At 65.1% G+C, this 42,634-nt stretch carries 45 protein-coding genes and 1 pseudogene; 15 read left to right on the top strand and 31 right to left on the bottom strand.

What is annotated here, in order from left to right:
- The 10 genes and pseudogenes from UNPA324_RS35555 to sdhC form a co-directional block, all read right to left on the bottom strand.
- A pseudogene (locus UNPA324_RS35555) lies at window positions 1-259 on the bottom strand (OmpA family protein); the annotation flags it as partial.
- A 184-nt stretch (window positions 260-443) separates the two neighbouring features.
- Window positions 444-686 carry a hypothetical protein gene (locus UNPA324_RS35690; protein ID WP_164936182.1) on the bottom strand — a complete coding sequence of 81 codons (243 nt, stop codon included), beginning with the start codon at window positions 684-686 and terminating at the stop codon, window positions 444-446.
- 82 nt (window positions 687-768) lie between these two features.
- Window positions 769-1,155, bottom strand: a complete 387-nt coding sequence (locus tag UNPA324_RS10735; protein ID WP_141934654.1) for a VOC family protein — start codon at window positions 1,153-1,155, stop codon at window positions 769-771.
- 25 nt (window positions 1,156-1,180) lie between these two features.
- Entirely contained in the window at window positions 1,181-2,005 is an 825-nt protein-coding gene (locus UNPA324_RS10730; RefSeq protein WP_181769355.1) for an FkbM family methyltransferase, read from the bottom strand.
- Between the two features lie 154 nt (window positions 2,006-2,159).
- Complete coding sequence (locus UNPA324_RS10725; RefSeq protein ID WP_141934652.1) at window positions 2,160-4,112, bottom strand: ABC transporter ATP-binding protein/permease; 1,953 nt, start codon at window positions 4,110-4,112, stop codon at window positions 2,160-2,162.
- 53 nt (window positions 4,113-4,165) lie between these two features.
- Window positions 4,166-6,316, bottom strand: a complete 2,151-nt coding sequence (locus tag UNPA324_RS10720) for a hybrid sensor histidine kinase/response regulator family protein (RefSeq protein WP_141934651.1) — start codon at window positions 6,314-6,316, stop codon at window positions 4,166-4,168.
- Window positions 6,317-6,505: 189 nt separating this feature from the next.
- A complete protein-coding gene (locus UNPA324_RS10715; RefSeq protein ID WP_128918909.1) occupies window positions 6,506-7,288 on the bottom strand; it encodes a succinate dehydrogenase iron-sulfur subunit in 783 nt (260 codons plus the stop codon).
- 24 nt (window positions 7,289-7,312) lie between these two features.
- Entirely contained in the window at window positions 7,313-9,148 is a 1,836-nt protein-coding gene (sdhA, locus tag UNPA324_RS10710; protein ID WP_128918908.1) for a succinate dehydrogenase flavoprotein subunit, read from the bottom strand.
- A gap of 3 nt (window positions 9,149-9,151) precedes the next feature.
- Window positions 9,152-9,556 carry a succinate dehydrogenase, hydrophobic membrane anchor protein gene (sdhD, locus tag UNPA324_RS10705; RefSeq protein WP_128918907.1) on the bottom strand — a complete coding sequence of 135 codons (405 nt, stop codon included), beginning with the start codon at window positions 9,554-9,556 and terminating at the stop codon, window positions 9,152-9,154.
- Window positions 9,553-9,951, bottom strand: coding sequence for a succinate dehydrogenase, cytochrome b556 subunit (gene sdhC, locus UNPA324_RS10700; protein ID WP_141934650.1), 399 nt, complete (start codon window positions 9,949-9,951; stop codon window positions 9,553-9,555). Before sdhC ends, sdhD begins: the two co-directional genes overlap by 4 nt.
- A 499-nt stretch (window positions 9,952-10,450) precedes the next feature.
- Between sdhC and UNPA324_RS10695 the strand changes: the two genes are divergently transcribed.
- A complete protein-coding gene (locus tag UNPA324_RS10695; protein WP_141934649.1) occupies window positions 10,451-11,311 on the top strand; it encodes a sulfite exporter TauE/SafE family protein in 861 nt (286 codons plus the stop codon).
- A gap of 168 nt (window positions 11,312-11,479) precedes the next feature.
- Here UNPA324_RS10695 and UNPA324_RS10690 read toward each other — a convergent pair whose 3' ends face one another.
- A complete protein-coding gene (locus UNPA324_RS10690; protein ID WP_141934648.1) occupies window positions 11,480-13,009 on the bottom strand; it encodes a malonate--CoA ligase in 1,530 nt (509 codons plus the stop codon).
- Between the two features lie 115 nt (window positions 13,010-13,124).
- On the opposite strand from UNPA324_RS10690, the gene UNPA324_RS10685 reads away from it, so the two are divergent.
- The 4 genes from UNPA324_RS10685 to UNPA324_RS10670 all read left to right on the top strand — a co-directional run bounded on the left by UNPA324_RS10685 (window position 13,125) and on the right by UNPA324_RS10670 (window position 16,435).
- Window positions 13,125-13,886 carry an SDR family oxidoreductase gene (locus UNPA324_RS10685; RefSeq protein ID WP_141934647.1) on the top strand — a complete coding sequence of 254 codons (762 nt, stop codon included), beginning with the start codon at window positions 13,125-13,127 and terminating at the stop codon, window positions 13,884-13,886.
- 376 nt (window positions 13,887-14,262) lie between these two features.
- The gene (locus UNPA324_RS10680; protein ID WP_128918902.1) at window positions 14,263-14,817 is read left to right on the top strand and encodes a fasciclin domain-containing protein; all 555 of its coding nucleotides are present in this window, start codon (window positions 14,263-14,265) and stop codon (window positions 14,815-14,817) included.
- Window positions 14,818-15,012: 195 nt separating this feature from the next.
- A complete protein-coding gene (locus tag UNPA324_RS10675; RefSeq protein WP_128918901.1) occupies window positions 15,013-15,642 on the top strand; it encodes a cytochrome b/b6 domain-containing protein in 630 nt (209 codons plus the stop codon).
- Window positions 15,643-15,652: 10 nt separating this feature from the next.
- Window positions 15,653-16,435 carry a molybdopterin-binding protein gene (locus UNPA324_RS10670; RefSeq protein WP_128918900.1) on the top strand — a complete coding sequence of 261 codons (783 nt, stop codon included), beginning with the start codon at window positions 15,653-15,655 and terminating at the stop codon, window positions 16,433-16,435.
- 160 nt (window positions 16,436-16,595) lie between these two features.
- On the opposite strand, the gene UNPA324_RS10665 is transcribed toward UNPA324_RS10670, so the two are convergent.
- Entirely contained in the window at window positions 16,596-17,798 is a 1,203-nt protein-coding gene (locus UNPA324_RS10665) for a YbfB/YjiJ family MFS transporter (RefSeq protein ID WP_128918899.1), read from the bottom strand.
- Between the two features lie 264 nt (window positions 17,799-18,062).
- On the opposite strand from UNPA324_RS10665, the gene leuB reads away from it, so the two are divergent.
- Window positions 18,063-19,175 carry a 3-isopropylmalate dehydrogenase gene (gene leuB / locus UNPA324_RS10660; protein WP_128918898.1) on the top strand — a complete coding sequence of 371 codons (1,113 nt, stop codon included), beginning with the start codon at window positions 18,063-18,065 and terminating at the stop codon, window positions 19,173-19,175.
- Between the two features lie 201 nt (window positions 19,176-19,376).
- Here the strand turns inward: leuB and UNPA324_RS10650 are convergent, their stop codons facing one another.
- Entirely contained in the window at window positions 19,377-19,766 is a 390-nt protein-coding gene (locus tag UNPA324_RS10650) for a hypothetical protein (RefSeq protein WP_128918897.1), read from the bottom strand.
- A 170-nt stretch (window positions 19,767-19,936) separates the two neighbouring features.
- A complete protein-coding gene (locus tag UNPA324_RS10645) occupies window positions 19,937-20,731 on the bottom strand; it encodes a hypothetical protein (RefSeq protein ID WP_141934646.1) in 795 nt (264 codons plus the stop codon).
- 116 nt (window positions 20,732-20,847) lie between these two features.
- Between UNPA324_RS10645 and UNPA324_RS10640 the strand changes: the two genes are divergently transcribed.
- The gene (locus UNPA324_RS10640) at window positions 20,848-21,882 is read left to right on the top strand and encodes an aspartate-semialdehyde dehydrogenase (RefSeq protein WP_128918895.1); all 1,035 of its coding nucleotides are present in this window, start codon (window positions 20,848-20,850) and stop codon (window positions 21,880-21,882) included.
- 152 nt (window positions 21,883-22,034) lie between these two features.
- Here UNPA324_RS10640 and UNPA324_RS10635 read toward each other — a convergent pair whose 3' ends face one another.
- Window positions 22,035-22,679: a carbonic anhydrase gene (locus tag UNPA324_RS10635; protein WP_141934645.1), complete on the bottom strand. Its 645-nt coding sequence runs from the start codon at window positions 22,677-22,679 to the stop codon at window positions 22,035-22,037.
- Between the two features lie 111 nt (window positions 22,680-22,790).
- Between UNPA324_RS10635 and UNPA324_RS10630 the strand changes: the two genes are divergently transcribed.
- Window positions 22,791-23,672, top strand: coding sequence for an HpcH/HpaI aldolase/citrate lyase family protein (locus UNPA324_RS10630; protein WP_128918893.1), 882 nt, complete (start codon window positions 22,791-22,793; stop codon window positions 23,670-23,672).
- 3 nt (window positions 23,673-23,675) lie between these two features.
- Entirely contained in the window at window positions 23,676-24,335 is a 660-nt protein-coding gene (locus tag UNPA324_RS10625; protein ID WP_128918892.1) for an HAD hydrolase-like protein, read from the top strand.
- Window positions 24,336-24,349: 14 nt separating this feature from the next.
- Here UNPA324_RS10625 and UNPA324_RS10620 read toward each other — a convergent pair whose 3' ends face one another.
- From UNPA324_RS10620 to UNPA324_RS10605, 4 genes are all read right to left on the bottom strand, one after another.
- Window positions 24,350-24,769 (bottom strand): hypothetical protein, encoded by a 420-nt coding sequence (locus tag UNPA324_RS10620; RefSeq protein ID WP_141934644.1) that lies wholly within the window; start codon window positions 24,767-24,769, stop codon window positions 24,350-24,352.
- Between the two features lie 226 nt (window positions 24,770-24,995).
- Window positions 24,996-25,781: a glycosyltransferase family 32 protein gene (locus UNPA324_RS10615; protein ID WP_128918890.1), complete on the bottom strand. Its 786-nt coding sequence runs from the start codon at window positions 25,779-25,781 to the stop codon at window positions 24,996-24,998.
- A gap of 79 nt (window positions 25,782-25,860) precedes the next feature.
- On the bottom strand, window positions 25,861-26,466 hold the full coding sequence (leuD, locus tag UNPA324_RS10610) for a 3-isopropylmalate dehydratase small subunit (protein WP_027573022.1): 606 nt from the start codon (window positions 26,464-26,466) through the stop codon (window positions 25,861-25,863).
- Between the two features lie 123 nt (window positions 26,467-26,589).
- Complete coding sequence (locus tag UNPA324_RS10605) at window positions 26,590-26,988, bottom strand: metallopeptidase family protein (RefSeq protein WP_141934643.1); 399 nt, start codon at window positions 26,986-26,988, stop codon at window positions 26,590-26,592.
- Window positions 26,989-27,144: 156 nt separating this feature from the next.
- Between UNPA324_RS10605 and UNPA324_RS10600 the strand changes: the two genes are divergently transcribed.
- A complete protein-coding gene (locus UNPA324_RS10600; RefSeq protein WP_181769656.1) occupies window positions 27,145-27,426 on the top strand; it encodes a hypothetical protein in 282 nt (93 codons plus the stop codon).
- Between the two features lie 39 nt (window positions 27,427-27,465).
- Window positions 27,466-27,726: a hypothetical protein gene (locus UNPA324_RS10595; protein ID WP_141934641.1), complete on the top strand. Its 261-nt coding sequence runs from the start codon at window positions 27,466-27,468 to the stop codon at window positions 27,724-27,726.
- A 4-nt stretch (window positions 27,727-27,730) separates the two neighbouring features.
- Here UNPA324_RS10595 and UNPA324_RS10590 read toward each other — a convergent pair whose 3' ends face one another.
- The gene (locus tag UNPA324_RS10590) at window positions 27,731-28,030 is read right to left on the bottom strand and encodes a DUF1330 domain-containing protein (protein WP_141934640.1); all 300 of its coding nucleotides are present in this window, start codon (window positions 28,028-28,030) and stop codon (window positions 27,731-27,733) included.
- A 173-nt stretch (window positions 28,031-28,203) separates the two neighbouring features.
- Here UNPA324_RS10590 and UNPA324_RS10585 point away from each other — a divergent pair, with 173 nt between their 5' ends.
- Window positions 28,204-28,749, top strand: a complete 546-nt coding sequence (locus UNPA324_RS10585; RefSeq protein WP_141934639.1) for a hypothetical protein — start codon at window positions 28,204-28,206, stop codon at window positions 28,747-28,749.
- A 95-nt stretch (window positions 28,750-28,844) separates the two neighbouring features.
- On the opposite strand, the gene UNPA324_RS10580 is transcribed toward UNPA324_RS10585, so the two are convergent.
- The 7 genes from UNPA324_RS10580 to ffh all read right to left on the bottom strand — a co-directional run bounded on the left by UNPA324_RS10580 (window position 28,845) and on the right by ffh (window position 34,874).
- Window positions 28,845-29,054 carry a hypothetical protein gene (locus tag UNPA324_RS10580; protein ID WP_128918884.1) on the bottom strand — a complete coding sequence of 70 codons (210 nt, stop codon included), beginning with the start codon at window positions 29,052-29,054 and terminating at the stop codon, window positions 28,845-28,847.
- A 92-nt stretch (window positions 29,055-29,146) separates the two neighbouring features.
- Complete coding sequence (gene leuC, locus UNPA324_RS10575) at window positions 29,147-30,553, bottom strand: 3-isopropylmalate dehydratase large subunit (RefSeq protein ID WP_128918883.1); 1,407 nt, start codon at window positions 30,551-30,553, stop codon at window positions 29,147-29,149.
- A 408-nt stretch (window positions 30,554-30,961) separates the two neighbouring features.
- Window positions 30,962-31,342, bottom strand: coding sequence for a 50S ribosomal protein L19 (gene rplS, locus UNPA324_RS10570; RefSeq protein WP_128918881.1), 381 nt, complete (start codon window positions 31,340-31,342; stop codon window positions 30,962-30,964).
- A 110-nt stretch (window positions 31,343-31,452) separates the two neighbouring features.
- Window positions 31,453-32,208 carry a tRNA (guanosine(37)-N1)-methyltransferase TrmD gene (trmD, locus tag UNPA324_RS10565; RefSeq protein WP_141934638.1) on the bottom strand — a complete coding sequence of 252 codons (756 nt, stop codon included), beginning with the start codon at window positions 32,206-32,208 and terminating at the stop codon, window positions 31,453-31,455.
- A 120-nt stretch (window positions 32,209-32,328) separates the two neighbouring features.
- Window positions 32,329-32,886: a ribosome maturation factor RimM gene (rimM, locus tag UNPA324_RS10560; RefSeq protein WP_128918880.1), complete on the bottom strand. Its 558-nt coding sequence runs from the start codon at window positions 32,884-32,886 to the stop codon at window positions 32,329-32,331.
- A gap of 9 nt (window positions 32,887-32,895) precedes the next feature.
- Window positions 32,896-33,228, bottom strand: coding sequence for a 30S ribosomal protein S16 (rpsP, locus tag UNPA324_RS10555; RefSeq protein WP_014438992.1), 333 nt, complete (start codon window positions 33,226-33,228; stop codon window positions 32,896-32,898).
- 98 nt (window positions 33,229-33,326) lie between these two features.
- A complete protein-coding gene (ffh, locus tag UNPA324_RS10550) occupies window positions 33,327-34,874 on the bottom strand; it encodes a signal recognition particle protein (RefSeq protein WP_141934637.1) in 1,548 nt (515 codons plus the stop codon).
- A gap of 538 nt (window positions 34,875-35,412) precedes the next feature.
- Here ffh and UNPA324_RS10545 point away from each other — a divergent pair.
- The gene (locus UNPA324_RS10545) at window positions 35,413-36,393 is read left to right on the top strand and encodes an MBL fold metallo-hydrolase (protein ID WP_181769354.1); all 981 of its coding nucleotides are present in this window, start codon (window positions 35,413-35,415) and stop codon (window positions 36,391-36,393) included.
- A gap of 150 nt (window positions 36,394-36,543) precedes the next feature.
- On the opposite strand, the gene UNPA324_RS10540 is transcribed toward UNPA324_RS10545, so the two are convergent.
- Both UNPA324_RS10540 and UNPA324_RS10535 read right to left on the bottom strand, forming a co-directional pair.
- Window positions 36,544-37,260: an SIMPL domain-containing protein gene (locus tag UNPA324_RS10540; protein WP_181769353.1), complete on the bottom strand. Its 717-nt coding sequence runs from the start codon at window positions 37,258-37,260 to the stop codon at window positions 36,544-36,546.
- A 5-nt stretch (window positions 37,261-37,265) separates the two neighbouring features.
- Window positions 37,266-38,045, bottom strand: a complete 780-nt coding sequence (locus tag UNPA324_RS10535) for a GyrI-like domain-containing protein (RefSeq protein WP_128918876.1) — start codon at window positions 38,043-38,045, stop codon at window positions 37,266-37,268.
- Window positions 38,046-38,300: 255 nt separating this feature from the next.
- Between UNPA324_RS10535 and dapF the strand changes: the two genes are divergently transcribed.
- On the top strand, window positions 38,301-39,176 hold the full coding sequence (gene dapF / locus UNPA324_RS10530) for a diaminopimelate epimerase (protein WP_141934634.1): 876 nt from the start codon (window positions 38,301-38,303) through the stop codon (window positions 39,174-39,176).
- Window positions 39,176-40,429: a tRNA (N(6)-L-threonylcarbamoyladenosine(37)-C(2))-methylthiotransferase MtaB gene (gene mtaB, locus UNPA324_RS10525; RefSeq protein WP_141934633.1), complete on the top strand. Its 1,254-nt coding sequence runs from the start codon at window positions 39,176-39,178 to the stop codon at window positions 40,427-40,429. Before dapF ends, mtaB begins: the two co-directional genes overlap by 1 nt.
- 133 nt (window positions 40,430-40,562) lie before the next feature.
- Here mtaB and UNPA324_RS10520 read toward each other — a convergent pair whose 3' ends face one another.
- The gene (locus UNPA324_RS10520; RefSeq protein ID WP_141934632.1) at window positions 40,563-41,672 is read right to left on the bottom strand and encodes a DUF2336 domain-containing protein; all 1,110 of its coding nucleotides are present in this window, start codon (window positions 41,670-41,672) and stop codon (window positions 40,563-40,565) included.
- A gap of 278 nt (window positions 41,673-41,950) precedes the next feature.
- On the bottom strand, window positions 41,951-42,634 hold a 684-nt coding region (locus UNPA324_RS10515; RefSeq protein WP_246667159.1), incomplete at its 5' end, for an RluA family pseudouridine synthase.

Here is a 42,634-nt window from a genome sequence, read left to right as displayed (position 1 = left end):
CGGCCGGCGGAGGCGCGGCGGGCGGATGGGGAGGTGCAGCCGCGGGCGGCGGTGCGGCCGGGCGCGCGGGTGGCGCAGGCGGCGCGGCCGCTGGCGGGCCCTTCGGCGGCTGCTTCGGTTTTCCGTCAGGGCCGGTGTCTTGCGGCTGGGCCTGCGCGACCACGAGCGGCGCGGTGCTTTGCGCATGCGCCGAGGTGTTGGCCAATTGCATCGCGGTCAGAGCCGTCGTCGCAAGCAGCACGAATCGAAGATTGGTCATGGTGGTGAACTTCCCCGGAAGGTTCTTTGACGAAGTGTTGGGATGAACGGCTACGCGTTAGGCCGGATTGTGGCGGGCGAAGCGGTCGTGGCCCGATTTATTTCTGCACGGAAATCGACTCAGTATGATGACGTTCATTGCGCATTCAGACGCAGGTTGCAATCGCCACACATATGATCTCGCCTCACGCGCGATCCTGCGGTGAACTTGCATCCGTCGCAGGGTTGGGTGTGAGCGGCCCGTTTGGCCCGCGTGGTGGAATCTCCTCAGGCATACGGCCCGGCAATTCATCGGGCCGCGGTGGCGAGCCGGGCTCGCGCACCGGCGGCGTGATTTCAGGCTGCGGATTGCCTGGTGGAATTCCGGGCGGTGGCTCGACGGGAGTGCCGGGCGTCGACGGCGGAATCTCGGGCGGTTCGATCGGCATCGGCATCATCGAGATAGTTGTCCGGAGAACGACAACGATGATGCCGCGCAGATGTTCCGCATCGCATCGCGCTGGGTCTGCCTTATTCCGGCGTGTGGCAGACCGCCTCGATGTTGTGGCCATCGGGATCGAGCACGAAGGCGCCATAATAGTTCGGATGGTAATGCGGGCGGATGCCGGGCGGGCCGTTGTCGCGTCCGCCTGCCGCGATAGCCGCCTTGTAGAACGCGTCGACCGTGGCGCGGTTGTCAGCACCAATGGCGATATGCACCGGCTTGTTCATGGCGCCTTCGCCGCCGAACCAGAAATCCGGCTTGCCGTCGGCGCCGAAGCCTGCGGCCGCAGCGTGCCCGGTCTGCTCCGCCGTGACTTCCATGATCAGGCCGTAACCGAGCGGCGCCAGCGCCTTGGCGTAGAATGCCTTGGCGCGCTCGTAGTCGGAGACGGAAAAGCCCAAATGGTCGATCATCGTTAGCCTCCGTTGTTCGTTCCCGTCAGCGCGACAGGAACGTATTGCTACGCGTCTTGCGCACGATCGCATAACCACGCGCGACCATGTCGGCGATACAATCCTGCTGCCATTCGTTCTGCGACAGGTGCTCGATCACGACCGCGCGTGGCCACAGTGATGGCGGCGCGTCGCGGAAGAAGCCGATCAGCACGCGGTCTTCAAAACCCTCGACGTCGATCTTGAGCGAATCAATCTGCGTGACGCCGGCCTCATCGAGAATGCGCGTCAGCCGCAGCGACGGCACCTTGATCGCGTCGGTGCTGGCCGTACCGGTGACGACGTGGGTGGCGCCGAGATTGCCGCCGCCGCTCTCGATCATCAGCTCGCCGTCGCTGTCGCCGGCTGCGGCCTGCACCAGGCGCACTTGCGCCGTCTTCGATGCGGCGTGATTGAAGGAGAGCCGCGCAAACGTCAGTGGATGCGGTTCGATCGCGACCACCTTGCCCGTGCTGCCGACCTGTTGCGCCATCACCAATGCAAACGTGCCGACATTGGCGCCGACGTCGACGAAGGCGCCGCCTGCAGGAGTGTGCTGGCGCAGGAAATCGAGCTCGTCGAGATTGTAATCGGGATTGAACAATGCGCCGCGCTCGGTCGCGCTGCCCTGGTGATAGAGCCGGAACGAGGCGCCCTGATATTGCACGTCGACAGGGCCGCTCCGCAGCAGATTGACCAGCCGCGACATCCACGGACGGAACGCGCCGCGCTTCAGCCCCGATTGCGTCGCGAGGCGAATGATCGCGGCCTGCGCCGCATTCGGCGCAAACGCGCCGAACGGCGCGGACGAAGGGGCATTGTCGGTCGTCAAGCAGGCTATCCTCGTTGCAGGCGGCGCATGCATAGCCGGTTTTGAGGAGGGCCACAATTTCGGTGTCGGGGCGCCAAGCGAGCCACAATCTCAGTGTCGTCCCGGATCGGCGCGCGCTTCGGGCGCGCTTGTCCGGGACGACGGAGAGAGGGTGTTACGCCGCCTTCTTCGGCGCTTTCCGCTGCCGCAGGAATCGCCCGAGCAGCCGGCGCTTGCCCTTGCGCGGGATCAGGTCGATGTCGCTGACGAGCTTGGCGCCACCCTTGCGGCGCTCCAGCACGATCTTGCGGCTGTGGAAGGCCTCGAGCTCGGCCCGATGTGCGACGCTGACGATGGTCGCCTTCGGCAGCTCGTCGGTGACCATCTTCATCATCCTGTCCTGGCTCTTCTCGTCGAGCGCCGAAGTCGCCTCGTCGAGCACGACGATGTCGGGGTTGTGCAGCAAGAGCCGCGCGAAGGCGAGGCGCTGCTTCTCGCCGCCCGACAGGGTCTGGTCCCAGGGACCTTCCTCCTCGATCTTCTCCTTGAGATGATCGAGCCCGACCTTGTGCAGGGCTCCGCCAATTTCGTCCACGGTCCAGTGATCGGCGGCACCGGGATAGGCGACCGCGCGGCGCAGAGATCCTGACGGCACGTAAGGCCGCTGCGGCAGCATGAACAGCCGCCGGTCGGGATGGAAATTCACGCTGCCGCCGCCCCAGGGCCACAGGCCGGCGATCGCACGCACCAGCGTGCTCTTGCCGGTGCCGGATTCGCCGGCGACCAGGAGCCGCTCGCCTGACTCGATCACCACTTCGGTCTCGCCGACCACGGCGGTGCCGTCGTCGAGCGTGACCGAGAGGTCGTGCAGCTCCAGCATGGCGTCGTTGCGCGTTTCGCCGCGCTGGATGCGGCCGAGACCGTCGCCCTGCTCGGCGCGTTCGAGGCCGTCGAGCGACATCATCAGCGAGGCGATGCGGCGCGCGCAGGCGTTCCAGTCGGCGAGCCGCGGATAATTGTCGACCAGCCAGCCGAATGCGCTCTGCACGATGGTGAAGGCGGAGGCCGCCTGCATCACCTGACCCAGCGTCATGCTGCCGTCGAGGAATTTCGGCGCACAGAGCAGCAGCGGCACCACGGGCGCAACGAGGCTCGACCCCTGCGACACCAGCGTGGTGCGCATGTGCTGACCCGCGAGCCGCGCCCATTGCCGAATCACGCTGGTGAAGTTGCGGTCGATGCCGTCGCGCTCCTCCTCCTCGCCGCCGAGCAGCGCGATGCTCTCGCCGTTCTCGCGCACGCGCGTCAGCGTGTAACGGAAATCGGCTTCGGCCTGGTTCTTGTCCTCGGACACCTGCACGAAGCGGCGGCCGATCACCAGGATGGAGCCCGAGGCGATCGCGGCATAGAGCATCGCGGCGATCACGAGGAAGCCGGGTATGGTGATGCTCGTGCCACTGAGCGTGACGGTGAGCGCGCCGCCGATGGTCCAGAGCACGACGATGAAGGTCACGGCAGACAATAGCGCCGAGGTGACGCCGGCGAGGAAATCGACCGGCGAATCGGTCGCGACGCGCAAATCCTCCGCGATCCGGTATTCGGGATTCTCGTGATCGCCGCCGACGAGGTTGAGCTGGTAGTAACGTCCGTTGGCGAGCCAGCGCGTCAGCACGCTCGCCGTCAGCCAGGCCCGCCAGCGCCGCTGAATGCCCATCCGCGCGAACACCTGGGCAACACCGAGCACGAGGCTGCCGATCGCGAGCGGGAAGAACAACGCGGTGAGATGGAAGACGCTCGCCGCATCGCGCTGTTCGATCGCATCGAAGATCGCGCGGTTCCAGACATTGATGCCGTATTGGAAACCGACGGTGAGGATGATCAGCAGGCCGAGGCCGATCGAGAACGGCCAGGCGAGGCGATCGCCGCTGCGTCCCCAGAAGCCGCGCGCGCTGATCCAGAACCGCGTCAGCAGATAATCCTTGCGAACCTGCTCGGCCTCCTCGGGCGAGAGCTCAGGGTCGGGCTCGAGCAGCTCCGGCGGCGGCGCCGCGACGTCGTCCCCATTCTCGCCCTCGATCCCAACGATGGGCGGTTTGTCCTGTTCGCGCTTCGCGGCCGGCTTGTGCATGCGCGGACAACGCGAAGGGGAATCAACCGGTTCCCTTGGGTTCCACGAAGGCCCTATTCGGCGGCGCCGTCCCGGACGCGCCGGATCCGTGCTGCCCGATGCAGGACGCGCGACAATTCCTCGATCGAATAGGGCTTCTGCACGAGCTCGAAGCCGGCCACGCCATCTTGCGACAGGGCCTGGCTGTAGCCCGTGGTCAGCACGATCGGCACGTCGATGCCGCGGTCGCAGATGGCCTGCGCCAGATCGAGCCCGGTCATCCCAGGCATCACCACGTCGGAGAACACGACATCGAAGCGGTCCGCGTCCAGGACGAGCTCGGCGAGTGCGTCGGTGGCATTGTCGACCAGCGTGATGCTGTAGCCGAGCTCGGTGAGACCATCGGCGGCGAAATTGGCGAGCTCGATATTGTCCTCGACCACCAGCACCGACATGCCGCTGCCGGCCACCGCCGGCGCCGTGTTGGGCGCCTGCCGCTGCGGCAGCAGCTCCGGCGGCATGCGCGGCAGATAGAGCGAGAAGGTGCTGCCGTGTCCCACTTCGCTCGTGACCGTTACCTCGCCGCCGGATTGCCGGGCGAACCCGAACACCTGGGACAGCCCGAGGCCGGTGCCATGGCCGACCTGCTTGGTGGTGAAGAACGGCTCGAAAATGCGCCCCAGTCGGGCGGCGGGAATACCGATGCCGGTGTCGCTGACGGTCACGCTGACGAAGCCATGGTTTGCCGAGGTCTGGCTGGAGGCGTCAGCCAACGTGTCCGGAACGGTGGTCGCGGGCTCGACCTTGAAGGTGATCCTGCCCTTGCCCTGCATCGCGTCGCGCGCGTTGGTCGCCATGTTGATCAGCGCCGTCTCGAACTGGCCGGCATCGGCACGGACGAGGCAGGGCTCGGTGGGCAGGCGCATGGCGATCTCGATGGCCGGCCCGAGCAGGGGCGCAAGCATGTCGCGCAGCGACTGCATCCGTTCGCTGACGTCGAACACCTCCGGCTTCAGGGTCTGGCGCCGCGCGAAGGCGAGCAGCTGCGAGGTCAGCTTGGCCGCGCGGGCCACGGCGTCCGCAATGGCCGTGATGTAGCGTTGGCGCCGCTCCTCCGTCAGTTGCGGCCGGTTCAAGAGATCGACGGAGGCGCGGATCACCGTCAGCAGATTGTTGAAATCGTGCGCGACGCCGCCGGTGAGCTGTCCGAGCGCCTCCAGGCGCTGGCTATGCTTGAGCGCCTCCTCGGCCTCGCGGCGCTTGGCGGCTTCGGCCTGAATTTGCTGGGTGCGGCGCAACGCCAGCGCCAGCAGCAGAAACAGCAGCGCGGTGGCGGGAAGGCCGAACACCAGATGCTGGCCTATCGTGGCCAGCCAGCGCGCGCGGATTGCCGAGGTCTCGAGCCCGGCGCTGACATAGATCGGGTATCCGGCGACGCGTCGGTAGCCGATGCGACGCTCGATCCCGTCCGACGGCCAGGCGACGGTGATGAGGCCATGCTCGGGGCGCGCCGCGATTTCCCGACCGACCGGTCCGGTCGGATCGAGCCGGAGGTCGTGGTCGAGCCGCGGGAAATGCGTGAGCATCGCGCCGTCGGTGCGGCCCATCGCGAAGAAGCTGCCCGGATCCGATCCGATTCTGGCGTAGAAGCTCTCGAAATATTCGGGCAGGACCGAGGCCTGGATCACGCCGATGAAACGGCCGTCGTCGGAGTCGCGGCGCCGGCTCACTCCGAAGAAGCGGGCGCCCTGATAGGGCAGACGCGGCGTCAGGGCCGTGCCGATGAAGGTGCCTATGCTCTGGTCGATATGGGCGTAGAAATAGTTGCGGTCGGCAAAGCTCTGCTCAGGCGGCGGCGAGACGAGGCTGTTGACCAGCGCCCGTCCGTCCGCGTCGAAGATCCACGCCGATTTCAGCTGTGGCAGCGAATCGCTCAGCCGCTTCAGGCGGCGGTGCAGCGCCGGCTCGCGCGCGCGGATGGTGTCGTCGGAAAGGGCGCGGACCACCTCGTTGAGCTCGGCAAGGCTGCGATCGATGGTCTCGAACACCTTGAGCGCGTGCTCATGGACGACGTCGAGCGTGCGCTCGATCTCCCGATCGGCGACGTCCCTGGTCGAGGTGTAGGAAATGCTGGCGGCGATCACGAACAGCGCAATCGGCAGCGCCAGGGATGCCGCCATCATCCACTGCAATAACCTCAGCGAGTTGCGTTGCGCCCTCTGCACAGTCGCTCCGTCCCTGACCGGAGCTTAACTGAATCTCGCGTGAGGAAGGAAGCAGCTTGTGCGGGGAACCGCAGGTTGTGATCCGGAAACTTGCGCGCGCGGCGGGTCGGAGAAAATTCTCCTCGAATTGACCGCGATCTCGGAACGTCCCGGCCGGTCCGGCCGGGACTGAAAGCACGAACTTCGTCTTCAGATCTGGCGCTCGACCATCTTGAGCTTGAGCTCGGCGATGGCTTCGGCCGGGTTGAGGCCCTTCGGACAGGCCTTGGCGCAGTTCATGATGGTGTGGCAGCGATAGAGCCGGAACGGATCCTCGAGGTTGTCGAGCCGCTCGCCGGTCGCCTCGTCGCGCGAATCGGACACCCAGCGGTTGGCCTGGAGCAGCGCGGCGGGGCCGAGATAGCGCTCGCTGTTCCACCAATAGCTGGGGCACGAGGTCGAGCAGCAGGCGCAGAGGATGCATTCGTAGAGGCCGTCGAGCTTCTCGCGGTCCTCGTGGGTCTGGCGCCATTCCTTCTGCGGGGTCGGCGAGGTCGTCTTCAGCCACGGCTCGACCGAGGCGTATTGGGCGTAGAAATTGGTGAGGTCGGGCACCAGGTCCTTCACCACCGGCTGGTGCGGCAGCGGATTGACCTTCACCGCGCCGTCCTTCACGTCGTGCATCGAGCGGGTGCAGGCCAGCGTGTTCTGGCCGTCGATGTTCATGGCGCAGGAGCCGCAGACGCCTTCGCGGCAGGAGCGGCGGAAGGTCAGCGACGGGTCGATGTGGTTCTTGATCCAGATCAGGCCGTCCAGCACCATCGGCCCGCAATCATTGGTGTCGACGTAATAGGTGTCGACGCTCGGATTCTTGCCGTCGTCCGGATTCCAGCGATAGACCCGGAACTCGCGAACCTCTGTCGCGCCCGCGGGCTTCGGCCAGGTCTTGCCGCCGGTGATCTTGGAGTTCTTCGGAAGTGCGAATTCAACCATTTCGATAAGGCCTTCGCTGTTCGCTCAGTACACGCGCGCTTTCGGCGGGATGTACTGCACGTCGTTGGTCATGGTGTAGTCGTGAACCGGGCGGTACTCGATCTTGACCTTGCCGGCATCGTCCAGCCAGGCCAGCGTGTGCTTCATCCAGTTCTTGTCGTCGCGCTCGGAGAAGTCCTCGCGGGCATGGGCGCCGCGGCTCTCGGTGCGGTTGGCGGCCGAGTTCATCGTCACCACCGCCTGCCCGATCAGGTTGTCGAACTCGAGCGTCTCGACGAGATCCGAATTCCACACCAGCGAACGATCGGACACGGCGATGTCGGTGATGCCGCTGTGGACCTTCGCGATCAGGTTCTGGCCTTCGCTCAGCACTTCGCCGGTGCGGAACACCGCGCAATTGTTCTGCATCACGTGCTGCATGCCTTCGCGCAGCTTTGCGGTCGGCGTGCCGCCGGAGGCGTAGCGGTAATGGTCGAGTCGGCCGAGCGCCTTTTCAGCCGAGTTCGCCGGCAGCTCCGGCTGCTCGGCGTTGGGCGTCAGCTTCTCGGCGCAGCGCAGCGCCGCGGCGCGGCCGAACACGACAAGGTCGATCAGCGAGTTGGAGCCGAGGCGGTTGGCGCCGTGCACGGAGACACAGGCGGCTTCGCCCAGCGCCATCAGGCCGGGAACCACGGCATTGTCGTCGCCGTCCTTCTTGGTCAGCACTTCGCCGTGATAGTTCGTGGGGATGCCGCCCATGTTGTAGTGCGTGGTCGGCACGATCGGGATCGGCTCGCGCGTCACGTCGACGTTGGCGAAGATCTTTGCCGATTCGGAGATGCCGGGCAGCCGCTCGGCCAGCACGGCCGGATCGAGATGGTCGAGATGCAGGAAGATGTGGTCCTTCTTCTTGCCGACGCCGCGTCCCTCGCGAATCTCGATGGTCATCGCGCGCGAGACGACGTCGCGCGAGGCGAGGTCCTTGGCCGACGGCGCGTAGCGCTCCATGAAGCGCTCGCCCTCGGAATTGACGAGGTAGCCGCCTTCGCCGCGCGCGCCCTCGGTGACGAGGCAGCCCGCGCCGTAGATGCCGGTCGGGTGGAACTGGACGAACTCCATGTCCTGGAGCGGCAGGCCGGCACGCAGCACCATGCCGCCACCGTCGCCGGTGCAGGTATGCGCCGAGGTGCAGGAGGCGTAGGCGCGGCCATAGCCGCCGGTCGCCAGAATCGTGGTCTGGGCGCGGAAGCGATGCAGCGTGCCGTCGTCGAGCTTGAGCGCGATCACGCCGCGGCAGGCGCCCTGGTCGTCCATGATCAGGTCGATGGCGAAGAACTCGATGAAGAACTCGGCCGCGTGGCGCAGCGACTGGCCGTACATCGTGTGCAGCATGGCGTGGCCGGTACGGTCGGCGGCGGCGCAGGTGCGCTGCGCCTGGCCTTTGCCGAAGTCCATGGTCATGCCGCCGAACGGACGCTGGTAGATCTTGCCGTCCTCGGTGCGCGAGAACGGCACGCCCCAATGTTCGAGCTCGTACACCGCCGCGGGCGCGTTGCGCACCATGTACTCGATCGCGTCCTGGTCGCCCAGCCAGTCCGACCCCTTCACGGTGTCGTACATGTGCCAGCGCCAGTCGTCCTTGTGCATGTTGCCGAGCGAAGCGGAGATGCCGCCCTGCGCCGCGACCGTGTGCGAGCGGGTCGGGAACACCTTGGTGATGCAGGCCGTGCGCAGGCCCGCCTCGCTGCAGCCGACGACGGCGCGCAGGCCCGCGCCGCCGGCGCCGACCACGACGACGTCATAGGTGTGGTCTTCGATCGGATAGGCTTTGCCGTTGGTGGCGGGAGCGCCGTTGCCCGAGCCATTCGTTGTGGTGGCCATGGGTTACACTCCGGAGGACAGTTTCAGGATCGCGTAGGTCGAGGCGAGTGCCACGGCGATCGAGAAGAAGTTGTTGAGCATGATCGAGACGAGCTTCAGCTTCTCGTTATGGACGTAGTCCTCGATCACCACCTGCATGCCGATCTTCATGTGCCAGGCGCTGGCGAAGATGAAGAGCAGGAGGATCACAGCGATCGGCAGCGAGCCGAGGATTTGCGCGGCGCCGGCCTGATTGCGGCCGAGCAGCATCATGACGATCACGATCACCGGAATCATCAGCAGCGTCATGGCGACGCCGGTGATGCGCTGGCGCCAGAAATCGGACGTGCCGGAATGCGCCGCGCCGAGATTGCGGACGCGGCCGAGCGGGGTGCGCATGCTGCGCTTGGGCGTATCGGTCGCGCTCATCGTCCGCCTCCGATCGCATAGGCGATGATCCAGACCAGCACGGTCAGCGCGATGCCGCCGATCAGCGCGCCCCAGGTCAGCGCTTCCCGCTCATTGGCCTTGAAGCCGTAGCCGAGGTCCCACACGAAATGCCGGATGCCGCTCAGCATATGGTGCATCAGCGCCCAGGTGTAACCGAACACGATCAGACGGCCGATGATGCTGCCGGTGAAGGCCTGGACATGGGCATAGGCGGCGGGGCCGGAGGCCGCTGCGATCAGCCACCAGGCCAGCAGCAGGGTGCCGACGTAAAGGGCGACGCCGGTGGCGCGATGGACGATGGACAGCGCCATCGTCAGCGTCCAGCGGTAGTTTTGGATGTGTGGCGATAGCGGTCGTTCGATCCGTACGGTCATGGGCTTTGATGTTGTATTGCGGCCCAGCAGGGGGCGCGCGGGGATCGGAAAGGTCGGCTCTATTTACGGAGTCGATTTGGCCCGCGCAATCACCAAATCGCCATAAATCGAACGACCGTTCAGCTCTAGAGCCTTGATGATGCAAGGCCAATCAGGGCCTTGGTATACCAGCGTCCCCGTTCACCAACGAAGTAACGAATATATAATCATTACTTAGAAGAGGAGCAAGGTCCGTTGAAATTACTATTGGAACGCATCTAAACGGACCATGCCGTCCAAAACGGCCGATGGTGCCGAGCCGGGGCGCCAACCCCCACGAGCGCACGCCATTCTGCGTCCTCCCAGCGGTCCGCTCGATCCGGTTTTGGATATGCGCACTCTGCATTCCACCCCAGCCGGGGAGCCCGGCGAGTCGACCGCGCGAATCAGATCGCCTAATGCTCCGGATGCAGCCCTCTGAAGCGAGCCGCTGCGACCAGGTCGCGGGGGCAGGTCAGGGGTGATTGCGGGTCTTGCTATCAAGGAGATCGTCGAGCTCGCGGTGTTGCTGATTGCAACCGGCGCGCTCTCGGGATTCCTGGCCGGCGTGTTCGGCATCGGTGGCGGCGCAATTCTCGTACCGGTGTTCTACGAATGTTTCCGCATCGCCGGCGTGCCGCTCGAGGTGCGCATGCCGCTCTGCGTCGGTACCTCGCTCGCGGTGATCATCCCGACCTCGATCCGCTCGTTCCAAGCGCATTACAAGCGCGGCGCGGTCGACATGACCATCCTGCGCGTCTGGTGGCTGCCGATCGTGATCGGCGTCGTCGCCGGCAGCGTGATCGCGCGCTACGCGCCCGAGCGGCTGTTCAAGATCGTGTTCGTCGCCGTCGCCTATTCGGCGGCAGCGCGTCTCATCTTGGCGCGCGAGGGCTGGAGGTTCGGCGAGGATCTCCCGAAGGGCCTCTCGATGCGGGCCTACGGCTTCTGCGTCGGCATTCTCTCGACGCTGATGGGAATCGGCGGCGGCCTGTTCTCGAACCTCTTGATGACCTTCTACGGCCGCCCGATCCATCAGGCGGTCGCGACCTCGTCGGCGCTCGCCGTGCTGATCTCGATCCCCGGCGCGCTCGGCTACATCTATGCCGGCTGGCCGGCGGCGGCGGCTTATCCGGCCGTCGCCGCGCTGCAAGTGCCGTTCGCGCTCGGCTACGTCTCGTTGATCGGTGCCGTGCTGGTGATGCCGATGAGCCTCGTCACCGCACCGCTCGGCGTGAGAGCCGCACATGCGATGTCGAAGCGCAGGCTGGAAGTGGCGTTCGGATGCTATCTGTTTATTGTCGGCAGCCGGTTTGTGCTGAGCCTGGTGGGTGGGCAGTAGGGCTCGAGGCAAACTGCACACCACATATTCGGTGTCATTGCCCGCGAAGGCGGGCAATCCAGTATTCCAGAGGCAGCAATGATTGACCGAGAAGCCGCGGCGTACTGGATGCCCCGCCTTCGCGTGGCATGACAGCTACGGTGTGGCGCGGTCCTCGCTAAACCGCCCCTATTTCTTCGCGTAAATATCCTTGTACGTCTCGCGCAAGACGTTCTTCTGCACCTTGCCCATGGTGTTGCGCGGCAGCTCGTCGACGACGAAGACGCGCTTGGGCATCTTGAACTTCGCGAGGCGTCCGTCCAGGCCCTTCAGCACGGCCGCTTCGTCGATGCTCGCGCCGGGCTGGCGCACCAGCACCGCCGTGACGCCCTCGCCGAAATCGGCGTGCGGCACGCCGATCACCGCGGATTCGATCACGCCCGGCATGGCGTCGATCTCGCTCTCGATTTCCTTGGGATAGACGTTGAAACCGCCGGAGATGACGAGATCCTTGCCGCGGCCGAGGATGTGCACATAACCCTTGGCGTCGATCTTGCCGAGGTCACCGGTGATGAAGAAGCCGTCGGGCCGGAATTCCGACTTGGTCTTCTCCGGCATGCGCCAATAGCCCCTAAAGACGTTCGGGCCCTTCACCTCGATCATGCCGATTTCGTCGCGCGGCAGTTCCTTGCCCGTCTCGGGCTCGGTCACGCGCACGGAGACGCCGGGGAGGGGAAAGCCGACCGCGCCGGGCACCCGTTCGCCGTCATAGGGGTTCGACGTGTTCATGTTGGTCTCGGTCATGCCGTAGCGCTCGAGCACCGCGTGCCCGGTGCGCGCCGACCATTCGCGATGGGTCTCGGCCAGCAACGGCGCCGAGCCCGAGACGAACAGCCGCATGTGCTTGGCCGTCTCGCGCGAGAGTGCGGGATTCTGCAGCAGCCGCGTGTAGAAGGTCGGCACGCCCATCAGCACGGTGGCGCGCGCCATCAGCTTGATGATGAGGTCCGGATCGAGCTTCGGCAGGAAGATCATCGATGCCCGTGCGAACAGCGTCACGTTGGTCGCCACGAACAGGCCGTGCGTATGATAGATCGGCAGCGCGTGGATCAAGACGTCCTTGTCGGTGAAGCGCCAGTAGTCGACGAGCGAGAGCGAGTTCGACGCGAGATTATCGTGGCTGAGCATCGCGCCCTTGGAACGGCCGGTCGTGCCCGAGGTGTAGAGGATCGCGGCGAGATCGTCGTTTGCCCGCGGCACGGTCGTGAACTCGCCGCTCGCCTTGTCGGCCGCGTCGGTCAGCGAGCCCTTGCCGTCAGGCCCGAGCGTTTCGACCTTGGCGCTCACCTTGGCGGCGATCGGGGCGAGGCCTTCGGCCTTGGCGGGATCGCAGACCACCAGCGAAGGCTCGGCGTCGCCGATGAAGTAGTCGAGCTCGTTCAGCGTGTAGGCGGTGTTGAGCGGCAGATAGACCGCGCCGGCCCGCACCGTGGCGAGATACAGCACGATGTTGGCCACGGACTTCTCGACCTGCACCGCGACGCGGTCGCCCGGCTTCACGCCGCGCGCGACCAGCACGTTTGCCATCTGCCCGGCCCGCGCGATCAGATCGCCATAGCTGATGTGCCCGCCGTCATGCGTCTCGATCGCGAGACGTTTGGGATCGTCGAGGCCGTCGAACAGGCGGGAAAACAAATTGGCGTTAGCTGCTGGGTTCATGCAAGAATTCCTCGACCGCAGGGGCTTGTACGACAAGGCTTGTTGGACAAGGCTGGTCAAAACCGAGGGCTGGATTAGCAAAAACCGCCCCGATGAAGCAACGGAGACAGTTTGCATGACCAGAGTTGGGAAACGCGTGGCCTGGGTGACGGGCGGTGGCAGCGGGATCGGGGAGGCCGGCGCGGAGGCGCTGGCGGCCGACGGCTGGACTTTGGTGGTGTCGGGGCGGCGCCAGTCAGCCCTGGATACCGTGGTTGCCAAGATCATCAAGGCGGGCGGGGCCGCCGAGGCGCTCGCGCTTGACGTCTCCAATGCTGCCGAGGCCCAGAAGGCCGCCGATCAGATCGTCGCCAGGCACGGCCGCATCGACCTGCTCGTCAACAATGCCGGCATCAATGTTCCCAAGCGCAGCTGGAAGGACATGGATCTGGAGGGCTGGGACCAGCTGGTCCAGGTCAATCTCAACGGCGTGCTCTACTGCATGCGCGCGGTGCTGCCGACGATGCGCAAGCAGCAGGACGGCGCGATCATCAACGTCTCGTCCTGGGCCGGCCGCCACGTCTCGAAGATGCCGGGCCCGGCCTACACCACCACCAAGCATGCGGTGCTGGCGCTGACCCATTCCTTCAACATGGACGAATGCGTCAACGGCCTGCGCGCCTGCTGCCTGATGCCGGGCGAGGTGGCGACGCCGATCCTGAAGCTGCGCCCGGTGGTGCCGAGCGAGGAGGAGCAGGCCAAGATGCTGCAACCCGAAGATCTCGGCCGCACCATCGCATTCATCGCCAGCATGCCGGCCAGAGTCTGCATCAACGAAGTGCTGATCAGCCCGACGCATAATCGCGGCTTCATCCAGACGCCGAACAACAGGGATTGAGAGGCGGCGCGCGTACAACACATTCGGTGTCGTCCCCGCGAGCGCGGGGATCCATAACCACAGGGAGAATTTGTCGCACGCGACGGGTCACTCCGAGTCTTCGTCAAACATCTCCCCGTGGTATGGGTCCCGGATCTACGCTGCGCTTGTCCGGGACGACAGCGGAGTGTGTCGCGCGCACCGCGACCCACACGAACATCCCCCCGCATAGTTTCACGCATCACAAAGAATTTTTCTCCGAAACCGCAACCCAAACCCCCCCGTAGTTCGGTCCAACGACGGCGCTGCTGCATCACCCCTTAACTGTCGCAGCTGCCGTTGTTGCCCCAACTCAACGCCGGCCATCGCCGGTACCAATTCAATCGGGAGATTCTCCATGTCGAAGCGCATTGCCTATCTCGCTGCCGCCGCCTTCAGCGCCCTGGCCATCACCGCGACAATCGTCGCGCCTGCGAGCGCCGAGGAAAAGACCGTCATGGTCGGCGGCGCCGCGATGTTCCCCTCGAAGAACATCGTCCAGAACGCGGTCAACTCGAAGGACCACACCACGCTGGTGGCGGCGGTGAAGGCGGCGGGCCTAGTGCCGACGCTGGAAAGCAAGGGCCCGTTCACGGTGTTCGCGCCGACCAACGCCGCCTTCGGCAAGCTGCCGGCCGGCACTGTCGACAATCTGGTCAAGCCCGAGAACAAGGCGACGCTGACCAAGATCCTCACCTACCATGTCGTGCCCGGCAAGCTCGAGGCCTCCGACCTCACCGACGGCAAGAAGCTGAAGACCGCCGAGGGCGAGGAGCTGACGGTCAAGAAGATGGACGGCAAGGTCTGGATCGTCGATGCCAAGGGCGGCAGCTCGATGGTGACGATCTCCAACGTCAATCAGTCGAACGGCGTCATCCATGTGGTCGACACCGTGCTGATGCCGGCGACGTAACACCGCGCGATCCTGTTTCATCCCCGAACAGGATGCTTCGAGACCGCGAGCCGGGGATGCCCGGCTCGCTTTTTTGTGACCACAATAGCCTGACGGCATCGATTCGATGGCTGGCAGGGCGTAACGAAAACCGGCGACCCGGCGTATAATTCCCAACACGCGATCCCAGGACGGACCGATCAGGATGGAACCACCATGGCGAGCCTCACAGTCACCGACGAGCAGGTCAGGGGTAATCCGGCCAAAGTGATCCAGCCCGCCTGGGTGCGGGTCATGCATTGGATCAACGCGCTTGCCATGATCCTGATGATCCTGTCGGGCTGGCAGATCTACAACGCCTCGCCGTTGTTCGCCTTCACCTTCCCGCGCGAATACACGCTCGGCGGCTGGCTCGGCGGCGGCCTGCTCTGGCATTTTGCCGCGATGTGGCTGTTGATGATCAACGGCCTCGCCTATCTCGTCACCGGCTTTGCCACCGGCCGCTTCGCCAAAAAGCTGTTTCCGATCACCCCGTCTGGGGTGCTTCATGACGTCAGGGCCGCCCTGACCTTCAAGCTCGGCCATGACGATCTCACCGTCTACAATTACGTGCAGCGCCTGCTCTATGCCGGCATCATATTGGTCGGCGTGCTGATCGTGCTCACGGGCTTAGGGATGTGGAAGCCGGTGCAGCTCTATTATCTGGTCGCGCTGTTCGGCGACTACCCGACCGCGCGCTACATCCATTTCTTCTGCATGGCCGCGATCTGCGCGTTCCTCGTCGTTCACGTCGTGCTCGCGCTGCTGGTGCCGAAGAGCCTGCGCGCCATGATCATCGGTCGTTGAGGAGGATAACATGGCCAAGCGTTCATTCCTGATCCCCGGCGTCGACAAGCGGCTGTTGATCAAGGATTCCATCAAGACCATGCCCGACGTCACCCGCCGCCGCTTCATCGCGGGCGGCGCCAGCCTCGGCGCGCTGACATTGCTCACCGGCTGCGACGTCGTCGATTCCTCCTCGGCCGAGGAGATGCTGAAGCAGGTCTCGAAGTTCAACGACGCCGTGCAGGCCTTCATCTTCAATCCCGACGCGCTGGCGCCGACCTTCCCTGAGAGCGCGATCACGAAACCGTTTCCGTTCAACGCCTATTACGATCTCGACGACGCGCCGGATGTCTTGGCCGCAGACTGGAAGCTCGAGGTCCGCGGTCTCGTCGACAACAAGAAGTCCTGGACGCTGGACGAGCTCTATAAGCTGCCGCAGGTCACGCAGATCACCCGCCACATTTGCGTCGAGGGCTGGAGCGCGATCGGCAGCTGGACCGGTACGCCCTTGCGTGATTTCCTCAAGCTGATCGGCGCCGACACGCGTGCGAAATACGTCTGGTTCCAGTGCGCCGACAAGGAGGGCTACAATTCGCCCCTGGATATGCGCAGCGCCCTGCATCCGCAGACCCAGATGACGTTCAAATATGCGGGCGAGATCCTGCCGCGCGCCTATGGCTTCCCCATGAAGATCCGCGTGCCCACGAAGCTCGGCTTCAAGAACCCGAAATACGTGGTCTCGATGGAAGTCACCAACGACTACAAGGGCGGCTATTGGGAAGACCAGGGCTATAATTCGTTCAGCGGGAGCTAGCCCCGCTGTCGTCCCGGACAAGCGCGCCTCAAGCGCGCGCAGATCCTGGACCCATAACCCCAGGGAGAGGTTTGGCGAAGATTAGTTGTTCGGTACTTCTAGCTTTCGCCATGGAAAGATGACGCGGTATGGGTCCCCGCGTTCGCGGGGACGACATCGATTACGGCACCGCTTTCTTGGCTGGCCCCACCTTCCGCTGGCACAACGCCGCCGCCGCGCCGAGCGCCAGCAGTGCCGCCGATACATTCAGCGCGTAACTCAAGCTCCCCAGCGCGTCCGTGATCGCGCCGACCACGATCGGCCCGAGCGTCTGGCCGACGCCGAACGAGATCGTCATCGCCGCGATCGCGGTCGGCCATGCCTGCGGCGGATAGTTGAAGCGCACGAAGGCGGTGGTCGAGCCGACCACGGCGAAGAAGGCGACGCCGAACACGACAGCCGAAACCGCAAGCCATGCCGGCGAATGCCCAAGCATGGGCAGTGCTGCGCCTAACGCGTTGGTGCCGAGGATGATGGCGGTGGCCAATCCGCCGCGGTCGAGTGCCAGCACGCCGCGCCAGGCCCAGGGCGTCGCGAAAGCGGATAGGCCGATCAGGCTCCAGAATGCCGCCTGCGCCGCGGCCCCGCCGCCGCCGTCGCGTACATAGGCGATCATGAAGGTCATGTAGGCGATGTAGCCGGCGCCGAACAGGAAGTAGCCGGCGAGATAGATCAGCACGGGCAAAATCGCGAACGAGGCGTGACCGCCCTCCGAGAAGCGGACGCTGCTCTCGATGCGGATCAGGAACAGCGGGATCGTCATCGCGACCGACAATAGCGTCAGCGTCCACCAGACGATCCACCACGAGCCCGGACCGAAATATTGCAGCGTGAACGGGGCGATCAGCCCAGAGGACAGAATGCCGATGCCGGGTCCGGCATAGAACAGGCTGAGCAGGAAATTGGCCCGCTCGGGCCGCGACTGGGCAATGGTGGCGGCCAGCGCGCCGCCGGCGACGAAGCCGGCCGCGGCACCGAGACCCAGCGCGAGGCGCGCCAGGCTCAGCGCGACGAAATTGCCCGTCAGCGCGCAAGTTGCGAGCGCGGCGACGCAGGCGAGGGTTCCGCCGCGGATGGCGGCCGCCCAACCGACGCGCTGGATCAGGCGGGACGCCAATAGCGCGCCGACGAGATAGCCGACGGCGTTGATGGTATTCATGAATCCGGCCGCCGAGTAGGACCAGCCGAGGCTCTCGCGCATATCAGGTAGCACCAGCGCATAGGCAAAGCGGCCGATGCCGAGCCCGACGGTGGCGGCGAGCGACAGGGTCAGGATCAGCCGCGCGGGGTGCGCGTAGGGCGGGGCGCGGTCAGGGGCGTGCAAGGGGATACTCCGGCTTGCCCAGTGTGGCAGGCCCCGTCCGCCTTGCACAGCCGCACCCCGGCAATGGTGTCTTGCCAAGCGCGCAACACCGCTCTAGCACTCCGGCCGAAATTCACGAGATGCCGTCATGCCCGGCCTTGTGCCGGGCATCCACGTTCTTTGCACCGCAAGTCAGGACGTGGATGGCCGGAACATAGACGAGCGGAAGCGACGCCGTCCTTAGGCCGGCTATGCCGGCCATGACGAAACGGAGGAAGAACGACCATGGCGACCCACAAACTGCTGCTGCTTCCCGGCGACGGTATCGGCCCCGAGGTGATGGGCGAGGTGAAGCGGCTGATCGACTGGCTCAATTCGGCAGGGATCGCCAAGTTCGAGACTGATACCGGCCTCGTCGGCGGCTCCGCCTATGACGCGCACAAGGTGTCGATCTCCGAGGGCGACATGGCCAAGGCGCTGGCCGCCGATGCCATCATCTTCGGCGCGGTCGGCGGCCCGAAATGGGATGCCGTTCCTTACGAGGTGCGCCCCGAAGCCGGTCTCTTGCGCCTGCGCAAGGACCTCGCGCTGTTCGCGAACCTGCGCCCCGCCGTGTGCTATCCGGCGCTGGCCGATGCTTCGAGCCTGAAGCGCGAGGCGGTCGAGGGCCTCGACATCATGATCGTGCGCGAGCTCACCGGCGGCGTCTATTTCGGCGAGCCCAAGACCATCACCGATCTCGGCAACGGCCAGAAGCGCGCCGTCGATACCCAGGTCTACGACACCTATGAGATCGAGCGCATCGGCCGCGTCGCCTTCGAGCTTGCCAGGAAGCGCAAGAACAAGGTGACGTCGATGGAGAAGCGCAACGTCATGAAGTCGGGCGTGCTCTGGAACGAGGTCATGACCCAGGTCCACAAGCGCGAATACCCTGATGTCACGCTCGAGCATCAGCTCGCCGATTCCGGCGGCATGATGCTGGTGAAATGGCCTAAGCAGTTCGACGTCATCGTCACCGACAATCTGTTTGGCGACATGCTGTCCGACATCGCGGCGATGCTCACCGGCTCGCTCGGCATGCTGCCCTCGGCTTCGCTCGGTGAGGTCGACGTCAAGACCAAGAAGCGCAAGGCGTTGTACGAGCCCGTGCACGGCTCGGCGCCTGACATCGCCGGCAAGGGTCTCGCCAATCCGATCGCGATGATCTCGTCGTTCGGCATGGCGCTGCGCTATTCCTTCGACCTGGGCGCGCTTGCCGACAAGATCGACGCCGCGATCGCCGCGGTGCTGGCCAGCGGCCTGCGCACCGCCGACATCAAGTCGGAGGGCACCACGGCTGCTTCCACCACGCAGATGGGCGAAGCGATCTTGAAGGAATTGCAGAAGCTGCACGCATAGGCGCTGCTGTCGTAGGGTGGGTTAGCCATGCGGACTGCGCGAAGCGCAGACCGCTTGGCGTAACCCACCTCTACTGTCTTCGCGGAGACAAACAGTGGTGGGTTACGCCTTCGGCCAACCCACCCTACGGCACCACACGACTTTCAAAACAAAAATGGCCGGGCTTTCGCCCGGCCATTTTGATTCGGAAAGATCCGCCGCTCAGTACAGCGGGAAATTCTGCGGATAGCCGCCGACGTCCTGCGGCGGCGAGAGCGGCTGGCGATCGATCGGGCGGTTGCGGTTTTCGCGGGCGAAGGACGGATAGCCCACGGCCGGCGGGAAGGCGTAGTCGCTGAATTTGCGGTCGCCCGGATTGACCTCGGTGCCGCCGTCGAGCCAGGAGCGCTTGCTGACATAGATGCGAGTGCGGCCCTGCTGGTAGACGGCGTTGGGGCCCGTTGGGCCGTAATAATGCCGGCCGCGCTCGTCATAACGCTTGGTCTTGTTGTCGGCCGAGGCCGGCGTCGCCAAGAACATGGCAGAGGACATGGCAATCACGGCGCCCGCAGCAAACAAGGTCGCCAATTTGGCAGAGAATTTCGAGCTCATCACGTCCCCTTCAGGCGGCGCACCGCCAGTCGATTTCACCCCATACTAGCCCGGCTGGGGTAAGCGCAACTAGGTCTATTGGGTCACACCAGCTCGAAAATAATCGGGCGCGTCGGCAAAAGTTGCATCAATACCAGCCACTTGCTCAGCTGACCTGGACTTGATGCCGGTCAAAGCGCCCCGCGCAATTGCGCGTTCGCGGCGCCCAGCAGCCAGTCCGGTGAACCCGCAAGGTCGCAAGCACGGCGCTTCAGCTCGGCACGGGCGAACAGGTCCGCCAGCTTCGGCTCGTTGCCGGAGGTCAAGAGCGTGAGCCGGTTCAGCGTGCAGGCGATGGCTGCGCGCTGAGCGGGCAGGGTGTCGCCCTGGCAGGAGAAGCCGGAGATCTGCAAGGCGGGCTCCTCGTTGCGTTTGAGGTAGCCGAGGCAGGCTCGCTCGCCCGCCGCGGCGGCGACCGGCCGCAACAGCGCCACGGGGCCGAATTTCGTGTCGATCAGGCCGGCCTGCTCGAGCGGGGTCGCCGCGTTCAGGCCCATCTGGACGGCGAGGTCCATGGTTGCCGGACGGGTCAGGTCGAATTCGCCGCCCTCCCGGTAAATCTCGAGCTGGGCCAGCACCTTGTCAGCATCGCCGGTCCAGCGCATGACGTCGCGGCGGCCGCCTTCGGGATGCCGAAGGATGGTGTAAGAGGCTGTTTTCTCTAACGAATCAGGCCGGCTGAGCGCAAAAGCCGGCTGCGAGCGGTCGGCCACGCTCCAACTGGGCTTCGGCGCCAGCTCATCGTCGCGCAAATCGGGCAGCTGGCCGAGCGCCGCAAGGCCCAGGATGGCAAACAGCGCGAGCGTCCCCACATAGGCGAACAGCCGCGCCAGCGTGCCGACGACCTCGTCGGCGAAGGCTGCCAATGCCAGATGGAGACTGGTCCGGGTCGAGATTGCGGCCGTGCTGGCCTCGGGCGACTGCATCCACGTCCCTAAGGCATGGTCCCACGTTGTCTTGGGGCCGGTTCTCGCATAGAAGCGCTGCTCTTCCTGTTTAAGCGTCAGCTTCAGGAACGGGCTTTTTCACCGGAGAGTGAACGATGGGTTACAAAGTCGCAGTCGTCGGCGCGACCGGCAATGTCGGACGGGAAATGCTCAACATCCTGGATGAGCGCAAATTCCCCGCGGACGAGGTCGTGGCGCTGGCGTCACGCCGCAGCGTCGGCGTCGAGGTCTCCTACGGCGACCGCACCCTGAAGGTCAAAGCGCTCGAGCATTACGATTTCTCCGACGTCGACATCTGCCTGATGTCGGCGGGCGGTTCGGTGTCGAAGGAATGGTCGCCGAAGATCGGCGCCGCCGGCGCGGTGGTGATCGACAATTCCTCGGCCTGGCGCATGGATCCGGACGTGCCGCTGATCGTGCCGGAAGTGAATGCGGCCGCGACCGAAGGCTTCAAGAAGAAGAATATCATCGCCAACCCGAACTGCTCGACCGCGCAGCTCGTGGTCGCGCTCAAGCCGCTGCACGACAAGGCGACCATCAAGCGCGTCGTGGTCTCGACCTATCAGTCGGTGTCGGGCGCCGGCAAGGACGCGATGGACGAATTGTTCTCGCAGACCAAGGCCGTCTACACCAATGACGAGCTGGTCGCGAAGAAATTCCCCAAGCGCATCGCCTTCAACGTCATCCCCCACATCGACGTCTTCATGGAGGACGGCTTCACCAAGGAAGAGTGGAAGATGATGGCGGAGACCAAGAAGATTCTTGATCCCAAGATCAAGCTGACCGCGACCTGCGTGCGCGTGCCGGTGTTCGTCGGCCATTCCGAGGCCGTCAACATCGAGTTCGAGAATCCGATCAGCGCGGACGAAGCCCGCGAGATCCTGCGCAAGGCGCCCGGTTGCCTCGTCATCGACAAGCAGGAGCCCGGCGGCTACGCCACGCCCTATGAAGCGGCCGGCGAGGACGCCACCTATATCAGCCGCATCCGCGAGGACGCGACGGTCGAGAACGGTCTCGTGCTGTGGTGCGTGTCCGACAATTTGCGCAAGGGCGCAGCCCTCAACGCGATCCAGATCGCGGAAGTCCTGATCAACCGCAAGCTGATCACCGCGAAGAAGAAAGCGGCCTAAAGAAGAATGTAGGGTGGGTTAGCCCTGCGGCTGCGCGAAGCGCAATCCGCTGGGCGTAACCCACCTCTTTGGTATCCGCGGTGACAGAAGTGGTGGGTTACGCCGTGCGAACTCCGCTTCGCGGAGTCGCAGGGCTAACCCACCCTGCGAATTCAAGCCACACCCCGCGCGTTCTTGAATTCCTTCGCGACCTTGTCCAGCACGAACAGCGATCCCTCTGCGACGCCGAAATAGGCGCCGTGAGTCTGCATTTGGCCGCTCTCCACCGCCTTGCGTACGAACGGGAACGTCATCAGGTTTTCCAGGCTGCGGAACACCGCGGCCTTCTCGATGCGCTCGACGAATTGCGCCATGGTTTCGTGGGCGCGCTGCTCCACCACCTCACCCGGCTTGATGAACATCTGCATCCATTTGCCGATGAAATCGCCGGGCGTGAGCGGCTCGATCTTGTCGACGAAGGCGCGGATGCCGCCGCATTGCGCGTGGCCGAGCACCACGATGTGCTTCACCTTCAGCACCGTCACCGCAAACTCCAGCGCCGCCGAGACGCCGTGTGCGTTTTCGTCAGGCTGATAGGTCGGCACCAGGTTGGCGATGTTGCGGACGACGAAGAGTTCGCCCGGCCCCGCGTCGAAGATCACCTCGGGGGAGACCCGCGAGTCGCAGCAGCCGATCACCATCGTCTCGGGCGACTGCCCTTTGACCGAGAGCTCGCGGTAGCGGTTCTGCTCGGCCGGCAGCCGCTGGGTGGCGAAGGCCCTGTAGCCTTCCAGCAAATGCTTCGGGAATGTCGTCATGGCTATGCCTAACCATATACCGCAGGGACGAACAAGCCTTTCGAATGAGCAGGCCAAGTGCTATCGGCTTCGGCCAGAATAGAGACCGAGGAAACCGGAAGGAACGCCTGCATGACCCGCCCGCGCCGCAGCCATCTGTTCATGCCCGGCTCCAACCCCCGCGCGCTGGAGAAAGCGCGCAATCTCGCCGCCGACGGCCTGATCCTGGATCTGGAAGATTCGGTTGCCCCTGACGCCAAGGCGGCGGCGCGTGACGGCATCGCCGCCGCGATCGCAGCCAAGGGCTTTGGCAGGCGCGAGATCCTGATCCGGACCAACGGTCTCGACACGCCCTGGTGGGCCGACGACGCCGCGATGGCCGCCAAGGCCTCGCCTGATGGCATCCTGGTTCCAAAAGTTTCAAGCATCGAAGATCTCGATACGATCGGTCTGCGTCTCACCGAGCTCGGCGCCGCGCCGACGGTGAAGGTCTGGGCCATGATCGAGACCGCGCGCGCCGTGCTGCATGCTGAGGAGCTGGCCGAGGCCGGGCGCGATCCATCGCGGCGCCTCTCCGGTTTCGTGTTCGGTCCCAACGACATCTCGCGCGAGACGCGCATCAGGATGCTCCCCGGCCGCGCCGCGATGATCCCGATGATCACCCATTGCATCCTGGCGACGCGCGCCCACGGCCTCGAAATCCTCGACGGGCCCTACAGCGACATCGCCAACTCCGATGGCTTCGCCACCGAATGCGCGCAAGGCCGCGATCTCGGTTTCGACGGCAAGACGCTGATTCATCCCTCGCAGATCGACGCCTGCAACGCGATCTTCACGCCGCCCGAGGAGGAGGTCGCGCGCGCGCGAAAGATCATCGCGGCGTTCGAACTGCCGGAGAACGCCTCGCGCGGCGCGATCCGCCTCGATGGCGCCATGGTGGAGCGCCTGCACGCCGACATGGCGCGGCGCACGATCGCGATCGCGGACGCGATTGCGGCGATGGGGAAGGGCTGAGGGGTGCGCTCTGCCCGTTCCGTCCTGCTTGATCTCGACGGAACGTTGGTTGATTCCCGGCCGGGCATCGTCGCGAGCTGCTCAGCCGCATTGCGTGCGCTCGGACACGACCCCGGCAATGCACCCGACATAACCATCGGGCCACCGCTCGAAGACATCCTGCGGACTCTGCTTGCCGCGTACGGCGACGACCGGATCGATGAAGCCGCCGTCGCCTATCGCGAGCACTATGGCGAAACCGGTCTGCTCGGAAGCGAGCCCTATCCCGGAATCGGCTTCGCGATCGAGGATATGCGACGCGGCGGATTGCGGATCTATCTCGCCACATCGAAGCGCGAGGTTTTCGCGCGACGAATCCTGGAAAACCTGAATCTGGCGGTGCTTTTCGACGGCATCTACGGTTCGGTGCCGGGCGGCGGGCTGGATCACAAGCCGGAACTGCTCGCCCATATCCTGGCCGAACAGGATATCGCCGCCTCGCGCAGCCTCATGGTCGGCGATCGCCGCCACGACATCATTGGCGCTCACGCAGTCAAGATGCGCGGCCTCGGCGTGCTCTGGGGATATGGCAGCCGGGACGAGATCGAGACGGCGGGCGCGGACCAATTGGTGCGGCGGCCTGCTGATCTTGCGCGCATCGTTCTATCGATGTTGAACGAATAGCCGCCGCAGCAGATTCAGCGCGGCACGACGTCGGCGTGGTCGAGCGACTCCAGGGTTGCGGCATTGGCGCAATAGCCGTGATAATTCTCCGCGGCAGTGCCATCGGCGAGATCGCGGTCGCATTGTGCCTTGTGATTGCACAGCGAGCAGACCCGCTCCAAATCGCGCAGCAGCAGCGGCTGCGCGCGGCCGAGGCCTTCGGCGCTGATGCCGAGCTGTTCGAGCATTTTGGGCAGCTCGTCGGCAGAGTGCTTGCCGTGACGGACCAGCTCTTCCAGATCGTCAGGCGCGATCCTCAGGTCGTTCGCGATCCGGTCGAAATCGGCGCGATCGAGCTGACGCATCTCGTTGATCTCGCGGCGGTGCTTCAGCCAGCCCGCAAAGGATTCGATGAGGTCCTGGACGATGGGATAAGGCCTGCTTGCGGTGCTCATGGAAAGCTCCCTTCGGACGGCGGAATTGGAGCGAATTAAGCACAATGTTGCAGGGGCGCGTTGCGCTGGATCAAACTCGGAAGGGCCAAACCCGGTGGCGTGTCCCGGACGCGCTGCAGCGTGCAACGCTGCTGCGCAGAGCCGGGACCCATTCCTCCGCTGTGCTGGGCCCCGGCTCTGCAGCGCACCGCTGGAGTAGCGCTGCGCTGCGTCCGGGGCACGAGACTTAGCCGAACCGCTCCGCCGCCCAGGCATACAGGCTGCCCGGAATCGGCTTTTCGCCGCCACGTCCCTTGGGCGAGATATGCAGGCCGATGATCTCGGGGTTGGTGACGAGCCCGAGATAGCTCGAGGGATCGAAGAACAGTTTCGGTTCGGCATGCACGGCGTAGAACGACTGCTTCGGCAGCGCGCATCCGAGCTCGCCGGTGCGTCGCGCGAGCGCGGTCAGTGCTGCGGGCCCAAAGATCGCAACGCGAATGTCCGCAAGGCGATTCGAGCCGCCGCGCAGGCGGCGCATCATGAAGGTGACGCGGTGGCGCACCGACAGCCAGTTCGGCGTCAGCTCCTCCTGCTCCATCAGCTCCTCGAAGGCGGCGACGATGCCGTGCTTGGCCGGCAGATAGATCACGGAATTGCCGAGTTGGCGCGGCCGCTCCCAGGCGAAGTAGGGCTTTGCCGGATCGATCTCGACGGGCTTCAAGAGCAACACGTCGGCATCGAGCCAGAGACCGAGGCCCTTCGCCATCAGCTTCATGCGAAAGAAGTCGCTGAACTGCAGAATGGTCCAGTCGCGCCAGCTGCCGTCCGGCTGCGGCGGCCGCAGCCGTTCGGAGAACGCATGCGGCAGGATCGCTTCTGCCTCCGCATTCTCGACGCCGGCAGGCAGGCCGGGAATGGTGTCGAAGCTGTAGACGGTGACCTTGTGGCCGGCAGCTAACTGCGAGCGCAGACAGGTCTGGCGCAGTGCGTCCATCGGGCCATGCCAGAAGGTGACGATCTCGGGGAGCATAGGGCGAGCTATAGGGATAAGCAGGGCAAAGAAAAAGCCCCGGCGCTGACGGCACCGGGGCTCGAAGCAGAGAGCGATCTCAGGCCCAGGCGCGTTCGCGCTTGAGCTTGTCCTCGTAGCTGTCGATCGAGGCCTTCTTCTCCATGGTGAGACCGATGTCGTCGAGGCCGTTGATCAGGCAGTGCTTGCGGAACGGGTCGATCTCGAACTTGACCTTGCCGCCGTCGGGGCCGCGGATTTCCTGGTTCGGCAGGTCGATCGTCAGCGTCGCGTTGGCGCCGCGCTCGGCGTCGTCGAACAGCTTGTCGAGGTCCTCCTGCGAGACGCGGATCGGCAGAATGCCGTTCTTGAAGCAGTTGTTGTAGAAGATGTCGCCGAACGAGGTCGAGATCACGCAGCGGATGCCGAAGTCGAGCAGCGCCCAGGGCGCGTGCTCGCGGCTCGAGCCGCAGCCGAAATTGTCGCCGGCCACCAGCACTTTCGCGTTGCGATAGGCGGGCTGGTTGAGCACGAAATCAGGATTCTCGCTGCCGTCGTCCTTGTAGCGCTGCTCGGAGAAGAGCCCCTTGCCAAGGCCGGTACGCTTGATGGTCTTGAGGTACTGCTTCGGAATGATCATGTCGGTGTCGACATTGATGATCTTCAGCGGCGCCGCGACGCCTTCCAGCGTGGTGAACTTGTCCATGGTTGCGCTTTCCCGGGGTGGTTCAAGGAAGGCGTATTTATCGCGATTGGAACGGAAATCCTAGGCCGAATTGGGCAGGTCTCGTCTGCTTGGCTGGATCAAGCCTCGGGGGAGGTACGCTCCCTACTCCGCCCGCGCCTCAATCGCCGCCATATCGTCGTCCGACAGGCCGAAATGGTGGCCGATTTCGTGGATCAGGACGTGGCGGACGATGTGGCCGAGGCTCTCATCGTGCTCGGCCCAGTAATCCAGGATCGGCCGGCGGTAGAGCCAGACCATGTTGGGCAGCCGCGCCACGTCGCCAAGGCTCTGTTGCGGCAGGCCGACACCTTGGAACAGGCCGAGCAGGTCGAACTCGCTCTCGCATTCCATCTCGTCCAGGACCTCCTCGGTGGGGAAGTCGTCGACGCGGATGATCACGCCCTCGCACAGGGTGCGAAATTCCGCCGGCAGGCCTTCGAAGATTTCGTGCGCCGTCGCTTCCATCTCGGCCAGCGAGAGTGCTTTCAATTCCGTCCACATGGGCATCTCTTAGCGCGGGTTCCTTGGCGATGCATCCCGCTTTATAAGCGCGGGCTAGGTTGACGGGCGGCGCCAAAACGGGGAGCGTGGGCCTCGGTTGGGACGTTTCAGGTGGGCGAAAAAATGCGAGCAAAAACAGTGCTGACGCTACTGTGCATGGGGTTGTTTTCGCAGTTTTGCGTTGGCGCGGAGGCGCAGACGGCGGCCCCCGGGGTGAGGCTGGCGCAGGCGGCGGCACCGGACGACATCCCGCCGCCGCGCAAGCGGCACCCGGCGCGCCTGCGCGTCACACCCTATTACGCGCCTGATGGCGTCTACCCGCGCTACAATCCGGGTCCCAATGCGGTCCGCGTGTGCAACGCGACCTATGTGCAGGAATTCCGGCCGAGCGGCACCGTGATCGTGCCGCGTGTGAGCTGCTACTGGCGTCCGGGCTGAGGCAGGCGGCGCTCGGCGTTGGAGCCCGGTGGGGTGATCATGGCGAGATGGGTTGCATGGGCCGTTGCCGTCGCGCTTGCCGCCGGTCTGCCTCGCGCGTCCGCCGCACCAAGGGTGACGGTGCCGGAGGCCTCGGCAGGGACTGCGATCTTCGATGGGCGGCGGCCCGCGCGCACCCAATACATTGTGCCGCCCCTCGTGCGCCGTGATCCCCGCTATTACGCGCGGCCCGTGCACTACCGTCCCTATCCCTACGGCGTGCCCGCACCCTTCGTATTCGGCTACGGCCCGTTCTGGTGACGCGCTAGCCGGCGGGCGCGAATCCCTTGACCAAGAGCACGGTCGCCTTCGCGCCGACTTTGCGATCACGCGAGATTTCATCGTAGTCGGGTGAGTTCGAGAAGGCGAGGAAGGCGGCCTCGTCGGGAAACGACATCATGACGAGCTTGTCGTGCGGCCACGTCCCTTCGAGCACGCGCGGGCGTTCATCGGCGGCGAGCAGCCGGCCATTGAACTTCCTGAACACATCGAAGAACCGCGCCTGGTAACGGTCATAGGCGGCGCGGTCCGTCATCGTCAGCTGCGCGATCGCATAGACGGTCATTTCCGAAACTCCTCTCGTCGCGGCACCGCATCGCAGTCACCGGCTTCGTTCATTCATGGCGCGTTCACGTCGCTGTCCGCAATTTAATCCCGGGAGCGACTGCAATTGAACAGGGATGACGCGGGCCGGAAACGAGCATCGCAACTCCGCTGTCCGGATTCAGGGAGGATTCCATGCTGAGAATAAGAGGTCCCAGGGCAAGCCCGATGCGCCTGCTCGGGATTGCGGCCGCCGCGACACTGATGCTGTCGGCGGGGACCGCGCGTCGCGCTGAAGCACTCGCCTTGATCAATCCGGCGACGTCCCCCGCGGCCAAGGCCGCGAGCGACGACCTCGTCACGCAGGTTCGTCACGGCGGCGGCGGACATGGCGGGGGCGGACATTTTCACGGTGGCGGAGGCTTCCGCGGTGGCGGCGGACATGTCGGCGGTTTCCGCAGCGGTGGATTCCATGGCGCTCATATCGGCGGCATCCGCGCCGCGCCGGCCTTCCACGGCGGTGGCTATCGCTATGGCGGCGTTCACCGCTATGGCGGATTTCAGCGCTACGGGATCTATCGGCCGCACTACGGCCATCGCCACTTCCACCGGCGCTATTATGTCGGCGGCTATTATCCCTACTACCACCATCCGCGCCGCTGCCGGATCATCTGGACCTATTATGGCCCGCGCCGCGTCTGCCGCTGGCATCGCTGGCACTATCCGTACCGGTATTGGTAACGGAAACTATTCGAACAGCGTCATGGCCGGGACATAGGCGAGCGGAAGCGACGCCGTCCTACGGACGGCTATGCCCGGGCTGACGGAGCGCGTAGCTACAGCCAATCCTTCAGCTTCCACGACGAAGCCTTCCACCGCATCAGATTGTCCAGCTTCCACTGCTTGAACATCGCGGGCGGCCAGCGGCTGAGCTTCGAGGTCTCCTCGACCTCCGGCTTGGCGACGATGGACAGCGGCGTCGCGCGCCGGCGGTGCTGGCGCGTGGCTTCGCTGATCAGGTCGACATATTCAGGCTTGTTGGCCATGGCGCGTCCTCGCGAAAACCTCGCGAGGACGAGAGTGTCAGGCGATCGATTAACAGCGGTTTGCCGCGATCGCTACAATTGCGGGAGTTCGCTTAGCGCCAGTCCCTGACGTCGACGAAGTGCCCGGCGATCGCCGCCGCCGCCGCCATCGCCGGCGAAACGAGATGCGTGCGGCCTTTAAAGCCCTGGCGGCCCTCGAAATTGCGGTTCGAGGTGGAGGCGCAGCGCTCTTCCGGCTTCAGCTTGTCCGGGTTCATGGCAAGGCACATCGAGCAGCCCGGCTCGCGCCATTCGAAGCCGGCCTTGATGAAGATCTTGTCGAGACCCTCGGCCTCGGCCTGCTCCTTGACGATGCCGGAGCCGGGGACGACCATGGCGTTGACGTTCGCTGAAACCGTCTTGCCCTCGGCGATCTTCGCCGCCGCGCGCAAATCTTCGATGCGGCCGTTGGTGCAGGAGCCGATGAAGACGCGGTCGAGCTTGATGTCGATGATCTTCGTGCCCGCCGTCAGGCCCATATACTTCAGCGCGCGATGTTTGGAGATGCGCTTGGCCTCGTCCGCGATCTTGTCGGGATCGGGCACGATGCCGGTCACCGAGATGACGTCCTCAGGCGAAGTGCCCCAGGTCACGATCGGCGGCAGTTTTGCAGCATCGAGGCGCAGCTCATGGTCGAAATGCGCGCCCTCGTCGGAGCGCAATTTCTCCCAATAGCGCATCGCCGCATCCCAGGCCGCGCCCTTCGGTGCCTTCGGACGGTCGCGCAGGAAGTCGTAGGCCTTCTGGTCGGGCGCGACGAGGCCGGCGCGGGCGCCGCCTTCGATCGACATGTTGCAGACCGTCATGCGGCCTTCCATCGAGAGCGCACGAATTGCTTCGCCGGCATATTCCAGCACGTAGCCGGTGCCGCCCGCAGTGCCGATCTCGCCGATGATGGCGAGGATGATGTCCTTGCCGGTCACGCCGTCAGGCAATTTGCCGTCGACGGTGACGCGCATGTTCTTCGCCTTCTTCTGGATCAGCGTCTGCGTCGCCAGCACGTGCTCGACTTCGGAGGTGCCGATACCGTGCGCGAGCGCGCCGAACGCGCCATGCGTCGAGGTGTGGCTGTCACCGCAGACGATGGTGGTGCCGGGCAGCGTAAAGCCCTGCTCGGGACCGATGACGTGGACGATGCCCTGACGCTTGTCGAACTCGTTGTAATATTCGATGCCGAATTCCTTGGCGTTGTCGGCCAGCGCCTTGATCTGCTCGATGCTCTCCGGATCAGGATTGGGCTTGGTGCGGTCGGTGGTCGGCACGTTGTGGTCGACGACGGCGAGCGTCTTCTCCGGCGCGTGAACCTTGCGACCCGTCGCGCGCAGGCCTTCGAACGCCTGCGGTGAGGTCACCTCATGCACCAGATGGCGGTCGATATAGAGCAGGCAGGTGCCGTCCTCGGCTTCGTGCACCAGATGGTCGTTCCAGATCTTGTCGTACAATGTGGTCGGCTTGGACATGAGCTTAAGCTCCGAAAGAATGTGTGAAGCGGGTAAGCGCGCATCGCGCGCAGGCAACAAATCGTCAGCGCAGCCTCTCAGGCTGCGCGAATAAGCTCTGACGTTGCCGAGGTCGCGAAGCGTCCGAAGAACCGGCCAGGCAGCCGCGAGCGATCGTCGATGACGATGCGCTGGACGGGGGCGAGGCTGGTCGGATCTGGAAACATTCTAGAAGCTATATAGCATGCAGCGGTAAAAGCGCGAGAGTTTCGGCTCGTCATTGCGAGCGCAGCGAAGCAATCCAGAAATGCATCCGCGGAGACAGCCTGGATTGCTTCGTCGCAAGGCCCCTCGCAATGACGGCGGGACAAACAAAAAAGCGCGGAGCCGAGCCCCGCGCTTTCGAAAACTTGCCTGATGAGGCGGAGCTTACTCGCCGACCGCGGTCTGGCGGTCCTGCTTCTCGACGATGCGGGCCGACTTGCCGCGAAGGTTGCGGAGGTAATAGAGCTTGGCGCGACGCACCTTGCCGCGACGCACCACCTTGATCGAGTCGATCATCGGCGACATCACCGGGAACACGCGCTCCACGCCCTCGCCGTACGAGATCTTGCGCACGGTGAAGCTCTCATTGAGGCCACCGCCGGAGCGGCCGATGCAGACGCCCTCATAGGCCTGCACGCGGGTGCGCTCGCCTTCGACGACCTTCACGTTGACGATCACGGTGTCGCCGGGACCGAATTCCGGAATGTCCTTGCCGGCGGACAGCTTGTCGAATTGCTCTTGCTCGAGCTGCTTGATCAGGTTCATGGGTAAATCTCCATCGGCGCGCCCAGCCCTGGAAACGGGGGGCTGCGCAAAATTCGTCTATCCAGCCATTGCGGATTTGGCCGCTCCTATAAGGCAAGCCGGAGCGTTTGTCACCCGTCTGTCTTGTTTTTTGGCGTTTTTTGGCGACCGGCTCGATTCGGGGGCTTGGGCGGGATCTGGGCCCACAAATCCGGCCGCCGGGCCGCCGTCAGGGCCTCGGATTGCGCCCGCCGCCAGGCCGCGACCTTGGCGTGGTCGCCGGAGGTCAGGATATCAGGGATCGGAACCCCCTCGAACAGCTGCGGGCGGGTGTATTGGGGGTATTCCAAAAGGCCCCCGGAGAAGCTCTCCTCGGTTCCCGAGGCCTCCTTGCCCATCACCCCCGGCAGCAGCCGCACGCAGGCATCGATCAGGGCTAACGCTGCGATTTCGCCGCCGGACAGCACGTAATCGCCGATCGAGACCTCCTCCAGGCCCCGCTTGTCGATCACCCGCTGGTCCACCCCCTCGAACCGCCCGCAGACGATCAGGGGGCCGGGGCCCCGGACGAATTCTGTGACCCGGGCCTGGGTCAATGGCCGACCGCGCGGGCTCATCAGCAGCTTCGGTCGGTCAGGGCCGATCTCCGCCGCGTCGATGGCCGCCGCCAGAACATCGGCCCGCAGCACCATACCCGGCCCGCCACCGGCGGGGGTGTCGTCGACGCTGCGGTGACGGTCGGTGGCCGAGGCGCGGATGTCCCGCGCCTCGATGTCCCAGAGTCCCGCGGCCAGCGCCCGCCCGGCGAGGCTCACACCGAGCGGCCCCGGAAACATCTCCGGAAACAGCGTCAACACCGTCGCGCGCCAGGGGGTGGGGTGGGTCATCGGATCCAAATGTCTCGTCGTCCCGGGGCGCGCGAAGCGCGAGCCCGGGACCCATAACCACCGCACTTCATTTTGCGATGATCGGAGCTATCAGCTTAGCCAAAAAACCATGGCCTGTGGCTATGGGTCCCCGCGTTCGCGGGGACGACTCGGGGAGAGAGTTTCGCCACGATCCTCGCCCTCGATCTCCTGCGGCAGCGCGATCACCACGCGGCCGCCTTTGAGATCGACCTCCGGCACCACCGCGTTCGAGAACGGCAGCAGCATCGTTGCGCCCTTGGGCGGAGCGATCTCGATGATGTCGCCGGCGCCGAAATTGTGGATCGCGAGCACGCGGCCGAGCGCGTCGCCGTCCGTGGTGACAGCGGCGAGCCCGATCAGATCGGTGTGGTAATATTCGTCCTCGTCGGTCACGGGCAGCTTGTCGCGCGCGACGTAGAGTTCGATGCCGTTGAGGCGCTCGGCCTCATCGCGGGTCGTGACGCCCTTGAACGTCGCGACCAGATGGTCTTTCGCCTCGCGCGCCGTCGCCAGCTCGAACTGGCGCTTGCCGTCCTTGGCGAGAAGCGGACCGTAGCGGCGGACGGCAAAGGGATCTTCCGTAAAAGTCCACAGCTTGACCGCACCGCGCACCCCATGCGCGGCGCCGATCCGCGCGACGCAGACCAGCGCCGACATGATTGAACCTTAGCCCTTCGCGGCGGCTTCGGCCTGCGCCTTGCGCTCCTTGCGCGGCACGGCCTTTTCCGGGTTGTTGCGCGCTTCACGCTTCTTGACGCCGGCGGCATCGAGGAAACGCGACACGCGGTCGGACGGCTGCGCGCCCTTGGCGAGCCAGGCCTTCACCTTGTCCATGTCGAGCTTCAGGCGGGTCTCGTTGTCCTTCGGCAGCAGTGGGTTGAAATAGCCGAGACGCTCGATGAAGCGGCCATCGCGCGGAAAGCGGGAGTCGGCGACGACGACGTGATAGACGGGACGCTTCTTGGTGCCTGCGCGGGCGAGGCGGATCACGACGGACATTCAGTTCTCCTTGAAAGTGTGGTTTGCAAAGTACGTTTTGTTCGGTTGATTGGTATTCCGCGCCGCGTGAGACCGTGCGGTTCCTCGCGACGAATTCCTCATTTCTTCTTGCCCGGGAAACCGCCGAGGCCCGGCAGCGTCGGCTTGCCGCTCAGCCCCGTCAGTCCAGGAAGGTTTGGCAGGCCGGTGCGAAGCCCGGGCGGCAGATCCTTCGGCAGGCTGGGCAGACCTTGTCCGCCGCCGGCCTGCATCTTCTCCTGCATCGCCTTCATCTCTTCGGGAGACGGCATCTTCATGCCGCCGCCAAAGCCCATCGCCTGCGCGATGCCGGCGAGCGGGCCGCGCTTGCCCGAGCCCATGGCCTTCATCACGTCGGCCATGTTCCGGTGCATCTTGAGCAGCTTATTGACGTGCTCGACGCTCTGGCCGGAGCCTGCGGCGATGCGCTTCTTGCGGCTTGCTTTCAGCAGATCCGGATGGCGGCGCTCGTCGCGCGTCATGGAATCGATGATGGCGACCTGGCGCTTCAAAATCCTGTCGTCGATGCCGGCGGCCGCGATCTGGTTCTTCATCTTGGAGATGCCGGGCATCATGCCCATCAGGCCGCTGATGCCGCCCATGTTGGCCATCTGCAGCAGCTGTTCGCGCATGTCGTTGAGGTCGAACTGACCCTTGCGCATGCGCTCGGCGGTGCGGGCGGCCTTCTCGGCGTCGATATTGGCCGCGGCGCGCTCGACCAGCGACACGACGTCGCCCATGCCGAGGATGCGGCCGGCGATACGATCGGGGTGGAAATCCTCCAGCGCATCGGTCTTTTCACCGGTGCCGAGCAGCTTGATCGGCTTGCCGGTGACCGCGCGCATCGACAGCGCGGCGCCGCCGCGGCCATCGCCGTCCACGCGTGTCAGCACGATGCCGGTGAGGCCGACGCGCTGGTCGAACGCGCGCGCCAGGTTCACGGCGTCCTGGCCGGTGAGGCTGTCGGCGACCAGCAGCACTTCGTGCGGATTGGCCGCGGCTTTGATCGCCGCTGCTTCCGACATCATCTCTTCGTCGAGCGTGGTGCGGCCGGCGGTGTCGAGCAGCACGACGTCGTAGCCGCCGAGCTTGCCGGCCTCCAGCGCGCGCTTGGCGATCTGCGGCGGCTGTTGCCCCGCCACGATCGGCAGGGTCGGAATGTCGAGATCGCGGCCGAGCACGGCCAGCTGCTCCATCGCCGCCGGGCGATAGACGTCGAGCGATGCCATCAGCACCTTGCGCTTGTCGCGCTGGACCAGGCGGCGGGCGAGCTTTGCGGTGGTCGTGGTCTTACCGGAGCCTTGCAGGCCGACCATCATGATCGGTACCGGCGGCACGGAATTGACGTCGATGGTCTGGCCTTCGCTGCCCAGCGTGTTGACCAGCTCGTCATGGACGATCTTGACCACCATCTGGCCGGGGGTCACCGACTTGACGACGGTGGCGCCGATCGCCTGCTCGCGGACGCGCTTGGTGAAGCTGCGGACCACCTCGAGCGCGACGTCGGCCTCCAGCAGCGCGCGGCGCACCTCGCGCATCGCGGCATCGACGTCCTTTTCGGTCAGCGCACCGCGCCCCGTCAGACGATCGAGAATTCCGCCAAGCCGTTCCGACAGATTGTCGAACAATGCCGTTGTCCTGTTGCTGTCCCCGGATGAGGGCGCGCCGCTACTCTCCGCTGTCATGCCCCGGCTTGACCGGGGCATCCAGTACGCCGCGGCACCTCGGTTCCAGCCGAGCCGCCTCTGGAATACTGGATCGCCCGATCAAGTCGGGCGACGACCGCTTCCTTGGCCAAACGATCTTCCAAACACCTTTGCGCCCGAGGGCGCACAGCGCTGTCGGGCGTTGACCTCCGGCCCCAAGGGCCGGTCGGCGGGTCGAAAAGAAAGCCTTTCCGAGAAAGTGGCGGGGTTAAACGCCGCTCACGCCGAAAAGTCAAGGAAAGTTAGGGTGCCAGAGTGGCTTTGCCAAGGTAAGCTCCTGAAAACAAGACGCTTTTGGTGGTCAGTTCCTTTTCCTTTGGCCTCGCCCATATAGAAGGTGATGATTTACCTCCGCCGCCGTCCCTGAAAGCCAGCCTGTGTCGATCGCCCGTCGCCGCGTTTATGGTTGCTTGCCGGGGCCGGGGCGCTGGTCGGCGTCCCCTCCCTTTGGATGTCCCGCATGAAAGCCTATGACGATCCCACCTCAGATCATTTCGACGGCCTCACGTTTTTCGATCCGGATGGGGCGCCGCCGAAATCGCTGCGCGAGGTGCTGCGCTGGCAGTTCGGCGGCAAGCGGCAGCGTGCGAAATGGCCGGATTGGGCCCCCAGCCCTCATGCCGACACCCCGCCGGAGCGGGTCGACGGCGGCAAAGTGCGGCTGGCCTTTGTCGGCCATGCCAGCTGGCTGATCCAGGCCGGCGGCCTCAACATCCTGGTCGATCCGGTCTGGTCGACCCGGGTCTCGCCGGTCTCCTGGGCCGGGCCGAAGCGGCATAACGATCCCGGCATCGCCTTCGAGAAGCTGCCGAAGATCGACGTCGTGCTGGTCTCGCATGGCCATTACGATCATCTCGACATCGCGACGCTGTCGCGGCTCGCCAAGAATTTTGCCCCGCGCGTGGTCACCCCGCTCGGCAACGACGTCACGATGCGCAGTGCCGATCCCATCATCAAGGTCGAAGCCTTCGACTGGCACGACCGCGTCGAACTCGGCGGCGGCGTCGCCGCGCATCTGGTGCCGACCCGGCACTGGACCGCGCGCGGCATGTTCGATCGCAACAAGGCGCTGTGGGCGAGTTTTGTCTTGGAGACGCCGGCCGGGAAAATCTACGTGGTCTGCGATTCCGGTTACGGCGATGGCCGGCATTTCCGTCGCGTCGCCGAGAAGCACGGCAAGCTGCGCCTCGCCATCCTCCCGATCGGCGCCTACGAGCCGCGCTGGTTCATGCGCGACCAGCACATGAATCCGGAAGACGCCGTGAAGGCGCTGGCCGATTGCGGCGCCGAGGCCGCGCTCGGGCACCACCACGGCACGTTCCAGCTGACGGACGAAGCGATCGACGCGCCGGCCAAGGCGCTGGTGGAAGCGCTGGATGCAGCACAGATTCCGCAGCAGCGGTTCGTGGCGATGAAGCCGGGGCAGGTGGTGGAGATTTAGGTCTCTCCACGCGTACAGCTTGTGCCCCGGACGCAGCGCAGCGTCTCTTCGACGGCGCGCTGCAGAGCCGGGGCCCACGCTTTTGGATGCAACTGGGTCCCGGCTCTGCGCCGCGTCACTACGTGCCGCAGCGCGTCCGGGACACGAGAATTATTGTTCCTTCGGCTTGATCGCCCAGCTCACATTCACCGTCACCGACAGCGTCTCCTCGCCCGGTGCGACCGCGGCAGGTGCAGCCATCGGCGCTGTCGCCATCCGCGCCTTGAACAGCGGCACCGGGGCGCCGCCTTCGGAGACGCTGAGCGGTGCGCCCAACGTGACGCCGGTAGCCTTGGCATAGATCTCGGCCTTGCGGCGGGCGTCCGCGACCGCCTGCTCGCGCGCGTCGTCGAGCAGTTTCGAGGCCTGCGTCACCTCGAAGGAAATGTTGCCGATGTCGTTGGCGCCGGCGGCAACCAGCGTATCGATGATGCTAGCGACCTTGGTGACGTCGCGAATTTTTACGGTGACGCGGTTCGAGGCGCGGAAGCCGACCACCGGGGATGCGCCGGTGGATTTGTTCTGGCCATATTGCGGCTGCAGCGACAGGCGCGAGGTCTGGTAATCCTTCTCGGCGATGCCGGCGCCCTTCAGCGCCAGCAGCACCTTGCCCATCGCGGCGTTGTTGGCGTCGGAGGCTTCCTTCGCCGTCTTGGCGTCGTTGGCGACGCCGGCGTCGATCCGCGCAAGATCCGGCGCCACGGAGACATTGGCTTCGCCGCTCACCGAAATGGCGGATACGACATCGTCGGCAAGCGCGGACGTTGCCGGCAGCGTGGCGGCAAGAACGGCGGCGAGGGAGACAACAAGTACGGCAGGCTTCTTCATAGCTCTCATTTCAGCGGCACGAAGACGTTGATCACGAGCTTGTCCTCGGCGGTCTTCAGGGGATCGGTGAGGTATTCCTCGATGAAGGTGTCCTTGGCTTCCAGCCTCTTGTCGTCGAGGTGATTGGTGATCGCCTCGTAGGTGTTGTCCATGTTGTCGTAGGAGCCGCGATGGACGAACTTCAGCACCTTGCCCTCCGGCGATTTGCCGACGCTCATGTCCTTGGGCAAGTTCTTGGGATCCTGCTCGACCGGGATCTCGGCAAGGAAGGTGAAGCCGGTATCGTCCGTCGAGGTGTAGACGATCATCGCATTGCCGGCGTGCTTGATGCCCTGCTTGTCCAGCAGGGCGTTCAGCGCCTTGAAGGCGTCGATCAGCGTGTCGAAGGCCGAGTCCCAGTTCGCGGTGCCCTTGACCATCACGACCTTCTTGGCCTCGAGCGTGGTCTCAAGGCCGAACGGATCGGCGGTCTGCACCGGGGCGGGGGTTACGGCGGCCGCCGGTGGCGGGGCCGTTGGGCTCGGTGAGGCACTGGCTGCGGGCGAGGGCGACGTTGTCGGAGTCGGCGAAGCGCTGGCCGCAGGCGATGGTGCGGGTAAGGTCGTCGCCGCTGGTGCGGGCGACGCGCTCGCGGCCGGCGAGGGGGTGGCCGATGGGGCCGGTGAGGGACTTGCCGAGGCGGCCGGTGCCGGGCTCGGGGTTTGCGCCAAAACCTCAGGCAGGCCAAGCGACAAGGCCGCTGCCGGGATCAGCGCGGCTAGAGCGAGACGACGAAACCTGATCATTTTATTCTCCCCACGGCCTTCGTCACCAAGGCCTGATCACCAAGACCTTGCCCACCAAGGCCTTATCCGGCTGAAGCCCGGCCGCGCATCCCGGTTCGCGGCGAGCCGCGCCGTTCTAACACGCGGGCGCGGAATTCGTCTCATGACAGATGCGTCATGGCAGACCTCCTGGCAGACCTCTTGGCCTCCGACCGCAAATCACTGGCCAAGCCTGCAAGGATCGCCATATAAGACAGGCGAAATTCGGGAATTTTCATGAGCGCGCTGGCCAACCACGCATTTGCCAAGATGAACGGCATCGGCAACGAGATCGTCGTTGTCGACATGCGGGATTCGACGGCAAAGGTGACGCCGGACGACGCCCGTGCGGTGGCGTCCGCGAACGGTGGCGTGGCTTACGACCAGCTCATGGTGCTGCAGAAGCCGCGGCTCGACGGCACCGAAGCCTTCATCCGGATCTACAACAATGACGGCTCGGAAGCCGGCGCCTGCGGCAACGGCATGCGCTGCGTGGTGCGGCGCATCTTCGAGAAGAACGGGCAGACGACGGCGACGTTCGAGACGGCGGCCGGGCTGCTCAATGCCTGGCAGGGTCCGGCGCCTGATCTCTACACCGTCGACATGGGGATGCCGAAGTTCGGCTGGCAGGACATCCCGCTGGCGGAAGAGTTCCGCGACACCCGCTACATCGAATTGCAGCTCGGGCCGATCGACAATCCGATCCTGCATTCGCCCTCCGTGGTGAGCATGGGCAACCCGCATGCGATCTTCTGGGTCGACGATGTCAACGCCTATGATCTCGAGCGTTTCGGTCCATTGCTGGAAAACCACCCGATCTTCCCGGAGCGCGCCAACATCACGCTCGCCCATATCGCCGATCCCCAGCACATCACGATCCGCACCTGGGAGCGCGGTGCCGGCCTGACCAAGGCCTGCGGCTCGGCGGCCTGCGCCACGGCGGTCGCCGCGGCCCGCCTGAAGCGGGCCGAGCGCAATGTCGAGATTACGCTGCCTGGCGGCAAGCTCGGCATCGAATGGCGCGAGCGCGACGACCACGTGCTGATGACGGGCACGGCGACCTTCGAATATGAGGGCAGATTCGATCCGGCGCTGTTTGCGCCGGTGGCCTGATGGCCGTCGACGTCGTCACCTTCGGCTGCCGCCTCAACGCCTTCGAGGCCGAGGTGATGCGCCGCGAAGCCGAAGCTGCAGGGCTCGAAGATACCATCGTCATCAACAGTTGCGCGGTCACCAACGAGGCGGTGGCGCAGGCGCGGCAGTCGATCCGCAAATTGAAGCGCGAACGGCCCGGTGCGCGCATCGTCGTGACCGGTTGCGCGGCGCAGACGCAATCTGCGATGTTCGCCGACATGGCCGAGGTCGATCGGATCGTCGGCAATGACGACAAGATGCGCGCTTCTGCGTGGCAGGAGACGCGTAGCGCTTTCGACCTTGGCGCCAGCGAGAAGATCGCCGTCAGCGACATCATGGCCGTGAAGGAGATGGCGCCGCATCTCATCGACGGCTATGCGAGCGGCCTGCCGCGCGTGTTCGTGCAGGTGCAGAACGGCTGCGACCATCGCTGCACCTTCTGCATCATCCCCTATGGCCGCGGCAATTCGCGCTCGGTGCCGATGGGCGCGGTGGTCGAGCAGGTGCGCAACCTGGCCATGCGCGGCCATGCCGAGATCGTGCTGACCGGCGTCGATCTCACCAGCTACGGCGCCGACCTTCCGGGCACGCCGAAGCTCGGCCTGCTGACCAAGCAGATCTTGCGGCACGTGCCGGAGCTGAAGCGCCTGCGCATCTCCTCGATCGATTCGATCGAGGCGGATGGCGATCTGCTCGATGCCATCGCCGATGATGTGCGGCTGATGCCGCATCTGCATCTGTCGCTGCAGTCCGGCGACGACATGATCCTGAAGCGCATGAAGCGGCGGCATTCGCGGCAAGACGCGATCGCGTTCTGCGAGCAGGTCCGCCGCCTGCGCCCCGATGTCGTCTTCGGTGCCGACATCATCGCGGGCTTCCCGACCGAGACGGACGAGATGTTCTCGCGTTCGCTCGATCTTATCGAAGAATGCGGCCTGACATTCCTGCACGTCTTCCCCTATTCGCCGCGCCCCGGCACGCCGGCTGCAAAGATGCCCCAGGTTGCAGGCGGCGCGATCAAGGAGCGTGCGCGACGGCTACGGGCGGCAGGCGAAGCGGCGCTGCGCGAACGGCTGCAAGCGGAGGTGGGTCAGACGCGCGAGGTGCTGATCGAGAGCGCGAGCCTGGGCCGCACCGAGCACTATCTGCCGGTAGCGATTGCAGGCGAGCGTATCGGGAGCGTCGTGCCGCTCGTGATTGGCGGCAGCGATGGCGAGCGGCTGACCACATAGACAGTGTCGTCGCCCTGCTTGACAGGGCGCCCCAGTACGCCGCGGCTTTTCCGCATCTCACTGACGTCTCTGGAATACTGGATCCCCCGCTTTCGCGGAGGATGACACCGGTAGTTTGGCGAATAGCGCGCCCCTACGACGCCCTGACCTGCCAGAACCGCAGCGTCCGCCGCGCATTCTCCGGCGTCATGCGCGCATAGTGATCCTGTGCTCGCGCGAGGTCCGCCGGCTTCATCGCGCCGGTGGCAAACCGACTTTCGAGCACGGCTATGGTGGTCTCCCAGCCGAGTTGCGCGGCCTTGCACGGCACCAAGAGGCCGTCGTCGCGCAGGCTCTGCATCAGCGGGCGGATCACCTCGATTGTCGATCCGGACAGGGCTGCCAGGGCGGCGGCGGTCTCCTCGTAACGCCGCTGCCTGGCGAAGCCGAGCAACGTCGCCTCATCGAGCTGGCCGGTTGCCTTGAGCATCGCAATCGCGCGTTTGGCGCCCTCGAAATCGCGGACACCGGACATCTCGCGCTCGACGCCGACGGCGATGGCCGTGATCGCGCTCTGGATCTCCTCGAACAGATGCGGCGGCGCGCGCGACAACAGGCGGGCGCGCACGGCATCGGTCGCCGAGTGCAGCAATCGGCGGCGCAGCTCCGACGGCAGGTCGACGCGGACGCCGATGCTGACGGCAAGCTCGGGATCCGCCTCGGCCTGCCCAACCATGAGCGCGAATCCATGTCCGGAGACGCGCGCGCCGGGATTGGCGGCGAGCCTGCGGCTGACGCTGGGATAGCGGCGCGCCAGCAGGGCGTCGGTGACGATCTCCTTCAGCCACCAGCGGCCGGCGATCGCAAGCAGATGCGGCTCGCCCTTGGCTGAAGCGATCTTCACCAGCTCGCCGTCGTCGAGGCGCGCAGATTCCTGCAGCACGGGACCCGCGATGCGGATCTCGTCGTTGCTGGCGAGGCGGCGGATCACGGAGGGCGGTGCCTGCGCGACCGGCGCCAGCTGCACGCTGATCTCGGCGAGCGCGATGCGTGCGCCCATGTCCGCAAGCGCGCGCAGTTCGATGGTACCGATCAGGCGATCGAGCACCTCGTCGAACAGCGCGATCTGTTCGTCGTCGAAACTGCCGGCGGAGGAGAGGAACAGGTCCGTGACGCGCCGGGCTGTTGCCAGACCCTTTTCCGGCGAGCCGGTGCGAATCGCGGATTCGACCTCGTCGATGATCGATAGCCCGGCCGTAGACATGACGCGTTGCTCGTCCTGAGCGAATTGATGGAAGCTTGTTCTAAGCAACCGGCATCATGGGGACGAGGACTGAAGGTTTGGTAAACCATGGGCCTGGAGCGGCTGGCTTCCGCAAGATGCACCCGCGGCGTCGGTGCGCTCCCTCCCCCGCTTGCGGGGGAGGGTCGGGGAGAGGGTGTTTCCGCAACGGGACAGTCCCCACGAGGAGAGAACCCTCACTCGGCGCTGCGCGTCGGCCTCTCCCACAAGCAAGCGGGAGAGGTGAACGCCAGCGGCACCTATTCCCCATTCCATCCGCAAGCCCTGAGCTTCTCGTGCATATGCGGCGGGGCCGGTGCCACGACGCGGACCGGCTCCTTATTCCGGGAGATCGGCACCACGATCTCGCGGGAGTGCAGGTGCAGCTTCGGCTCGCCGAAGCGCGGCCCGTTGCCGTAAATATTATCGCCGAAGATCGGCCAGCCGGTGGCTGACGAATGCACCCGCAATTGATGGGTCCGTCCCGTCACCGGTTCCATGGCGAGCCAGGTGAAGCCGTCGCCGCGGCCCATGACCTTCCAGTTGGTGATCGCCTTCTGGCCCTCGGGATCGGGCTTCTGCCACCAGCCGCGTTCGGCATTGAGCCGCCCAAGCGGCATGTCGATGGTGCCTTCGTCCTCGGTGGGGCCGCCCTCAACCACGGTCCAGTAGGTCTTGCCGATCTTGCCGTGCTTGAACAAAAGGCCGAGCGAGGCGGTCGCCTTGCGATGGCGGCCGAGCACGAGGCAACCGGAGGTGTCCTTGTCCAGCCGGTGGGCCAGCACCGGAGGGCGCGGCAGGCCGAAACGCAGCGCGTCGAAGGAATCCTCCAGATTGGCGCCACCCTTGGGGCCGCGATGCACCGGAAGGCCGGCCGGCTTGTCGATGATCAGCATCAGGCCGTCGCGATGGAGCACGCGGGCCATGATCTCGTCGGCCGTCAA

The sequence above is a fragment of the Bradyrhizobium sp. UNPA324 genome, from assembly GCF_006658635.1.
Classification (GTDB): Bacteria; Pseudomonadota; Alphaproteobacteria; order Rhizobiales; family Xanthobacteraceae; genus Bradyrhizobium; species Bradyrhizobium nanningense.
Note: the sequence above shows the minus strand (reverse complement) of the source record. Positions and strands in the feature narration are given on the sequence as shown.

Coding starts and splice junctions, on each gene's coding strand:
- UNPA324_RS10545 (WP_181769354.1), top strand. CDS start 35,413: ATGAAAGCCTATGACGATCCCACCTCAGATCATTTCGACGGCCTCACG.
- mtaB (WP_141934633.1), top strand. CDS start 39,176: ATGGCCGTCGACGTCGTCACCTTCGGCTGCCGCCTCAACGCCTTCGAG.
- dapF (WP_141934634.1), top strand. CDS start 38,301: ATGAGCGCGCTGGCCAACCACGCATTTGCCAAGATGAACGGCATCGGC.
- UNPA324_RS10595 (WP_141934641.1), top strand. CDS start 27,466: ATGGCGAGATGGGTTGCATGGGCCGTTGCCGTCGCGCTTGCCGCCGGT.
- sdhD (WP_128918907.1), bottom strand. CDS start 9,556: ATGAGCGCGACCGATACGCCCAAGCGCAGCATGCGCACCCCGCTCGGC.
- UNPA324_RS10580 (WP_128918884.1), bottom strand. CDS start 29,054: ATGGCCAACAAGCCTGAATATGTCGACCTGATCAGCGAAGCCACGCGC.
- UNPA324_RS10630 (WP_128918893.1), top strand. CDS start 22,791: ATGACCCGCCCGCGCCGCAGCCATCTGTTCATGCCCGGCTCCAACCCC.
- UNPA324_RS10685 (WP_141934647.1), top strand. CDS start 13,125: ATGACCAGAGTTGGGAAACGCGTGGCCTGGGTGACGGGCGGTGGCAGC.
- rpsP (WP_014438992.1), bottom strand. CDS start 33,228: ATGTCCGTCGTGATCCGCCTCGCCCGCGCAGGCACCAAGAAGCGTCCC.
- UNPA324_RS10540 (WP_181769353.1), bottom strand. CDS start 37,260: ATGAAGAAGCCTGCCGTACTTGTTGTCTCCCTCGCCGCCGTTCTTGCC.
- UNPA324_RS10670 (WP_128918900.1), top strand. CDS start 15,653: ATGGCCAAGCGTTCATTCCTGATCCCCGGCGTCGACAAGCGGCTGTTG.
- UNPA324_RS10675 (WP_128918901.1), top strand. CDS start 15,013: ATGGCGAGCCTCACAGTCACCGACGAGCAGGTCAGGGGTAATCCGGCC.
- leuB (WP_128918898.1), top strand. CDS start 18,063: ATGGCGACCCACAAACTGCTGCTGCTTCCCGGCGACGGTATCGGCCCC.
- UNPA324_RS10690 (WP_141934648.1), bottom strand. CDS start 13,009: ATGAACCCAGCAGCTAACGCCAATTTGTTTTCCCGCCTGTTCGACGGC.
- UNPA324_RS10615 (WP_128918890.1), bottom strand. CDS start 25,781: ATGCTCCCCGAGATCGTCACCTTCTGGCATGGCCCGATGGACGCACTG.
- UNPA324_RS10600 (WP_181769656.1), top strand. CDS start 27,145: ATGGGGTTGTTTTCGCAGTTTTGCGTTGGCGCGGAGGCGCAGACGGCG.
- leuC (WP_128918883.1), bottom strand. CDS start 30,553: ATGTCCAAGCCGACCACATTGTACGACAAGATCTGGAACGACCATCTG.
- UNPA324_RS10520 (WP_141934632.1), bottom strand. CDS start 41,672: ATGTCTACGGCCGGGCTATCGATCATCGACGAGGTCGAATCCGCGATT.
- UNPA324_RS10620 (WP_141934644.1), bottom strand. CDS start 24,769: ATGAGCACCGCAAGCAGGCCTTATCCCATCGTCCAGGACCTCATCGAA.
- UNPA324_RS10590 (WP_141934640.1), bottom strand. CDS start 28,030: ATGACCGTCTATGCGATCGCGCAGCTGACGATGACGGACCGCGCCGCC.
- UNPA324_RS10640 (WP_128918895.1), top strand. CDS start 20,848: ATGGGTTACAAAGTCGCAGTCGTCGGCGCGACCGGCAATGTCGGACGG.
- sdhC (WP_141934650.1), bottom strand. CDS start 9,951: ATGACCGTACGGATCGAACGACCGCTATCGCCACACATCCAAAACTAC.
- UNPA324_RS35690 (WP_164936182.1), bottom strand. CDS start 686: ATGCCGATCGAACCGCCCGAGATTCCGCCGTCGACGCCCGGCACTCCC.
- rplS (WP_128918881.1), bottom strand. CDS start 31,342: ATGAACCTGATCAAGCAGCTCGAGCAAGAGCAATTCGACAAGCTGTCC.
- UNPA324_RS10725 (WP_141934652.1), bottom strand. CDS start 4,112: ATGCACAAGCCGGCCGCGAAGCGCGAACAGGACAAACCGCCCATCGTT.
- UNPA324_RS10680 (WP_128918902.1), top strand. CDS start 14,263: ATGTCGAAGCGCATTGCCTATCTCGCTGCCGCCGCCTTCAGCGCCCTG.
- UNPA324_RS10535 (WP_128918876.1), bottom strand. CDS start 38,045: ATGATCAGGTTTCGTCGTCTCGCTCTAGCCGCGCTGATCCCGGCAGCG.
- UNPA324_RS10735 (WP_141934654.1), bottom strand. CDS start 1,155: ATGATCGACCATTTGGGCTTTTCCGTCTCCGACTACGAGCGCGCCAAG.
- UNPA324_RS10605 (WP_141934643.1), bottom strand. CDS start 26,988: ATGTGGACGGAATTGAAAGCACTCTCGCTGGCCGAGATGGAAGCGACG.
- rimM (WP_128918880.1), bottom strand. CDS start 32,886: ATGTCGGCGCTGGTCTGCGTCGCGCGGATCGGCGCCGCGCATGGGGTG.
- UNPA324_RS10715 (WP_128918909.1), bottom strand. CDS start 7,288: ATGGTTGAATTCGCACTTCCGAAGAACTCCAAGATCACCGGCGGCAAG.
- UNPA324_RS10645 (WP_141934646.1), bottom strand. CDS start 20,731: ATGCAGTCGCCCGAGGCCAGCACGGCCGCAATCTCGACCCGGACCAGT.
- UNPA324_RS10635 (WP_141934645.1), bottom strand. CDS start 22,679: ATGACGACATTCCCGAAGCATTTGCTGGAAGGCTACAGGGCCTTCGCC.
- UNPA324_RS10650 (WP_128918897.1), bottom strand. CDS start 19,766: ATGAGCTCGAAATTCTCTGCCAAATTGGCGACCTTGTTTGCTGCGGGC.
- sdhA (WP_128918908.1), bottom strand. CDS start 9,148: ATGGCCACCACAACGAATGGCTCGGGCAACGGCGCTCCCGCCACCAAC.
- leuD (WP_027573022.1), bottom strand. CDS start 26,466: ATGGACAAGTTCACCACGCTGGAAGGCGTCGCGGCGCCGCTGAAGATC.
- trmD (WP_141934638.1), bottom strand. CDS start 32,208: ATGACCCACCCCACCCCCTGGCGCGCGACGGTGTTGACGCTGTTTCCG.
- UNPA324_RS10585 (WP_141934639.1), top strand. CDS start 28,204: ATGCTGAGAATAAGAGGTCCCAGGGCAAGCCCGATGCGCCTGCTCGGG.